This window comes from Cyanobacterium sp. IPPAS B-1200 (assembly GCF_001747005.2).
Lineage (GTDB): Bacteria > Cyanobacteriota > Cyanobacteriia > Cyanobacteriales > Cyanobacteriaceae > Cyanobacterium.
In genome coordinates this window covers 1-57,671 of record NZ_CP182907.1, presented here as the reverse complement: position 1 = coordinate 57,671, position 57,671 = coordinate 1, and the positions used below count along the sequence as shown (strand labels likewise).

42 protein-coding genes and 7 pseudogenes (1 of these 49 running past the window's edge) are annotated in these 57,671 nt (G+C 35.5%); 30 read left to right on the top strand and 19 right to left on the bottom strand.

Annotation, left to right across the window (positions count from 1 at the left end; translation table 11 throughout):
* Positions 1 to 680, bottom strand: partial view of a ParB/RepB/Spo0J family partition protein gene (locus A5482_RS15845; RefSeq protein ID WP_069790897.1) — the 5' portion only. Its footprint begins 229 nt before the window's first position; only the first 680 of its 909 coding nucleotides appear in the window; its start codon is at positions 678 to 680; the stop codon falls past the left edge of the window.
* Complete coding sequence (locus A5482_RS15840; protein ID WP_069790896.1) at positions 673 to 1,431, bottom strand: ParA family protein; 759 nt, start codon at positions 1,429 to 1,431, stop codon at positions 673 to 675. The genes A5482_RS15845 and A5482_RS15840 overlap by 8 nt, the downstream gene beginning before the upstream one ends.
* A 265-nt stretch (positions 1,432 to 1,696) precedes the next feature.
* Here A5482_RS15840 and A5482_RS15835 point away from each other — a divergent pair, with 265 nt between their 5' ends.
* From A5482_RS15835 to A5482_RS15730, 22 genes and pseudogenes are all read left to right on the top strand, one after another.
* The gene (locus A5482_RS15835; RefSeq protein WP_069790898.1) at positions 1,697 to 2,002 is read left to right on the top strand and encodes an HNH endonuclease; all 306 of its coding nucleotides are present in this window, start codon (positions 1,697 to 1,699) and stop codon (positions 2,000 to 2,002) included.
* A 922-nt stretch (positions 2,003 to 2,924) separates the two neighbouring features.
* Positions 2,925 to 3,623 carry a MerR family transcriptional regulator gene (locus tag A5482_RS15830; RefSeq protein WP_069790895.1) on the top strand — a complete coding sequence of 233 codons (699 nt, stop codon included), beginning with the start codon at positions 2,925 to 2,927 and terminating at the stop codon, positions 3,621 to 3,623.
* A 2-nt stretch (positions 3,624 to 3,625) separates the two neighbouring features.
* Entirely contained in the window at positions 3,626 to 4,864 is a 1,239-nt protein-coding gene (locus A5482_RS15825) for a vWA domain-containing protein (protein ID WP_069790894.1), read from the top strand.
* Between the two features lie 705 nt (positions 4,865 to 5,569).
* Positions 5,570 to 6,286: a TIM barrel protein gene (locus A5482_RS15820; protein ID WP_069790892.1), complete on the top strand. Its 717-nt coding sequence runs from the start codon at positions 5,570 to 5,572 to the stop codon at positions 6,284 to 6,286.
* Positions 6,287 to 6,318: 32 nt separating this feature from the next.
* Positions 6,319 to 7,155 (top strand): pentapeptide repeat-containing protein, encoded by an 837-nt coding sequence (locus tag A5482_RS15815; RefSeq protein WP_069790891.1) that lies wholly within the window; start codon positions 6,319 to 6,321, stop codon positions 7,153 to 7,155.
* A gap of 186 nt (positions 7,156 to 7,341) precedes the next feature.
* On the top strand, positions 7,342 to 7,602 hold the full coding sequence (locus A5482_RS15810; protein ID WP_069790890.1) for a DUF4160 domain-containing protein: 261 nt from the start codon (positions 7,342 to 7,344) through the stop codon (positions 7,600 to 7,602).
* A 2-nt stretch (positions 7,603 to 7,604) separates the two neighbouring features.
* Positions 7,605 to 7,882, top strand: a pseudogene (locus tag A5482_RS15805) (DUF2442 domain-containing protein).
* Between the two features lie 266 nt (positions 7,883 to 8,148).
* Positions 8,149 to 9,600, top strand: a complete 1,452-nt coding sequence (locus A5482_RS15800; protein ID WP_446684874.1) for a serine/threonine protein kinase — start codon at positions 8,149 to 8,151, stop codon at positions 9,598 to 9,600.
* A 91-nt stretch (positions 9,601 to 9,691) separates the two neighbouring features.
* Positions 9,692 to 10,693, top strand: a complete 1,002-nt coding sequence (locus A5482_RS15795; protein WP_069790886.1) for a hypothetical protein — start codon at positions 9,692 to 9,694, stop codon at positions 10,691 to 10,693.
* A gap of 45 nt (positions 10,694 to 10,738) precedes the next feature.
* Entirely contained in the window at positions 10,739 to 12,457 is a 1,719-nt protein-coding gene (locus tag A5482_RS15790) for a DUF262 domain-containing protein (protein WP_069790885.1), read from the top strand.
* A 101-nt stretch (positions 12,458 to 12,558) separates the two neighbouring features.
* The gene (locus A5482_RS15785) at positions 12,559 to 12,774 is read left to right on the top strand and encodes a ribbon-helix-helix protein, CopG family (protein WP_069790884.1); all 216 of its coding nucleotides are present in this window, start codon (positions 12,559 to 12,561) and stop codon (positions 12,772 to 12,774) included.
* A gap of 266 nt (positions 12,775 to 13,040) precedes the next feature.
* On the top strand, positions 13,041 to 13,283 hold the full coding sequence (locus A5482_RS15780; protein WP_069790883.1) for an AbrB/MazE/SpoVT family DNA-binding domain-containing protein: 243 nt from the start codon (positions 13,041 to 13,043) through the stop codon (positions 13,281 to 13,283).
* Positions 13,277 to 13,621 carry a type II toxin-antitoxin system PemK/MazF family toxin gene (locus A5482_RS15775; RefSeq protein ID WP_069790882.1) on the top strand — a complete coding sequence of 115 codons (345 nt, stop codon included), beginning with the start codon at positions 13,277 to 13,279 and terminating at the stop codon, positions 13,619 to 13,621. Before A5482_RS15780 ends, A5482_RS15775 begins: the two co-directional genes overlap by 7 nt.
* Positions 13,622 to 13,663: 42 nt before the next feature.
* A pseudogene (locus A5482_RS15770) lies at positions 13,664 to 13,765 on the top strand (IS1 family transposase); the annotation flags it as partial.
* A gap of 83 nt (positions 13,766 to 13,848) precedes the next feature.
* Positions 13,849 to 14,097, top strand: coding sequence for a type II toxin-antitoxin system Phd/YefM family antitoxin (locus A5482_RS15765; RefSeq protein ID WP_069790881.1), 249 nt, complete (start codon positions 13,849 to 13,851; stop codon positions 14,095 to 14,097).
* Complete coding sequence (locus tag A5482_RS15760; protein WP_069790880.1) at positions 14,090 to 14,518, top strand: putative toxin-antitoxin system toxin component, PIN family; 429 nt, start codon at positions 14,090 to 14,092, stop codon at positions 14,516 to 14,518. The genes A5482_RS15765 and A5482_RS15760 overlap by 8 nt, the downstream gene beginning before the upstream one ends.
* A 487-nt stretch (positions 14,519 to 15,005) precedes the next feature.
* Entirely contained in the window at positions 15,006 to 19,448 is a 4,443-nt protein-coding gene (locus A5482_RS15755) for a DUF3854 domain-containing protein (protein ID WP_069790879.1), read from the top strand.
* A 575-nt stretch (positions 19,449 to 20,023) separates the two neighbouring features.
* Positions 20,024 to 20,887 carry a tyrosine-type recombinase/integrase gene (locus tag A5482_RS15750; RefSeq protein WP_069790878.1) on the top strand — a complete coding sequence of 288 codons (864 nt, stop codon included), beginning with the start codon at positions 20,024 to 20,026 and terminating at the stop codon, positions 20,885 to 20,887.
* 413 nt (positions 20,888 to 21,300) lie between these two features.
* Entirely contained in the window at positions 21,301 to 22,950 is a 1,650-nt protein-coding gene (locus A5482_RS15745; protein ID WP_069790877.1) for a DnaJ-like cysteine-rich domain-containing protein, read from the top strand.
* 119 nt (positions 22,951 to 23,069) lie between these two features.
* Positions 23,070 to 24,011, top strand: coding sequence for a hypothetical protein (locus A5482_RS15740; protein ID WP_069790876.1), 942 nt, complete (start codon positions 23,070 to 23,072; stop codon positions 24,009 to 24,011).
* A gap of 69 nt (positions 24,012 to 24,080) precedes the next feature.
* A complete protein-coding gene (locus A5482_RS15735) occupies positions 24,081 to 25,052 on the top strand; it encodes a hypothetical protein (protein ID WP_069790875.1) in 972 nt (323 codons plus the stop codon).
* 178 nt (positions 25,053 to 25,230) lie between these two features.
* The gene (locus A5482_RS15730) at positions 25,231 to 28,020 is read left to right on the top strand and encodes a pentapeptide repeat-containing protein (protein WP_069790874.1); all 2,790 of its coding nucleotides are present in this window, start codon (positions 25,231 to 25,233) and stop codon (positions 28,018 to 28,020) included.
* Positions 28,021 to 28,084: 64 nt separating this feature from the next.
* Here the strand turns inward: A5482_RS15730 and A5482_RS15725 are convergent.
* A pseudogene (locus A5482_RS15725) lies at positions 28,085 to 28,501 on the bottom strand (transposase); the annotation flags it as partial.
* A gap of 238 nt (positions 28,502 to 28,739) precedes the next feature.
* On the opposite strand from A5482_RS15725, the pseudogene A5482_RS15720 reads away from it, so the two are divergent.
* Positions 28,740 to 28,868: pseudogene (locus tag A5482_RS15720) on the top strand (ISKra4 family transposase); the annotation flags it as partial.
* Positions 28,869 to 29,021: 153 nt separating this feature from the next.
* Positions 29,022 to 30,674 carry an IS1182 family transposase gene (locus tag A5482_RS15715; protein ID WP_069791842.1) on the top strand — a complete coding sequence of 551 codons (1,653 nt, stop codon included), beginning with the start codon at positions 29,022 to 29,024 and terminating at the stop codon, positions 30,672 to 30,674.
* A 144-nt stretch (positions 30,675 to 30,818) separates the two neighbouring features.
* Here the strand turns inward: A5482_RS15715 and A5482_RS15710 are convergent, their stop codons facing one another.
* Complete coding sequence (locus tag A5482_RS15710; RefSeq protein WP_069791022.1) at positions 30,819 to 33,845, bottom strand: Tn3 family transposase; 3,027 nt, start codon at positions 33,843 to 33,845, stop codon at positions 30,819 to 30,821.
* A 104-nt stretch (positions 33,846 to 33,949) separates the two neighbouring features.
* Between A5482_RS15710 and A5482_RS15705 the strand changes: the two genes are divergently transcribed.
* Positions 33,950 to 34,573 (top strand): recombinase family protein, encoded by a 624-nt coding sequence (locus A5482_RS15705; RefSeq protein ID WP_069791021.1) that lies wholly within the window; start codon positions 33,950 to 33,952, stop codon positions 34,571 to 34,573.
* 149 nt (positions 34,574 to 34,722) lie between these two features.
* A pseudogene (locus tag A5482_RS15700) lies at positions 34,723 to 35,027 on the top strand (ISKra4 family transposase); the annotation flags it as partial.
* Between the two features lie 445 nt (positions 35,028 to 35,472).
* Here A5482_RS15700 and A5482_RS15695 read toward each other — a convergent pair.
* The 14 genes and pseudogenes from A5482_RS15695 to A5482_RS15630 all read right to left on the bottom strand — a co-directional run bounded on the left by A5482_RS15695 (position 35,473) and on the right by A5482_RS15630 (position 51,039).
* Positions 35,473 to 38,508: an ATP-binding protein gene (locus A5482_RS15695; RefSeq protein WP_446684875.1), complete on the bottom strand. Its 3,036-nt coding sequence runs from the start codon at positions 38,506 to 38,508 to the stop codon at positions 35,473 to 35,475.
* 181 nt (positions 38,509 to 38,689) lie between these two features.
* The gene (locus tag A5482_RS15690) at positions 38,690 to 38,938 is read right to left on the bottom strand and encodes a hypothetical protein (RefSeq protein WP_069791017.1); all 249 of its coding nucleotides are present in this window, start codon (positions 38,936 to 38,938) and stop codon (positions 38,690 to 38,692) included.
* Between the two features lie 27 nt (positions 38,939 to 38,965).
* Positions 38,966 to 39,358 carry a type II toxin-antitoxin system VapC family toxin gene (locus tag A5482_RS15685; RefSeq protein ID WP_069791016.1) on the bottom strand — a complete coding sequence of 131 codons (393 nt, stop codon included), beginning with the start codon at positions 39,356 to 39,358 and terminating at the stop codon, positions 38,966 to 38,968.
* Positions 39,355 to 39,597: a DUF2281 domain-containing protein gene (locus A5482_RS15680; RefSeq protein ID WP_069791015.1), complete on the bottom strand. Its 243-nt coding sequence runs from the start codon at positions 39,595 to 39,597 to the stop codon at positions 39,355 to 39,357. The genes A5482_RS15685 and A5482_RS15680 overlap by 4 nt, the downstream gene beginning before the upstream one ends.
* Before the next feature lie 11 nt (positions 39,598 to 39,608).
* Entirely contained in the window at positions 39,609 to 39,866 is a 258-nt protein-coding gene (locus tag A5482_RS15675; RefSeq protein ID WP_069791014.1) for a DUF2442 domain-containing protein, read from the bottom strand.
* The gene (locus A5482_RS15670) at positions 39,866 to 40,117 is read right to left on the bottom strand and encodes a DUF4160 domain-containing protein (RefSeq protein WP_069791013.1); all 252 of its coding nucleotides are present in this window, start codon (positions 40,115 to 40,117) and stop codon (positions 39,866 to 39,868) included. The genes A5482_RS15675 and A5482_RS15670 overlap by 1 nt, the downstream gene beginning before the upstream one ends.
* 150 nt (positions 40,118 to 40,267) lie before the next feature.
* Positions 40,268 to 43,870: a DUF1156 domain-containing protein gene (locus A5482_RS15665; protein WP_069791012.1), complete on the bottom strand. Its 3,603-nt coding sequence runs from the start codon at positions 43,868 to 43,870 to the stop codon at positions 40,268 to 40,270.
* 169 nt (positions 43,871 to 44,039) lie between these two features.
* Positions 44,040 to 44,332 (bottom strand): annotated as a pseudogene (locus A5482_RS15660) (GIY-YIG nuclease family protein).
* Positions 44,333 to 44,335: 3 nt separating this feature from the next.
* On the bottom strand, positions 44,336 to 44,518 hold the full coding sequence (locus tag A5482_RS15655; protein WP_069791023.1) for a hypothetical protein: 183 nt from the start codon (positions 44,516 to 44,518) through the stop codon (positions 44,336 to 44,338).
* A gap of 53 nt (positions 44,519 to 44,571) precedes the next feature.
* Entirely contained in the window at positions 44,572 to 44,997 is a 426-nt protein-coding gene (locus A5482_RS15650) for a type II toxin-antitoxin system VapC family toxin (protein ID WP_069791011.1), read from the bottom strand.
* Positions 44,998 to 45,006: 9 nt separating this feature from the next.
* A complete protein-coding gene (locus A5482_RS15645) occupies positions 45,007 to 45,279 on the bottom strand; it encodes a hypothetical protein (protein WP_069791010.1) in 273 nt (90 codons plus the stop codon).
* Positions 45,280 to 45,354: 75 nt separating this feature from the next.
* Positions 45,355 to 49,392 carry a helicase-related protein gene (locus A5482_RS15640; RefSeq protein WP_069791009.1) on the bottom strand — a complete coding sequence of 1,346 codons (4,038 nt, stop codon included), beginning with the start codon at positions 49,390 to 49,392 and terminating at the stop codon, positions 45,355 to 45,357.
* Positions 49,393 to 49,555: 163 nt separating this feature from the next.
* Complete coding sequence (locus A5482_RS15635) at positions 49,556 to 50,740, bottom strand: relaxase/mobilization nuclease domain-containing protein (protein WP_069791008.1); 1,185 nt, start codon at positions 50,738 to 50,740, stop codon at positions 49,556 to 49,558.
* Positions 50,731 to 51,039 (bottom strand): hypothetical protein, encoded by a 309-nt coding sequence (locus A5482_RS15630; RefSeq protein ID WP_069791007.1) that lies wholly within the window; start codon positions 51,037 to 51,039, stop codon positions 50,731 to 50,733. Before A5482_RS15630 ends, A5482_RS15635 begins: the two co-directional genes overlap by 10 nt.
* Positions 51,040 to 51,403: 364 nt before the next feature.
* Here A5482_RS15630 and A5482_RS15625 point away from each other — a divergent pair, with 364 nt between their 5' ends.
* From A5482_RS15625 to A5482_RS15615, 3 genes are read left to right on the top strand one after another with little or no spacing between them, the layout of a single operon-like run.
* Entirely contained in the window at positions 51,404 to 52,510 is a 1,107-nt protein-coding gene (locus tag A5482_RS15625; protein WP_069791006.1) for a ParM/StbA family protein, read from the top strand.
* Between the two features lie 9 nt (positions 52,511 to 52,519).
* Positions 52,520 to 52,900: a hypothetical protein gene (locus A5482_RS15620; protein ID WP_069791005.1), complete on the top strand. Its 381-nt coding sequence runs from the start codon at positions 52,520 to 52,522 to the stop codon at positions 52,898 to 52,900.
* Positions 52,901 to 52,911: 11 nt separating this feature from the next.
* Positions 52,912 to 53,811 carry a hypothetical protein gene (locus A5482_RS15615; protein ID WP_069791004.1) on the top strand — a complete coding sequence of 300 codons (900 nt, stop codon included), beginning with the start codon at positions 52,912 to 52,914 and terminating at the stop codon, positions 53,809 to 53,811.
* 333 nt (positions 53,812 to 54,144) lie between these two features.
* Here A5482_RS15615 and A5482_RS15610 read toward each other — a convergent pair whose 3' ends face one another.
* Positions 54,145 to 54,723, bottom strand: a complete 579-nt coding sequence (locus tag A5482_RS15610; protein WP_069791003.1) for a tyrosine-type recombinase/integrase — start codon at positions 54,721 to 54,723, stop codon at positions 54,145 to 54,147.
* A 138-nt stretch (positions 54,724 to 54,861) separates the two neighbouring features.
* Between A5482_RS15610 and A5482_RS15605 the strand changes: the two are divergent.
* A pseudogene (locus A5482_RS15605) lies at positions 54,862 to 57,669 on the top strand (Tn3 family transposase); the annotation flags it as partial.
* Positions 57,670 to 57,671 lie beyond the last annotated feature (2 nt).

The window sequence follows — 57,671 nt, the reverse complement described above, 5'->3', positions numbered from 1 at the left end:
GCGGTATCGTCTTTTATTTTACTAAGGGCGATCGCCTTTGTATAAGCAATTTTTCCCTCTCTTAGTACCGTTAATATATCTTCTGGTAGCTTGAGTAAAGGAAGACGATTAACCACAAACGATTGCCAACGACCGCGCCCTAAGTCTTTAAAAACCGATTCAATCACCTCAATTTCTGAGTTAACCATAACGTTATGGTTAAATTCTTTTTTACTCTCATTATTTATCTTATAGAGCAGGTTAACCACTGATTCCACTGATATTGTAAGTTTCTGAGCAAGAAGAAATAACACCCCCTCAGTTTCTTCTACAGGATTTAAATCTTCTCTTTGCAAGTTTTCAACAAGGGCTAACTCAAAAGCAGATTCATCAGATAACTCTTTAATAGTGACAGGAATATCATTAATTTCTGCCATCTGACAAGCACGATACCGCCTCTCCCCCGCCACTAACTCATACTTGTTTCCCAATGGACGCACCAGCAGAGGTTCAATTACACCGTGCGCTTTTATAGAAGACGCTAATTGTTCCAACTTCTCAGGGTCGAAGTATTTTCTAGGCTGTGAAGAAGGTAAAACAATTTGACTAATGTTAATAGTCTCACCAGAAGACGATTCATCCCCGAATAAAACAGAGAGATTTGCTTGGGCACGATAAGGCTTATCTGATTTTCTAGGCATGAGTTAGTTTGGCAATACTAAGGGCAAGTTCATTATATATTTTTACCGCAGGAGACTTGGGGTCATAAAGCATAAGGGGAAGTCCATCTTCAGAAGCATCCGCAAAAGCAGTTAAACGAGGAATCGCTGGATAAACGGTCGACACCTTTCCAAACTCATCTGTGATTGCCTGAAGGGTTCTTTTATCTTGAGAATTAGCCTTACTATAACGGGAAGGGATAAATCCTCCTATCTGTAGTCCTCTGTTACCACGTTTTTTTACCTTCGCAATGGTTTCTAACAGTAAGTTAGTACCCTGAAATGCTTTGAAGTGAGTTTCAATGGGAATTAATACATGGGTTGATGCCACCAATGCACCATAGCTTAATAATCCTAAGCTAGGGGGACAATCAATCAAAATAAAATCATAGTCCGTGAGAGGGGCAATAGCTTCTTTTAATCTCACTTCTCTAAAATCTAGGTTGACTAGCTGTACCTCAGCAACTGAGAGAGTAATATTAGTTGGTGCTAAATCAAGTCCATGAATATCATGGAGGATAAATAATGGTTCTTCATTTATGAGTGCATCAAAGGGTGTTTTCTCGAGATTTTCGGGTTCAATACCCATGAAAGTCGTTAATGAGGATTGAGGATCTAAATCAATGAGTAAAACACGATGGTTTAAAAGAGAGAGGTGATAGCCAAGATTATAGGTAATAGTGGTCTTGCCCACCCCTCCCGCTTGGTTAAATAAGGCAATAATACTGGTCATTGCAGAGTGATTAATAACTATTCTATTTTACTATGAAATGGGCAGAAATTATCAGTATTTTTAAAGAAAAAATAGTAAACAAAAATCTCTAAAACATTGAAAAATCAAGATTGTAGGAACCAAACTCTCTGCTATAATCCTCACTTTAAATTTACGCAAAATTTACCAGAAACTAAGGTCATTTAATTCTATTTTAAGCTCCTTATCAGGTAATGTAGAAACAAACTGTTGACTTTAAAGGTTCACAAAATAATCAATGATCGCCATGAGCAAGAGTCGTTATCCCGATAACTGGAATGAGATTGCCTTCAAACAAAAGGAGAAAGTAAAGTGGCGGTGTCAAAAATGTGGTGTGCAGTGCATTAAGCCAGGGGATAAGACGACTCATCTCAGCAAATCGGATCGTGCCAAAATAACTATGGTGGTTCATCATTCTAATTATCAACCAGAGGATAACAGAGAAGAAAACTTGGTTTGCCTTTGCACCGCTTGTCATTTGAGTTACCATACCCGCAAACGTGGGAATATCAGCATCGGTCAGTTATCCCTTGATTTAAACCTTAGTAACTAACATCAAAAGTGTACTGCGTATTATCTAAAATTTATGTTAGAAATGGTATCTAAACTATATATATAAATAGTTTCAAGCGTTATTTATTATATGCGCTCGTGTAACCTCCCCCCTTCAAGTCGGAAAGTTAATAAATGATTTTTCAATCAACCCCCTAGATACCTTATAGCGTATGATTTTGAGGTGTCTTTTAACATGAAAACGCAGAAGGTGTAGTACAAATAAATATAGGGAGCGTGAAGGCGTGAAGTCTTTGAGCCATGCGGTTTTACTTCAAATAGATCGGTATCATGTTATATTCCTTCACTATTATGAATGGTGTTAAAAGACGGAGCGCTCGACTCGCTCCTCCCCACAAGGGCGTTGTGGCTACCCTTGCTTTCGTTTTAACGAGAAACTTATGGGTTGGGTGTTTGTTGTTTACTACGGGTTATAAAATTTTTATGTTAAAAATACGGTATAAGCTATATATAGCAACGAATAAGAGCATTCTTATTTTATTGATTTCAAGGGATTAACATTCTCCCAAACCTTTACAGGCTATGTTTTTGAAGTAGGTTTTAACATAAATTGTAGATAACCCGTAGTAAAAAAATTAATCAAGTCGTTTCAGGATAAGAGAGACAGGAAGTTTCCGAGCATTTAATTCAGTGATTGCATCGCCCATTGCTGATATAAACCCTATCTGTACCATTTATTCAACAGTTTCTTCATTTATATTCAGTCTCGTTGAGATTTCGTTAATATCCATAAAATAACCAATTACTAAGCCAAATATAGCCAATTCTATCTTGGTGAACTGTTGTAACGCTCAGGTTATAAAAGATTCAGATATTTCTCTTCCACTAGGGTATTAACCAGAGATTCAGTTACAATGTAAAATGGTATTGACATTTTAAGAATAAATAGATATATTAAGAATATGGATTTAAAAAGCCTAGAAAACAGCCATCAAGAATGGCTAATCGATGAATTTGTGGAGGTAGCAAATCAATTATTACCCGACTATTTCCCTGAGATAAAAGGTAATACCAAAGTAAAAGAAGAAATTAACACCCGTCTGGTGCGTAGCTATACCAGTCAAAAATTAATGGATGAACCCATGCGCCAAAGTCGTTATGCTTTTTATAACTATCGTCATCTATTACAGCTACTGTTAATTAAACGTTTATTGAGTGACGGTATCGGCACATCAGCCATTAACGATTTATTAACCTCGAAAACTAATGAGGAGTTAAAAAGTTTATTAGTTGGGGGTGTGCAAATCAATATTACTACAGCTCATCCCACCGTAAGTGATAATGCAAGTTCTCGCAACTCTGCATTGGATTTTCTAGCGGATTTAAAGAAAAACAAACCCTCCACTACCCTCCAATTTAGACCTTCTAGTCAGAACGAGCGTACTATGTCTGCATTGGATGATTCTACTTCCCATAACGCTCCTTTGATGGGAGAAGAGTCAGATATATCAGAAGGGGAAAATTGGACTCGTTTAAAGGTTGTGGATGGTTTAGAGTTACATATTCGTGATGATTTTCTTTATCCCAATAGTATCAAGGAAAAGGAATCCTTGATGGAACATTTAAGCAATATTTTAAGTAAATGGTTTAAAAAGAGGTAATTATGAGCAATGTTAAGCCCCAAGTGCAATTCATTTGTTTAAGGGATGCGATTTCTTCCGATAAGGTTACGAATCTTGATGTGGTTGTCAGGATAACAGTGCCTGAAATTAAAACGAATCAACAACGTCCTCCCCTTAATTTAGGATTGGTAATAGATCGCTCTGGGTCTATGCAGGGTGATAAGATGGAATATGCTCGTCAGGCTGCTATCTATGCGGTACAACAGTTATCAGAGCGAGATCGCCTCAGCGTTACCATTTATGATGATGAAGTAGAAGTAATTATCCCCTCCCAACTAGCGACGGATAAAGAAAATATCATCCAACACATTAAAAAGATTACCCCAGACGGCATGACAGCCCTCTATGATGGTTGGTTAGAAGGGGCAACCCAAGTTAGTAAACACCTACAACCCGAATCATTAAACCGAGTAATCCTCTTGTCTGATGGTTTAGCCAACGTGGGGGAAACGAACCCTGACATTATCGGCAATGGGATAAATGGCTTAAGCCAAAGGGGAGTTAGCACTACTACCATGGGTATCGGGGATGATTTTAACGAAGATTTGATGGAGGGAATCGCCCTTTGTGGGGATGGCAACTATTACTATATCCAAAACCCTGAACAGCTGCCGAATATTTTTACAGGGGAGTTACAGGGGATAATGGCAACCATTGGGCAAAAAGTGAGTTTAGGTATTAGAACTTTTGCAGGGGTAAAGGTAGTGGATGTTTTTAATGATTTAGAAAAAACTGAATTTGGCAATTATAAATTACCTAACTTGGTGGCAGGAAATGATATTGATGTGGTGTTACGGTTAAAAATCCCTGCCATGGCAAAATCGGAGTGTTTAGTAAATTTTCGCTTGGCTTATGATGACGGTGAAACTCAATCAAGAAAGGTATCCCACCACAAGTTACAGTTACCCGTGGTTACATCAAGCCAGTTGAATGAGTATCCTTTTAATGAGGAGGTTAAGGCAAAAGTAGCGAAGTTAATGGCTTCTCGGGCAAAGGAGGAGGCTATTAAAAACCTTGATAGGGGTGATATTGCTGGAACGAAGGAGCGTTTACAGATGGCAAAACAAGAGATGATGACTTCTGGTATATCCCTTGAGATGATGGCACCTGAAATGGCTGAAATGAATGATTTGCTTGATGATTTGGAAAGGGGTAAAACTAAATCTATGCGCAAAAATGCCCAATATCAAAATTATCAAAAACGCCGTAATCGTCCCTAGAGAAAAAGGTTATGAAATATCACAAATGTCCTCAATGTAATGGTCGATTATACAATTTTAAAGATTATCAATCTTGCCTTTCATGTCAATGAAATAGTCAATCATATTTACTTAAAGAAAATAATAACTCATGTAATCCTATGAATAATAACACCATAAAGACACAAGATGACTTTTTATATCGACGATTTTTAGTTTTTCTAAAATGTTTCAAATGGCTATATTACTTTGGGTGTGGTGTCACCTCCGTAATAGCATACAAAATTTTTTATGATGTACTCTATTATGAAGAAGCTCTCCTTTTTGCAATAACTTTTTTTATTGCATCATTATTATTAGCAGAATTTGTGATACAAACCGTTATTACAGTGGTTGATTTATTGATAAGAATCGAAAAAAATACTCGCTAAAAATAATTGACTTTTACATTTAAAGAAAAATATCAATAAAGTCTTTAAGTAAGTTGGCGTTATTAATAATGGGTTTAGTATTACCAAAACCTTTATTAATAAAAGGCTTAAACCTTTTGGCTAGATCGATTTAATTACACCTACCTACTTAATATTTATTAGAAAACAAAATTAGGCAAACATAGCCTAAAAGTATTATTTATTATTTCAATTCATCAACAAATGTAAAACACATGATTAATTAATCATGAAAATGAATAAAATTAATTAATAGTATTACACTAGAGGAAAAAATGTGCTGGGGCTCAGTATAACCGCTATTGGACAAAGAGATTTTGCTGAATGTTTAAGTATTTATGAGACTTTAAAACCACAGTTAAACCTTGATTTTTTAGAATTGGCTGTGGGTTCTCGATGTGATACTCGATATATTCCCGATGATATGCCCTTAATTATCCACCATAACTGTCTTTATGATAACGCCTTAAAAATTATGTTCAAACTGATGGACAAAAATACATGGGTTGATTATTACCAAAGAATTAAGGGCAAAAATATTCAGTTATTTTCTATTCATCCTCCAAAAAAAAAGGATGCTACTTTAGAACAAGTATTGGATTATCGACAAGAATTAGAAAATTATCTTGATATACCTGTTTGTTTAGAAGTGATGCCTTATAAAGATGATTGGTTATTTGCTGATGATTTTGAGGATTATTCCTTGTCTAAAATTCCTTTATTATTAGACATTTCTCATATTAATATATGGGCAAAATCTCAAGAAGATATAGTGAAGCAATGGGTAGAGAAATTATTACCTCAAAGTGTTGCTATTCATATATCTCATAATAATGGTTTCAAAGATAGCCATAATATTATTCCTTCTGGTATTTGGTTTGAAAATTACATAGAAATGTGGAGTAATAAAGGATTATTTGTTACCTATGAATCTGTTCCAGAACAGTTTAAACAATGGGACCGTGCAAAAAGAAATATATCTTTATTTCAATAAAAAATATTTACTATCATAATAGGAGAAAAACAATGATTGATTTTAATTTAAGTCATTTAAAAAAGTCAGGTTTAACTGGTTCGATTAGTTATTATTTTTCAGGTCAAGGAGATGAGGGCGACTGGGATATTCAGGAAAATAATCTCTCTTTTCCAGATAACTTTAAAGAGCAAGATCAATGTTATCAATATTTTAGTGAAATTTTGATGGATAAATTACCTTCAGGGTGGGAGATTAATTATGGTTCTTATGGTGATATGACAATTAATTTTGAAGAAGAAAAAGTCTATTTTTCAGTTAATGAACGTAGTAATGTTAGCGAAATATATGGTTTTTTAGAAGAGATAAGTGATATATGGAATGAAGAATTTGAATATGTTGAATGTGAAATAGAAACAATATGGGACTTTTTTTTGAATCAGATAGAAAAGAAATTAATAGAACACGAATATCCTAGCTTATCAGAGATCTTACCGTATCTTGACAATCTTAATTTATGTGGTGCTGATTTATGGGGTGTTGTTTTATATAATGCTGATTTAGAAGGTGCTAATTTAGAAGGTGCTAATTTAGGCGGTGCTAATTTAAGAAGTGCTAACTTAAGAAGTGCTAATTTAAAGGGTGCTGATTTAGACTATACAATTTGTGAAGAGGTTAATTTAGAAGGTGCTAATTTAGAGGGTGCTAGTTTACAAAATGCTAATTTAAAAGGTGCTAATCTAAAAAATGCTAATTTAAAGGGTGCTGATTTAGATTTTGCAATTTTTGAGGAAGCTAATTTAGAAGGTGCTAATTTAGAAGGCACTAGCTTGGACGATGTTAATTTAAAAAGTGCTAACTTAAAAAATGCTAATTTACCAAAATTTTGACCAGAGGAGATTTAAGTAATGCAAATTAGGAAGATATTACTCTTAAGAAAGACACAAAAATAGAAATTCCTGAGAAATAATATTTTGCGAGGAGAGGTTTGATCTACTCTTGTAGGAAGAGTTCCATCTCTTTTCAAGAATAAATTACGAAAAGTTAAATAATATCAAAATATCAAGAAGAAAAATATGCCAGAAATCAGTAGATTTTTAGGAATAATTATAACGATGTATTACAACGATCATTCACCTCCTCATTTTCATGTGAGATATAATCAACAAAAAGCAATTATAGATATTGAAACATTATCTATTTTACAAGGAAAATTAAGCCCCCGAATTTTAGGAATAGTAATTGAATGGGCTTTATCCCATCAATCAGAATTAAGAAAAAATTGGCAATTAGCTAGACAAAATCAACCATTACAAAATATCGAACCTTTGGAGTAAAAATGTTACAAGACATTATTCAAGTTAAAGCATTAGAAAATTTCAACTTTATATAAAATTTGAAGATAATATAGATGGGGTAATTGATATTAGTAAAATTATCAAATTTACTGGTATTTTTACACCTTTAAAAGAATTAGATTATTTTCAAACAGTCAAATTGAATCCCGAATGGGGAACAGTTTATTGGGAGAATGGGGCTGATTTAGATCCAGATGTACTTTATTCTATTCTCACAAAACAAGATTTACCCCAATTTTCTAATTACGTTTATCAATAATTATTTTGATTAAAATTGTAAGGATGATTCCGAGGCGATATTCTTTGTTCATGAATCTTATGGATTAATTCAGTGGAGGATGTATTTCTTTAAAGAATCTTCAAAAAATATACACAAAAAGTATAACCTCACTATTGCTGTATAGATTTAATTTTTTGCATCCCTAATAACTAACTTTTTATGAAAAATTATTGAGATTTTTTGAGATCATTTTGGGTATAAAATTATAATAATGTGAATCAAGGAATTAGTGTAAGGGGAAAACCATGTTTGAGAGGATATTTCGTGGTGGTAATCGCAATCAACAAAATCAAAAGTGTGAAACTAAAGATTTAGGAACCATAGAGAAAGGTTATTGTTTAGCAAATAAATATGAAGTAGTCAAAAAAATAGGAGAAGGAGGTTTTGGTGCAGCATTTTTAGTCAAAAGCCTAACGGCGAATGTCACTGTGTATTATGTAGCTAAAGCTCAAAAATTAACAAACAATCCAGCTCAAAATGAAGAATTAATTACTCGATTTAAAAGAGAATCTAACACTTTACAAAAGTTAGGTAATGCCCATGGGCAAATCCCATCTTTATTTGACTTTTTTGAATTTGAAGGTAATTTTTATTTAATTCAAGAATATATTAAAGGTGAAACTTTGAGTGATGTTTTAATTGCTAGAATGCAGAATAAAACAGTGTTTTCATCTCAAGAAATTATAGACATTATTTTATCCTTACTGGAAGTATTAATTAAAGTTCATGAGCAAAATGTAATTCATCGAGACATCAAACCTCAAAATATTATTCTCAGAGAAGGGGATAATAAGCCCGTTCTAATTGATTTTGGTTTAATTAAGGAAATATCTTACTCTACCTTAGATCAAACAGGTACACAGGCAGGAACTATGGGATATTGTCCGCTAGAACAAATGTGTGGTAAAGCCACATATAGAAGTGATTTATTTGCCGTAGGAATGAGTATGTTAGTTTGTTTAACAGGTATTGGAGCTCAGGCTTTCAAAATCGAACCTAATCCTATTGTGGATCCACAAAATGCAAAGGTTATATTAAACGGTTTGGAAAATATTATAGAGGATGATTTAATTGATTTTATTCAACAATCCCTAGCTGTTTTACCTCAAAATCGCTTTACTTCAGCTCAGGAAATGTACAATGTTTTGTTACAAATAAAAAATCACTCTGAAAGCATAAACGAAATAGAAAGATTACGAGAAAAAATTGATAAGTTACAAGAAAAATTAGATGAAAGAAGTAACAGCGTAAACTCTGATAAAACTTCAGGAGTACCAACGGTTACTCTAGACCCAAAAACATTTACTTCTCCATCTTCTAATAAAGAATCTTTAACAAAACAAGGAAAAAAAGATTTTACAAAATATACGATCGATAATGGTGTGAAAAAATATCCTAAAAATCGTTTAGTTTTGGCAGTAGTAACAGAATATATGAAAAGAAATCCTCGAACTACGTTTACAGAATTAAAGACAATTTTTCCTGACAACATACAAGGAAGTTGGGGAGTTGTAAAACAACTTTCAGCGATTGCTGACAAGGATAAGCCCAGATATTTTACAAAAGAAGAAGAAATTATCTTAGATGGAAATCAAGAAAAAATAGTAGTGTGTACTCAATGGACTCTTTATAATGTAAGTATTTTTATAGATAAAGCCAGAAAATTAAAATTTATAATTAATGCAGTGAGCAAATAAAAATATTTTCATATTAAGTAATAAATTAGAGTGGCAGAATCAATTATCAATATAAAATGCCACCACTTTATCAAATTTAAACTATGTTAAAATGAATGAATTAACAGTTAGAGTCAGAACAAAAGATGACTTAATTCAACTATTAAAAGAAGGAGGTAGTTGTTGCTGGAAAATTGCCAAACTAAGAGAGCCAAAATTAAAGAAAATCGAAGTTTATAACTGGGATGGAAGTCTGGTCATTAAAGCTGAATATAATTCACATACTAGCAGAAGGACTGATAATAATAGATTATACTTAGGTTTTAGTAATGCCAAAATTGAAGCTGTTAATCCACCGTTAAAATGGCATGGTCAAAATCCAGTTAATTATGTAGAAGAAAATCCCAATGATAGTAAAAACCTGACTATCAAAGTAGATCATCGTTTAATAGATCAAAATTTAGAGGAATTAATTGAGCAAGTAGTAAAGAAAAAAACCCAAGAAACGATAGTCAACTATCCTCCCCAGAGAAAGCAAGAAAATAAAAAAGAACCTACTCGCAGAGAATTATTAGAAGAGTTATTACAGAGTAATTATGGGGAAGAGGTAAAACTTTTAGACTATGAGATAAACAAAGATATTGTCAAAGGTTTTTTTCTGGAAAAGCGTCGAGAATGGTATTTTAATTTTGAATTAAATTTGAAGAAACAAAGTTTAGGTTATCAACCCCATAATTTTATTAGTAATATGTCTGATGAGGCATTATATGAAATTTATCCTCGCCTAAATGAGAAAGAAAAGACATTAATTTTAAATCTTATTAGGTTAAGTAACCGCTATAGTGGGGATGTTTTGTTACTATCTGAAGATGAATTTCCTGAGGACATAAATCAATATGGTTTTATTCCTGATTCTAATTGCTTTCCTGTAATTATTTATGATAATTATCAAACCAAAATTTTAGGGGGATTTTATTTATTCAATAATTCTAACAAATCTTTATCTGAGCAAATTATTTCTAATGAAAATGACAACTCTGTTAAAGTTTTTGATGACCTAGAAAAAGCCTTTTATTCTCTAGTTCAAAATATTAAATGTCATTATCAAGGTTGATAGCAATAAATTAACATAATATTCTAATTATTAATACATAAAAGTATGACTATAAAAGCAACAGAAGAACAACTTAATAAAATTTTTAATTTAACTAATTATCAGTTTACCATTCCATCTTACCAGCGCCCTTATGCGTGGACAAAAGATCAAGTTTTAGAGTTAATTGATGATTTAATTGATGCTTTCCCTTACCCACTAGATGAAGATCATCCTGATTATTTTTTCGGTAGTATTATCTTAATTAAAGAAGATGGTAAACCCAATGCAGAAGTAATTGATGGTCAACAACGTTTAACCACTTTAACTCTTTTATTGTCGGTTTTTCGTCATTTACTGCCTGAAAATCATAAAACTCGCTCTAAAATTAGTCAGTTATTGGAAGGAGAAGATATTACTGGAGCAATAATAGAATATGGTTTACAGTTGAGATCTCAGGATAATGATTTTTTTGCAAAGTATATTCGTGATGATAAAAAGTTAGAAGAATTATTAACAAAAGATGCTGGTTTACGTACGGATAGCCAGAGACTCTTAAGAGATAATGCCATTATTTTAATAAGCGAATTAAAAGAAAGATGTCCTGATAATTTAGAACAATGGATATTACATTTATATAAAAATCTTTTAAATAAGTGTTATTTAGTGGTTGTTTCTACTGATTCTTTTGAAACAGCATATCGTATTTTTTCTACTATTAATAGCCGTGGTTTAGATTTACAATTAAATGATATTTTAAAATCAGAAATTATTGGAAATATCACAGAAGATATAGAAAGAAATAAATATACGCATATTTGGGAACGAGAGGAAAAAGATTTAGGTAGAAAAGATTTTGAAGCCTTATTTTCTCATATTCACCGTATTAAACTCAGAGAAAAACAAAAGCTAGGTTTACTAACTGAATACCGTAAAAAAATTAAACCCCAAGAAAATTCTACTGAGTTTATTGATAAAGTTTTAAAACCTTGTTCTGATAAATTTGAAGTTATTAGAGATCAAAGGTTTAATTGTGATAATGAAGAAGAAGAAAAACAAGTTAACCGTCTTTTTGGCTGGTTAAATTTGATAGATAATTCTGATTGGTTACCCCCTGCAATTTATTTTTTAGTTAAACATCATAACAACACATTTGAGATCAAAAATTTCTTTGTTAATTTAGAAAGATTGGCGGCAGGTTTAATGATTCTTCGGGCAGACATTAATGAGAGAGGTAGAAGATATGCAAAGGTTTTAGATGCCATTGATGAAGGGGCAGAAAAGGCGATTTCAGTCACCGAAGAGTTATTATCTGCCCAAGAACAAAATCAAATTATTGAAATTCTGGACGGTAATTTATATCTACAAACTCGCAGCCGTTTATATGTCTTAAAAAGATTAGATTCTGCTCTTGCTGAAGGTGGTTTAAGTCCTAGTTTTGATGAAAAAATAGTTACTATTGAACACGTTTTACCACAAAATCCTAAAAATGATAGTGACTGGTGTCAAATTTGGGACGATGAGGCGAGAGAAAAATGGGTACATCGTTTGGGTAATTTGGTTTTACTTTCTCGTAGGAAAAATTCTCAGGCTCAAAATTATGATTTTGAGGCGAAAAAAGACAAGTATTTTGAAAAGGGTAATCCAACTATTTTTCCTCTCACTCTTAATGTAATTAGAGTCAAGAAAGATCATAAAAAAAGAATGAGGTGGGATAAGCAAATAGTTCAAGCTAATCAACAAGAATATTTGCAAATTTTAATCAATATCTGGAGTTTAAAATAATTAATTGTTACTATAAATATTTATTCATAATCCAAAAATTTATATTAATTTTTGTCAGTTACAAATTATTCAACCAGACTATTTTTTAGAGGTATAATTTTATGGCAACTTTAACGATTCGACTTCCTGATGATAAACATGAAAGATTGACACAGTTGGCACAAACTAGGGGGATTAGTGTTAATAAATTAATGGAGGAATTTTCTACTAAAGCTATTGCTGAATTTGATACTTTTAATCGTTTTCAAGTTATGACAAGTAAAGGTGATATTCAACAAGGGTTAGCTTTATTAGACAAGTTAGACGCTAGTTTTTAATTGGAGATTAGAAGTTTAAGAAAAGCATAATTGCTTAGAGGATATTTGCGTTTGATTTTATCGTTATATCAGGAGCGTGGCGGAAGCGCAGTTTTTGCACCACCATAGGCTTCTTTCCGAGGTTGGCATCAAAGGGCGCTCGTGCCTATCATGGGGAGAAAACAGGATACGCGCGGTTTATCAGTGAAGAAACAAAAAGTTACTCTCAAACCTTATCATCTTTACGGTATATTTAATGTATAAACATTTTATCTGGAGCAAAAAATATGATTACCCAGAAGATAAGTATGTGGGGGAATTCATTGGGTATTAGACTTCCTCAAGCCATCACTCAACAGGTTAAGTTACAAGAGGGAGAATTATTAAATATTTCCATTGAAGACAATAAGATTATTCTTACTCCCGCCAAACCAAAATATACCCTAGAAGAATTATTAAAAAATGTTACTCCTGAAATGCAACATGATGAATTAGATTGGGGTGACACCATAGGAGAAGAAGTTTGGTAAAAATCGATAATCGCATTCCCCAACGTGGTGATATTGTTAAACTCGAATTGAACCCTCGCACTGGTAGCGAACAATCAGGTTATCGTCCTGCTCTTGTTATATCACCTATTGCTTATAATCAAATTTCCAAAATTATTTTAATTTGCCCTATTACCAGTCGTAAAAAAGGATGGGTTTTTGAAGTGAAATTACCTTCAGAAATGCAAACCCATGGAGTTGTTTTAGTTGATCAAATTAGAGCAGTTGATTGTGTTGCTAGACAAACTACTTTTGTCGAAGAATCCCCGCCCTCACTCATTGATGAAGTTTTGGCAAAATTAGAAACTCTGATAGGTTAGTTCTCACTGCCCCTTATGACACGAACCCTATTATGTTTCCCCCGTCTGGTCAGAAGAACTTTGTCTTTTTCTAAGAAGATAGAGAATCACGTTGGCGCTATCTGGCTTTTTGTCCATCACTACAATTCATCCTTATCCCTTTAGGACTACCTAATTAATTTCGTCTATTTTGTCTATTTCGTTTACAATAAAACAATAATCAATATTACCAACACTTAAATTAAGTTATGCGATTTATTTCTGCCACCGAAGCGAAACAAACTTTCGGCAATGTCATTAATCAAGCACAGCGTGAACCTATCACCATACAGAAAAAAAATCGTGATGTTGCTGTTATTATGTCCATAGAAGATTATCAAAGAATTACAAGAATTAATCTTCAAGAATTTCAACAATTTAGGACAAATATTGGAAATAGAGCTTTAAAAAAAGGTTTAACGGAGGATAAACTACAAGAGTTATTAGCAGATGATTAATTCCTCCATTCGCCTAGTTTTAGATACCAATATTCTCATTAGTTCTATCCTTTCCCCTAATTCTATTCCTGCTCAGGTTTTAAATTGGGGAGAAAATACAGGAATTATCTTATATTCTACTGATACTTTAATGGAATTATTGTCGGTTTTAAGTAGAAAGAAGTTTGCTAAATATATCGAACCAAAAGAGATTAATGAATTATCGGAACGAATTAAAATAAATTGGCATTGTGTTCCCATTATTCAAAGGGTTAATTTATGTCGAGATGAGAAAGATAATAAGTTTATTGATTTGGCTTTAAATGGTAGGGCTTCTCATCTTATTACTGGGGACAATGATTTATTGGTTTTAAACCCTATTCAAGATATTTCCATTCTTAAACCTCGTAACTTTTGGGATTTAGTTAATGATAGCCACTAACAAACCTAGGATTTTAATTTTAAGAAATGCAACAGTTAAAGTTTATATATCTCTTTTTAGCACTATAATAGTAGTCGTGGTTATGCTTTTTAAATGTTAGTGCATCAAAAGAAAAGCGAAAAAAACCCAGTAGCTCGAACTACCAGGAATTTTTCTACATCTAAGGATGTCAATTACATTTTTTTTCTTAGCATCTCATGGCTTAGCTGAACCAGGCAAAGTTTTAGCTTACATATTGTGCCAACGAGATAAAAACAACTAAAGACTAAGTGATCGAATTAATAGACCAACTTAAGTTCAAGTTGTTACGAATTAACCGACTGATTATTATCAGACTGATTAGCCGAGTACCGAGTACTTAGCGATTACTAGGACTAATAACAAAACAACATTAATTAATCCACTGAGTAACTGATTATTATTATATCATTTTTTGGAAATGGTGCAGTAATCTTCAGTGGCAAATAAAAAAAACTTGAAGATTACAATGAAAAACAAAAAAACAACATTAACCAAAGCATCGAGAAAAGAGAACATCCTTAGCGCTGAATTTGACGCCGAAAGAGATTTTGGGCAAAACCCAGAACTAAAAGAACGATTTTACTCTTTGCCAGACTGGGTAAAAGAAGAAATGGCAAAAAGTAAAATCACCCCTGACGTGGTCGCCATGAATATTAAATACTCAGAAGGTCATGATGGTTTTGGTAAATTTATAGAACGATGTGAAATAAAAGCAAGTGAAGCAACTACTCAGGGGGGTGGGGTTAGAACTGCCCTTGCCAAACAATATAATCATTTATACGATGGCTATTGGTGGTCGCCCTATTCAACTCAGATTAAGCCATTAATTCCTCGGGTAATTTTGAAGTTAGAAGATAAACCCCATGGGTTAGGCTTCAAAGATAATTCTAATTATGCCTACCCCACATTAGAAGAAATTAAGAGCAAGGGTAAAGTATTTTACCACTACAGAACCATAGAAAAGATTGCCCAAAAAGCAAGAATCACCCTGCCCAAAAATACCCTTGAAGACTGTTATATCTGGATAAGAAAACATAGAATAAAACTCAAAGTCGAAATCATTAAATATGAGAATCTTCAAGGGCAAGGAACACCCCCCATGTTTCCTAATATCCCTTTTCGGATTATCGAAAAAGTAGCCCAACAGTATGATATTAAAGAGTTACCAGAAGATAACTATGAAGCGAAATGGCAATGGATAGAAAATAACTCCATTCCCATTACCATCACCGAAGGTTTAAAAAAAGCCTTATCCTTAATCTCTCAAGGGATAATTAGCATCGCCTCAGTATCTATTACCACCCACTCAGAAAAGAAAACCGAACATCTCAACTCTTATCAAACCCCCCTAAAACAGGAATTATTACCCTTCTTAATTCCGGGGCGAGAAGTTTATTTAGCCTTTGATTGTGGGGACAAAAAAGAAAGCTCAAGAAAAGCGGTGGCAAGGGAATCATGGAAAGTCTTGGGAAAACTGAATGACCTAAAATGTATTCCCTATCAGCTAAAATGGCTGGACGAAGATTGTAAGGGAATCGATGATTATATTTATAAATATGGAAAAGAAAGCCTAAATAATCTTTACCAAGAAGCCAAAAATTATCATGAAATAAAAACAAGCCGTGAAGTTCAAACCATTTTAAGTAAAAGGGTTTTAGAGAATGCCACTAAAATTAATACTAGAAGGTTGGTTAATAAAAAAGGAGTCATTACGCTACCCATTAAACAAGCCTTTGACAATGATGATATTAAGCTAGTAGGTATTAAATCCCAACAATCCACTGGTAAAACCCAAATCATGGAGGAAGTGGCAAGAAAACTACAGCTTCGGGGGGACAAGGTGTTAACCGTTACCCATCGGCAATCACTAGAAGAAAACTTAAATCAACGCCTTAACCTAGCTAGTTATAGGGGTGATGACACTATTATTACAAAGGCTTTAACCGCTGTAATCAAGGCGCAGGAGAGCTTAAAATCACTCAACAAAGCCGTCATATCCTGTCAAAGTCCCCAAGGAAATACTACTACAGTTATTCAAATTTCCCTCGGAATTGATAATATTCCTGAAGCCATTGAATCCCCCCTAAATCATACTCAGAAAGCCGTTGAAATCTCCAAAGATAATAATATTCCTAAAGCTATTGAACCCCAACCAAATCATACTCAGGAAGCCGTTGAAATTTCACAAAATAATACTCAAAAAGCTCTTAAAACTACTCAAAATACTCTGAAAGTTATTGAAGCTCCTGAAACGCTCGAAATTTCACAAAATAATACTCAAAAAGCTCTTAAAACTACTCAAAATATTCTGAAAGTTATTGAAGCTCCTAAAATGCTCGAAATTTCACAAAATAATACTCAAAAAGCTATTGAATTTCCCCCAGATCACAATACTAACAAAAACATTAAACCTTCCAAAAATAATCAAGAAACTATTAAATATCCTTCAGATCATAATACTCTGAGAATTATTGAAACTCCTGCAGAAAATAACAGTCAAGAAACTGTCGAACTTCTCCCAGATAATAATAGTCTAACAATTACTGAAAATAGCCTAACTAATAATCAAAAAACTGTCGAAATTAGCCCAAATAATACTAATAAAAACATTAAATATTCTCATAATAAGAGTCAAGAAAGTATCGACAATAATGTTCAAAAAACCATAAAAACTTTGGTAGGGAATAAGAATATTAAGATCGCCATTGAGAATCTTACCCTTTTACTTGATGAAGTTAGGGAAGGGAATGAGACTATCAAAAAAGCTCTTGAAACCCTTACCCTTATATGCCGTCATACCTCCGGGGAGGTTGAGGATATTAACCAAGCCATTGAAGCCCTTGCTCCTTGTATTACCTTATTAGAAAAACTGAAACACCATGAGGAAATCAATATTAAATTAAAGGCTTTAAATGGTAATTCAACCTGCATCGATTCAATCCTAAAGCTCAAAAAAAGTGATGATGAAAATGATGAGGAGTTAGATGACCATTATGATGTGGTGTTTTTAGACGAAGTAGAGCAGCTAATTATTCATATGCTCAACTCGACAACTCATATGAAAAATCATAGGGTCGAAAAAATACAATATCTCATCGAGATAGTTAAAAAGGCTAAAAAAATTGTCATTGTCGATGCCGATTTATCAAATTATGGGGTACTTGCTTTTAAAGAACTTCTCAACCTTGATAAAAATGAAATCTCCCTTTTTGAGAATATCAATAAACCCTTTAAAGGGCGTGAAATGGTTATTTATGAAAATAAAAATGCTTTATTGCTTGAAGTTCGGCAGATAATAGCCCATAATGCAAAACTATCAAAGGAAGGAAAAGAGCAAAAAAGACTTTACCTCACTACCAGCGCCCAAAAAGTCAAGTCAACCTATAGCGCCGTAACCCTTCAAGGGTTTCTCGTTAGTCTTGGGGTTGAGGAGAAAGATATTTTATTAATTGATAGTGAAACAACAAAAGATCCTAACCATAAAGCCTTTAAGATAACTAAAGACCTTTCAAGACTAAGGGATTATTTATATGTCATCGCCTCTCCCTCCATTACTACAGGGGTATCTTTAGAACCTTATGACGTGGGCGAGTTTGATTATGTCGTCGGCTTTTTTGGGGGGAATTATTCTTTAGATACCTTCTCGCAACAACTCGAACGCTATAGGGGTAATTGCCCCAGATTTGTATGGCTACCTGAAATAGGGCGCTATGACAAACAATATTTAAAGTCTCCTAGAGAAATAGAAAGGATATTCAAATTAAAAGACAACATAGCTCTTGATAGCTTAGGGCTTGATGTTAATTATGATATTTTTACCGCAAAATTAATTTCTTATTGTCGGATTTTTAATGAGCGAAGTAATAAAGAAGCACTCCATTTAAAAACTCTTTTTACCATTCTTTCAGAATTTAAAGGCTACCATATAACTTATCGGTTTATGGATAAAGATGAAGCTAAAACCATAGGAGTAAAGGCTAAAAATATCATGGCACATAATAAAGAACAAAGGGCGATCGCAGTTCATGACTCCATGGAACTAGATGACTCAACCGCCTTCAAACTCAAAGATAAAGAATATAAAACCATGGCAGAAGTCCATGCCCTCGAAAAGCATGAGCTAAAAAATAAATATGGGAAGCATAATGTAGAACCATTACTAAATAATCCTAATCTAACGGGCTTTATTAATCTTTATACCCTTGACCTTATGGGTAAAATATTCGCTCAATTAAATAATAGGTTTTATGCAACTTTACCCTTTGAAGATGTCAGAAAAATAGAAAAAAGCAAAGCCTTAAAAGCCCAAGAAAAAAGAAAAGAAGATAATGAAAAGTTATTCTTTTGGCACTATGAAAATTCCACCAAAAGATTAGCCATCAGAGCAATTATAGAACAATTAGGAATCTGTATCCATCAAATAGAAGCCCTCAAAATAGAAGGTAATAATTTAATTGAAAATAACCCAGATATTGAAAAATTACTAGGTCAGAAAGGACGGCGGAAAAAAGAAGACCAAGCAGCGGTTTCAACATTCCTTGAAACATATCATCAAAAAGTACAATTTGAAATTGAGGAATTAGCAGAAAACATTGATCAAATCCTAGCTCTTTTCCCCTCCTATCAACTGACACTATGTGGTATCAGTTGCAATCAAAATGCTGACCACTCCAACAGAAAAATGCAAAGACTTAAATCAATCCTCAGATTGTTAGGTTATGACTTATCCTGTATAGCTCGAAGTAAAGTTGATGGTAACCAAATTCGATATTACAAAATTATTGACGTGGGAGATCAGGTTGAAAATGGCTTTAGCAATTTAATTATGGATTATTTTTCATCCTTGATTAACCATGAAGATATTGCTTTCTATTGCGATGAGAGATTTCCAGAACAAATCCAATATTAATTGCCACGGTTATATATATACTTATATTTTTAATATTGCTTTCTTTTAATAATCATTGTGAAAATATTATTTATAGGGAAATAGTGCAATAAAGTAGTGTTTTTATGCCAAAATTATGGAATCACATAAAATCCCATTAAGTAGGTAAGTGTAATTAAATCGATCTAGCCAAAAGGTTTAAGCCTTTTATTAATCAAAGTTTTGGTAATACTAAACCCATCATTAATAACGCCAACTTACTTAACAGGATATAGTTACTAATAAAATCAAAATTCAGTTAATAAGAATTTCAAATAAGCAGATATTTAATTACCAACAAATCTAATGAGTTTGATAGTTCCTAGGTTGTACTCAGGGGCTTGATTCCGAATTCGTGGGGAGTGTCAATTCCGTACGATGGGGAGCCAGTCTCTCGCCAAAACAATTAAGTTTTTGACTTTATGGGGAGGGTTTTCTTTGCACATTTAGATAAAATTAAGAGTATTCTTCAGGGAGAGAGAGATTCTTAAGAATTTTTTTACATTTGATTAAAACAGTTAGTTCTACTCATTTTCTACTAAACAGGAGTCACGATTATGGATCATGAACCCATATCAATCACAAGAGCCAATACGGATAAGGACTTGGTTTTGAGTTGGCTTTATTCTAAGCCCTCTACTTTAACTCGACAGCGTTATTTTAAAAATTATGAGCAGTGGTTATCTTTTTCTAATTTGACTCTTAAAGAAACTAGGGTGGAGGATATACAGGATTATCGTACGATGTTGGAGATGAAGGGTTATAAACCTGCTACTATCTCCCAAAAACTCAATAGTATTAAGTCTTTATTTACCTATGCTGTAAAGGTGGGATATATTGCCATGAGTCCTTGTGTGGTGGTCAAAGCCCCTGTGGTGCATGAACAAATTAGCACTAAGTTAATAACTGTGGAGGATGTTAAAAAGCTGGTGGAGGGGGCAAGGTGTGAGAGAGATGGATTGATAATTAAGTTTTTATTTGCTTTGGGTTTAAGGGTGTCGGAGTTACTGAAGATGCGGTGGGATGATTTTTACTTTCTCCCGGGGGGTGAGGTGAAGATAAAAATTATTGGTAAGGGTAATAAGAAACGAGAGTTATTAGTTCCTAATTATATGTATCAAGAGTTATTAAAGATAAGGGAGGTTGATAATCCCTGGGTATTTCACGTTCCTTTCCACCATACTCCCTTGAAGAGTAATACGGTGTTTTATATGATGAAAAAAATAGCGAAAAAGGTGGGGGTAAGTGAGGATGTTTCTGCCCATTGGTTAAGACATTCCCATGCTACGGAGAGTTTAAGAAAGGGCTGTGATTTATCTTTGTTAATGCAGTCGTTGGGTCATTCTTCCATTACTACTACCCAGAAGTATTTATGTTTGAGAGAGACTGAAGGGAGTAGTAGTTATATTGATATGGGATAGGTATTGGATAAGATAGCAGATATGCTGGTTAATGCTCTTCTATGCTATGTTTTCGCCAGATAGGTGAGGAATATCAACCTGCTCTAGCTCTATCCAAATCACACTTTTGTTCTCCAGTGAGAAAAACACCTGCAGGATTACCCAATGCATCAACAGTGGCATGAATTTTTTTTACTTAAACTTCCTTGATGCTTATTCTATCTATTTTCCTGTTATATTTGATGACACGCCCCAGCCGTGACACTTTCCAATTACTCGGAACGTATCTTGGGCAATAACGTAGGGGATGACTTCCTAGCTTGATTGCTCAAGACTCTTAGATGCAACTTTTTAGGTCGCACCCTGCACTCACCTACCGTAACCCCTCTCTTTATTTTTTTGTCCTGATACTGAAAAATATCACGTAAAAATCAATGACCACTCCCGATATAGGATTATCTTTTATAAAATGGCTCGATAAATCACGAAAAGATCTATTAGGGCGGTTATTTTTTTGTCAAAAAAGCCTGAATAAAATTGCAATATGGGATACAGGTGAAAATGGTGGTTTTTACCACCTTTATGAAAATCAACATGAAAAATATAGTTATGATACTAATCATGAATATCCAGCTTCCCATAATAATTATCTCCAATACTTTTGCGAAGATAATTTACCTCTAGATCGACCAACTCAGTATAACTTTACCAATGCTCGAAAAGAATATCCTTTAAAAGGAACTTCTAAGATTTTCAAATGTCCTACATGTAGAGGTTCAGGGAAAGTTAAGTGTAGCAGTTGTAGGGGTACAGGCAAAATTTCACAAACTCACTCTAAAGGTCAATCACAAAAGGTTACTTGTTTTAACTGTTGGGGTACGGGCAAACAAACTTGTGGACGTTGTAGTGGAGAAGGTAAATTATTAAGTTATAACTCTAAAGATTATATATGGAAACATACTAAAGATAAAGAACCCATTGTTTTACCAACAATCAACCGTTTAAAAGTTCGAGCACTGATTACCAAAACTTATAATCAAGGCGGTTCTTATCCCATCGAAGAATTTAGTAAATCAGAAGTTCTTCAAGCAACCAATGTTTATAATGAGAGCTTAGAATCGCTCATTCAGTATAGTTGTAATTATGCTCAAACAAAAGAAAAAGAAATTAAAGAACGTTTTGGAACGCTACTATTTCAAAAACGCCAAAGATTTTATATTCCATTAGGATTTATTAACGTACTAGTTAATCGCAAATTTGGTCAATTTTTTGTAGCAGGAAATCTAACATACAGAAAATCAAATAGTCCTCCAAGGCATTGGAGTGTATTTAAATTTTTGGGGTGGTCTGCTTTAGGTATTGGAATTAGTTTAGGGATTAGTCTTGCTCAAGGATATATTTTCTTAAAAGTAGATACTCTAATCATCGTTATGGTTGTATTAGGAATTTTAATGACATTAGGGGTCATAAGGTTTATTCTTGATGGGCAGTTAAAATGGCCTCATAGATGGTTCATTGCTGATGATGATGGCTTAGGAAGTTGGTTATTAGCTCATCTTTTAGTGCAAACCTTGAGTCATAATCGTCATGGAAAAATGCGAGACTTATGTTACACAGAATTGTTTCATCCTCCTCAACCCAATACTGATAAATCTCGACATTCTTTTTTTTGTACCATCGAAATGGGGAAAGACAATAACAAAAAAATAACAGAACTTTTTTTAGCTAGTCAACGAGCAATCACTTTATTTCAGGATGACCTTAAAGCTATTTTGAAATCAAGTGATATTTTAGTGTGGATTATTAAAGACTCAAACCCAAAAAAAATAGATAGTCAAATCACAAATCTTCTTCAAGGTATGATTCCCAAAACTTTAGAAAAAAAATCCTTGATTCTTATTGCTAATTCAGAAATATTAGAGTTATCGATTAATCAATTTCCTGAAACACAAAAATATCTCCATTCTTCTCAAATTTATTGCTATTGTTGCCCTCTTTCAAAGGGTTTTGATAAATTACAAGAAGGGAAATTACCATTAGAGATAGAGTCAACTCTTAATGAAATAATAAAAAAACTCAAATAATCTAATAATTTGGTGGAATATTAAAGGTAAACAAAAGAGTTTCACAAAAAAGAGATATATAACTGTAGATAAAAATTACAAAAGAATAGGTAACCTAGGAAAAATCAGCTTAAAAAGACATGAAACAGAATTCTGAATTTAAACGTTACAATACCATTTGGGCAAAAATTTTTTATCGTTTTGGATTAATAGAAAAAAGTATTAATGTTCCTCTATTTGGTGTTAAAGGTGCAGGTAAAAGTTATTTTCTTCTTTCTTTAGGAATGTTCCTTTCTACCCGTAAATTGGGAAAACCAGAGGCTATTACCGAAGATCTGCTTAATCAATACTGGGCAGAAATTCTCAAAGGAAATCTGATCTCGATTACCCAAGGAAAATGGGATGTAGATTTGTTGGTTAAACAAATTTATTCTAAAGACCATAAAATTAGTATTGAAAGACAAACAATTTTTCAAGCAGGAGGAGTTGGTTCAGATTTGTTTTTAGATGATGAGGAACAATTTTCTTCAGATTCAGATAAATTATCAACTCGAATTTTCTTACGCACTAATGATATTTCCGGTCAAGAATTTACTTTAGCGATGAATCAATTAAGTGAACCAACTATAGAATTAGGGGGAGATCCTATTACTAAAAAATTTATTCAAGTAGTGCGGGATGGTAATGGCGCAGTGATGGTTATTGATTTAGTACGAAAAAACTGCACTGCGGAGCAATACCGGCAGAATAGAGATAAATATGTGCGAGAAGCCTTTGGAGAACAATTAGTTCCCCTTGCCAGAGGATTAGAACTAGCTCTTAGAAATCAAAGAGATCCAGATAGTCGTTATCCTTTGTTTTTAGTTTTTCCCAAGCGAGATATTCATCGTTTGAATAGTCAAGAGCTAAACGACTTAGCACAGAGAATGTTTGCTATGACTTTTGCCCGTCTGGAGGAAAAAGTCTCTATTCACATTCACTCAATTCAAAATATGGGATTTGAAAAGGATGAGAAGGGAGATCTTACATTTTCTAAAGGTTTAGGACTGTTTTTAGCGGATATTTACTCCGCTTTTCGCTAGAATTATGCTCAGTCAAAGCAATTAAATGTAAAGCCGTTACTCAGACGGGATTTCTACCCAATAATTTTGATGATTAACAACTCATTTCAGCCCGAACTTCTAGCTGCTGCTCAGGTTGATTATCAAGTCAAAGTACAGTCAGTGGGAAATTTTCCTTCAGAATTATTATCTGTGTTAATGACAGAAGCATTTCCTCTAAGTCCATCTCCAACCCCTTCATCAGTAGAAGGAATTAAAGTTTTTACCTATCACCAACGATACCTTTGTTTTTGTTGGTTTTTCTTTACCGGGCGCACAGATGAACTAGGTAGAGAAACTAACTCATCACGAGTTTTAATTTTTCCTTTAGAAGTTTGGCAAGGGGTTATTCCCACTCTTGCAGATGTTAAAGAATGGTTGAAACATCATGATATAGAAAATATGTCATCTAGTCAGTTTTTTGAGAAAGTTAAATCTTTAGAAAATTCGACTTTATCCCCCGAAAAGTTAAAAAAAGCGGAAACAACGATATGGTTTCCTCATTTGTTAGCCCAGTTTTTGCAACAAAGACAAGTTATTCTTCTTGGCTCTACACCAGCAGAAGTCTTACCTTGGCTAGAAATTTTATGGTTTTATACTCCTAGTTTTTTGCGTTTACAAATTGATTGGTGTTCTTATACTTGGTCTTTACGCTGTCCTCATGAGCAGGTGATAATAACAACAGGACAAGTTGAACAACCTAAATCACCTTCTTTCTGGGAAAGTTTATTTAAATTGGCTAAATCTAGTTCTGAAGATACACCATTACGCTTTGATACAGTACAAGGAATCTCAAATTACTCAGTACGAGATTTGAAGTTTAAATCTCTGGAATGGCTTTGTTGGGAGTGGATTAATCCCCAGCCATGGGCTAATTGGCAAAACAAACAAAAACGTCAATTTCTTTTAGAAGCCTTCAAAGATTTGAGCCAAAACCCACGCCCTAAACTGACAAAAATAATTTCTCGATACCCTCAAAGTTCTAAACTTGAAGAGTTGACTAATTTAATTAGGGGGAGCTAAAGAAATCCCAAAAACGCTATGGAGACGACAAAAAACAGGAAAGATAGAGAGATTAGATTGATAATTTGGAGCAAAATGAATAATATATAAGTAAATAATTTAAAAATCCCGCTCAGATTGGTTTATAGGTGTTTATTCCGTCTGAAATTCTAATAGGTTAGGAGAAGTAACTAAAGCGATGGACAATTTAGACAAACTCGATTTGCTTCAGCAATATGAAGCGGGAGAACGTAATTTTCGTGGAAAAGACTTAAGTAATGCGGACTTATCTGGGGTAGATTTACAGGGTATTAATTTAAACCGAGCTTATTTAGTTAATGCTGACTTGAGAGAAGCAAATTTAGAAGGTGCTAATTTATATCAAGCTAAATTACAAGGAGCTAAATTAAAGGGAAGTAATTTAAAAGGAACTAATTTATATCAGGCTAGATTGGAAGGAGCCGATTTAACAGATGCTGATTTAGCTGATGCTAAACTAGAAAGAGCTAAATTAAGAGGGGCTGATTTAACTGGTGCTAATTTAACTGGTGCTAATTTAGATCATGCTAATTTAACTGATGCTAATTTAACTAGTGCTAATTTAGATCATGCTAATTTAAGTGGTGCTAATTTAAGTGGTGCTGATTTAAGTGGTGCTGATTTAAGTGGTGCTTATTTAAGTGGTGCTTATTTAAGTGGTGTTCAGCTCGACGCTTACACTAAAATAGATAAAAAGTGGCGATTAGTTTGGGATATTCTCAATAATCCAGAAAACAACAAGGACTTAACCAATGCTAATTTAAGTGGTGCTAATTTAAGTAATGCTTATTTAACAGGTATTGATTTATCTGGAGCTAATTTAATTAACGCTAATTTAAGAGGTGCTGATTTAGAAAACGCTAATTTAATTAACGCTAATTTAAGAGATGCTGATTTAGTTGATCGTGTCAATTTAATAGGTGCTAACTTAGAAAACGCTAATTTAATTAACGCTAATTTAAGAGGTGCTGATTTAGAAAACGCTAATTTAAGAGGTGCTGATTTATTTTATGCTAATTTAAGTGGTGCTAACTTAGAAAACGCTAATTTAGCAGGTGCTTCTTTATATGGAGCTCTTGTAAGAGATGCTAATTTAAGAGGTGCCGATTTAACTGGTGCTAATTTAGCAGGTGCTTCTTTGTATCAAGCTAATTTAGCAGGTGCTAATTTAACAGATGCTGATTTAGTTGACCGTGTCAATTTAATAGGTGCTAACTTAGAAAACGCTAATTTAAGTAAAGCTAATTTAAGAGGTGCTAATTTAACAGATGCTGATTTAACTAGTGCTAATTTAAGTAAAGCTAATTTAAGAGGTGCTAATTTAACAGATGCTGATTTAGCTGATGCTAATTTAGCTGATGCTGATTTAGGATGGGCTAATTTAACTAGTGCTAATTTAACAGGTGCTAACTTAGAAAACGCTAATTTAAGTGAAGCTAATTTGACCTATGTATATTTAGGTGGTGTTCAGCTCGAGGCTAACAATAAAATAGATAAAAAATGGCGATTAGTTTGGGATATTCTCAATAATCCAAAAAAAAATAAGGACTTAACTAGTGCTGATTTAGAAGGGGCTAATTTAACAGGAGCTGATTTAAGTGGTGCTGATTTAAGTGGTGCTGATTTAAGTGGTGCTGATTTAAGTCGTGTTCAGCTCGACGCTAACACTAAAATAGATAAAAAATGGCGATTAGTTTGGGATATTCTCAATAATCCAGAAAACAACAAGGACTTAACTAATGCTGATTTAATTAAGGCTAATTTAACAGGTGCTGATTTAACACGTGCTGATTTAACACGTGCTGATTTAAGACATGCTAATTTAATTGAGGCTAATTTAGTTGATGCGAATCTATATCATGCTCGTCTATTTCTTGCTAATTTAAGTGGTGCTAATTTAAGTGGTGCTGATTTAAGTGGTGCTGATTTAAGTGGTGCTGATTTAAGTCGTGTTCAGCTCGACGCTAACACTAAAATAGATAAAAAATGGCGATTAGTTTGGGATATTCTCAATAATCCAGAAAACAACAAGGACTTAACTAATGCTGATTTAATTGATGCTAATTTAACAGGTGCTGATTTAACACGTGCTGATTTAACACGTGCTGATTTAAGACATGCTAATTTAACACGTGCTGATTTAACACGTGCTGATTTAAGACATGCTAATTTAAGTTTTGTTAAGCTCGACGCTTACACTAAAATAGATAAAAAATGGCAATTAGTTCGGGATATTTTCAGTCCTCTAGAAGACACTAAGTATTTGTATTTAATAGGTGCTGATTTAAGAGATGCTAATTTAAGTCGTGCTAATTTAAGTGGTGTTGATTTAACAGGTGCTGATTTAAGAGATGCTGATTTAACTAGTGCTAATTTAAGTGGTGTTGATTTAAGAGGTGCTGATTTAAGAGGTGCTAATTTAAGTCGTGCTAATTTAAGAGGTGCTGATTTAACAGGTGCTGATTTAAGAGATGCTGATTTAACTAGTGCTAATTTAAGAGATGCTGATTTAACACGTGCTGATTTAACACGTGCTGATTTGACCTATGTATATTTAGGTGGTGTTCAGCTCGAGGCTAACAATAAAATAGATAAAAAATGGCGATTAGTTTGGGATATTCTCAATAATCTAGAAAACAACAAGGACTTAACTAATGCTGATTTAAGACATGCTAATTTAATTGATGCTAATTTAATTGATGCTGATTTAAGACATGCTAATTTAACAGATGCTAATTTAAGTCGTGCTGATTTAACAGGTGCTGATTTAAGACATGCTAATTTAAGAGGTGCTAATTTAACAGATGCTGATTTAACTAACGCTGATTTAACAGGTGCTGATTTAGAAGGAGTTACTTACGACCTAGAAGATGACTACGATGAAGATGAATATGATGAAGATGAATATGATGAATATGAATATGATGAATATGAATTGGACTTGCACTAATTAGGGTCTGCTGAAAAAGTCTTAAACTCAACATTTCATTACAAGTGTCAATATCCCATGGGTTTTATAGATAAGCAAATCTAAGACTTATACTATGGAAGCAAAAGTAAAGATTATCATACAATGGCGATTTTAATTGTTTTTGCAAAAATAGATAAAAAATCTCCTTTAATATTTTTCTTATTAGACTCATTAAGTTCATTGCCAAAATAGCTATTGCCACTTTGGTTTCTGATGTTTCCTTTAATTTTGTTTTAATTAAATTTAACCCATATCTTCTTTTTCCTTCTCCAAATTTTCCTTCTATTCTACTTCTAATTTTTTCGTCTTCTCTTGCTTGTTTTTTCTCTTCTTTTGTGACATTCTTTTTTGGTCTTCCCAAAGCTGGACCACTCATTCTTATTCCTTTTTCTTTACAGTATTTTCGATTATTTTTAGTTCTATAAATGCCATCTACATGAATTGATTCTGGATAATACCCTGTAGGGGTTGAGCCGAGATACGTGTAATACTAAATCCGAGAAATAGAATATACTATTAATAATAAAAATAATGTTAGATAGAATCAATGGCAAGAAAAGTATATTTAGCAGATTATTTGACTAGAGAAGAATTAAAAGAAAAATATTTTTCCAATAAAGATAATGTGGGAGCATCCCAATTTTGCAAATAAAGGAAAAATCAGGATAATGGAGAGGTAAATATTGAGGGTAAGAGCAATGACACCATCAGAAAAGCTAGAATTGGAATCATGCCTAAAACGAGTGAGTGAAATCCTATACAAAAACAGTGAGAGTGAAAAATTAGAGACTCTTGAACAGATAGAAAAAACAGTAAGAGAAGGGGTTTGAGTAGCAACTGATACTGCTGATAAACTTAACAAAAGGCAGATATTTTTTAGACGTAGAGATCTAGAGAAAGCGAGATAACGATCTGCCTTTATTAGATCTAGATTTATGATATTAAGATAACAAAATTAATTCTGGGAGTAGTGAATCATTATGAGTCTGCATCCTCAGTCCATCCAACCCATACCACCTCTGACCCGAGAAGTTGCTCACCAAGCCTTTCCCCAAGGTAATCCCTACATGACCTTGAGAGATGAACTCGGAATATTTTACAATGACTTGGATTTTGCTGAACTCTATGCCACAGAAGGTCAACCTGCTCTGCGTCCTTGGCGGTTAGTTCTTGTCTGTGTCATGCAGTACATGTCTGACTTATCCGACCGAGGAGCCGTAGCGGCTGTGGCTGCTCGCATCGACTGGAAATACGCTCTAGGATTAGAATTGAGCGATTCAGGTTTTGATGCTTCAGTTTTGAGCTTATTTCGTTCTCGACTCCTGAAGGGAGGAAAAGAAAAACTGGTTTTAGATAAGCTTTTAGAACGTTGTCAACAGCTCAATCTGATCAAAGCCCGAGGTCAAGCTCGAACTGATTCGACCCATATATTAGCGTCAATTCGGAATCTGAATCGACTTGAATGCGTAGGAGAAACCCTCAGAGCTGCCTTAAACGCTTTAGCTGTTGTGGCTCCAGATTGGTTATCTTCAGTCATTGAAGACGATTGGTTTGAGCGCTACAGTAAACCCGTCGAAGATTCTCGACTGCCAAAAGGGACAGAAGCTCGTAATCTTATGGCTGAAACCATTGGACGTGATGGCCTGAAAATTCTCGAAGAGCTCTATGACCATCCAGATTCACCCCGATGGTTGCGGGAGGTTCCCGCTGTCGAAACTTTGCGAATGACTTGGGTTCATCAATATTGGGTCAATAATGGTCAACTTCATTGGCGTTCTCACCAAGATCTACCTCCCGCTGGGATGCGCTCAAATTCTCCCTACGACCCAGAGGCTCGTTATAGCAAAAAGCGTCATACAACTTGGCTCGGTTACAAAGTTCATCTGAGCGAAACCTGTGAAAAGAATCAAGTGCATCTGATTACCAACGTAAAAACCACGGAGGCACATTTGGCTGATGTCGACCAAATTGAATCAATTCATCAATCCTTAGCGCAAAAGGAATTATTACCCAAAGAACATTTGGTAGATACGGGTTATGTGGATGGAACTCTGTTGGTTGAGAGCAAACAACAATATGGGCTTGACCTAGTGGGTCCAGTCCGAGAAAACGTAAGTTGGCAGTCAAAAGAGCCTGATGCCTATGATCTGAGTCGATTTAAAATCAACTGGAAAACTCAACAAGCCACGTGTCCTCAGGGGGTTAAAAGTACCAAGAAATGGACGGTTCATCAAGACCAATGGGATAATACGGTCATCGGGATTAAATTTCCTCGCCAAGCTTGTCGAGAGTGTCAGTTCCGTCACTTATGTACCCGTTCTCGGACTGAACCCAGAGAGCTAACTATCCGTCCGCAGCAAGAGTATTTAGCAATTCTCAAAAGACGCCAACAGCAACAGACTAAAAAATGGTCGAAGCAGTATAACCGCCGTGCGGGAGTAGAGGGGACAATTTCTCAGGGCGTACGTGCCTTAGGGTTACGGAACTGTCGTTATGTTGGTTTGGAGAAAGTGCATTTACAACACATCTTTACAGCAACGGCAATGAACGTGTTTCGTCTGTTCGCGTGGTTTGAGGGAGTGCCTTTATCTCAAACTCGTGTTTCTTCCTTTGCTAAGTTAGCTCCAGGTTAGCTAGACTAGTGATTTTTTTTCTTCAACCTGCTTTTTGTTAAGTTCATCAGCAGTATCAGCAACTGTACAGAAAACCACGCTAAGGCTGTATTGCTTACTGGATATACTTTCTAGCTCTTTGAAATCTATTCAGCCCAAAAAAACTTACCAGAAATCCAAATCTGCTAGTTCATCAATAGTTTCAATATCCCGCAGTGGTCGTAATGTCCCATCTTTTAAATCTTCAGGCAAATTAAACTGATAGCGTCCCAACATATTGATATGAGAATGAGATAGAGGAGACAAACGAGCCTTATCTTCTTCTTTAATCTCCCACCCACCTTCCTCTAACTGATTGATAGCTGCATTCATGTAATAGGTATTCCATAGCACCAGCACGTTTGTTACCAAGCCCAAAGTTCCCAACTGTTCCTCTTGACCTTCACGGTAACGCTCCCGTATTTCACCTCGACGACCGTAGAATATCGCTCTAGCTAAACTATGACGGCTTTCTCCACGATTTAGTTGAGTCAGAATGCGACGGCGGTAAGCTTCGTCATCAACATAATTGAGTAAATACAAGGTTTTGGTGATTTTTCCCAACTCGCCAATGGCTTTAGCAATAGTACTCGGTTTTTTACCTCGCTGTAATGCCCTCATGATTTCTGTCGCACTCACTGTACCTAGCTTTAACGAACCTGCTACCCTCAACATATCATCCCAATTTTGCTCGATTAATTCAGTTTTCACGGTTTGTCGTGCCAAGTTATCTAACAGTCCATAATCAGCTTGAGAATCTAGCCTCCAGAAACGAGCCGAACCTGCATCTGCCAATCGGGGTGAAAATTGATAACCCAAGAGCCAGAACAAACCAAATATCACATCGCTATAGCCAGAAGTATCGGTCATTAATTCCTTGGGACGTAGACTGGTTTGCTGTTCCAATAAACCTACCAATACAACCAATGAATCTCTCAAAGTACCAGGAACAACCAAGCCATGAAAGCCAGTAAATTGGTTGGAGGTGTAATTATAGTAAGTGACTCCCCGACCACGATTGAAGTATTTGCTGTTTGCCCCAGCATTGAGAGTTTGCACGGGAACAACAAAGCGCATTCCATCAGCCGAGGCTACTTCACCACCACCCCAGCTTTTAACAATAGGAATTTTTGTTTGAGCATCAACTAAACGTGCATTAGCTTTGGTGACAGTATCAGGACGGAAATAATTCTGTTCAACCCAGGATAAGCGACCTCTAGTAAGTGCAGGGATTCTCTTTCTTACCAGAGGCGACAATCCAATATTACAACCTTGAGCGATAAGTACCGCACAGATACTAGTTGAGAGGTCTTTAACTTTGGCAAAAGTTTCATTAAGATGGGTAAATTCATTCATAAAACCCGTTTTGGCATTGATTTCCAATAAAACTTCGGGGAGATCTACCTGGGGCAATAATGACTCTACTTTATCTCTGAGTTTTAGATAACTTTCTGGAGCATCTAATTTATCCAGATTGCTGATAGTAAGGCTTTCCTTACCTTTCTTATCTACCTCAATTCTGACCTCTGAGTTTTGAGGTAAGTTCTTAGCAGTTTTAGTATAGGCTTGGTTCAACTGCTCATGTAATACCTTCAGTTCTGGTTCTGGTTTGGAGTTGAGTTCTAAAGTTCGACAGACAGATGTTCGTGCCGATTCCCATGCGTCTCCCTTGAGTAGCTTGGCACGGGGATTACTCCATCTTTCTCCTTTGGAAACAAATAGATCCCGACGGCGTAACGCTTCTAGTAGTTGCCCCAAAACGCAGAAAGTGTAAGCACGACGATCAATATTGCCATTTGTATCCACTACCCAAACAGCCCATTTTTTATCGACTATATTTAGCGGTGCAGTATCCATTAGGGGGTTTCTTTTACCTTCAATGGATTGGAGAAATTGCCACGCTTTGAGAACTTTTTGACCAGCTTGATTGCCTTCAAAATCGATAATTGAAAGCAATTTGGGAAGAAACCGACGAACCGAACGCCATTGCTTGAGTAACTCATCATAGTAATTATCTTCTGGGGGACGAGCTATATCTTCTACATCATCAATAGCTGAACTCAATTCTTCTGGAGTTAATTGACGCCAAACCTCTTCTCTGACCTGAATATCCTCGGTAGCAGGATTAAGGAGAATCCTACAGGCAATAGCTAGTTGTAATGCAGCAGCATCTAAATCTTTGAGAGTTCGTAGACGATTCTTCTTCCCATCTATTTGAGACTTAGCCAAAATATCTTTGACCAATAAATTCAAAACATCGAGAGCATCGTCAATGGCGGTCGCTTCCATGACATACACCCATGCTACCAAAGTAGCAATTCTTCTTTCGGTGGACATTCTGGCAATTGCTTGCGCTCTGAGGGTAAAAGCAGCTTTTGAGAGAGCCTTGAAACGAATTGGCGGTATTTTGCCTACATCCAGTTGATTAATACCTAAAGCGCGAATTATCATTAAGCGATTTAAGGCATTAACTAAACTAGGCCCACTTTTTCGGGTGGGTGATTTTCTGAGCTGTTCCAAGGGAGTAAATCTGACTTTCTCTTCTACAATAATTAAGGCTTCTAGATTCTCTATCTGCTTTTTATTGGGTAACTTAGAGAGGATTTTCCAAGTACGATTAGCTACTCTTTCTCTGACTGCGGATATCAAACGAGATAATACTGTAACCCCTGGTAGTAAGATTTTCTGCTCAACTAATCTAGCTGTGATTAAATCAAACATCATCGAAGGACTTTCCCCACCTATCCAAGTCCTCTGATATAACCAACGAACTAAACGCCAGTGTCCTGGCTGCTCACTGAAATCACGATAACCATAATATTTTTTTATTACTAAGGTATGCTCCCAGTGGGTGTTAGAGCGAAGTAAATATTGTGGCAGACAACTTACGTCTTTGATTTCTAGCTGAGATGCCAAATAATCAACTACTCCTTGAGGGACATTAATGGGATTGATTAGAAATGTTCCCAGGAAGCGAGCCGTACATAGCTGGATGGCAAAACCGAGCCGATTATAGTCACCACGACATTTTTGGACTAATTGTTTGGCTGCATCATCAAGATAAAAATAATGAGCCAGTTGTATTGAAGTTGGTTCACCAACATAATGTCCGTAACTATGTTGCTGTTCTGATGTGAGAAATCTAGATGACAAAGCTTAAAATTGGGTAATGTATCAATAAAACTGTAGTCTATTTGGTACACTTAAAAGTAACGAAGCTATTAGGGCTTGAGCTACCCAAAAACGGGAGGGTTTAAATGGTACAGAAGGTAGCTATTTACTGTCGGGTTTCGACTGCTGACCAATCTTGTTCCCGTCAAGAACAAGACTTATTAAGGTACGCCAAAAAAGCAGACTATGAAGTCGTTGGTGTTTGGAAAGAGACAGCTAGTGGCAGTAAAAATAATCGCCTCCAAAGAAAGCAAGTGATGAATTTGGCTCAAGGGCGAGAAATTGATGGTGTACTGGTTACAGAATTAACTCGTTGGGGTCGCTCGACTATTGACCTAATAACTACTCTACAAGAGTTAGCTCACTGGGGAGTGTCTATAATAGCTACCACTGGGCTTCATTTTGATCTAAATACACCTCATGGAAAATTGATTGCTTCGGTGATGGCTTCTCTGGCTGAATTTGAAAGAGATTTGGTTAGAGAACGAGTTTGTTCTGGTTTAGCTGCTGCTAAGGCTAAGGGTAAAAAATTAGGTCGAAAACCAGGACAAAGAGTCAAAGCAGATAAATATGCCCCCAAGGTTTTGCAGATGGTAGCAGAGGGTCATTCGTATCGGCAGATTGCTCGTGAACTTCATCTGAGTAAGACTACAGTTAATGAGATTGTCAAACGTCATCGAGGGACAAATGTAAATTCATCCCGAACATGAAAGTTTTTTTTGGAGTGGGTAGAAGAACGTTTTGATTCTGAGTTTTGTGACCTTCTTGAAGTTAATAAACGTTGAGCAGAGCCTGAAACTCTCGCACAGCATTAGCTATAGCCTTAGCGTGGTTTTCTGTACAGTTGCTACTCAAACCCCGAGAACAAGTATTAGAATACGTGAGTCCAGAAATCGCCCTTTTTTTATCGAAAAGAAAACAGGAACAAAACAAGGGAAAAAGCGAACTCTAAAAAGTTGTGTAGGAAAATTAAAAATAAGCAAAAAACAAGGAGACAAATTAGGCATAGAGGCTTATAAACGCCATAGTCCCTTGTTAGAAAAGTGTTGTCTGGTGTTGAGTGCCAACGAATCTTATCAAAGGGCCGAAAATGACATTTTACTGTTAACAGGATTAAAAGTAGGACATTCAACTCATCAACGCAAAGTACAACAAATAGAGGTAAACATAGGGTTCGCGCAACGAAGTGCAACTTACAAAACAACCATTGCTATATGACTCTTTCAACGTTTTAGTTAAAAAATATTACTACATATAGTATTATCTTTATTCATAAGTTTTACAAATATAGCTTTAACAGTTAATTTGACAAACATTCAATAACATGAGGTCAAGTATTGCGAAGTTAAATGATAAGGATGACGTAATCTAAACTTGCCCATAAATGATGTTTTGTAAGGCTATGCTTAGGAACAGAAAATAAACTCTTGGCAATATATATTTAAAATAACTTCCCCATAAATGACTTTTCTTGGACAAGTTTGATTTAAATAACTTATTAATCGAGGCTAAAAAGTGACTAACTTTAACTAAATTTTATCAAGTTGCACGCTTGTTGCACCAACCCTATGTTTCCGCCTAGTGACAGCTTCCCTAGCTTTACGCTAGTTTAGTTAATTTTGATGAAAGTTTTGACATCCATTTCATCTAAAGGTTCTTCTACGGCATTTCTTAATTTATTAAGGTCAAATTCTGTGTCTGTCGTAGCAGTAACTTTGATATTAACAATCATGTCTTTAGATTCATCAGATAGGTTTTGCAGAACATCTATAATTTCAAATAGCTGTCCTTTATCGGCGGATATATCCATGGAATAAATTTTGGCAGGTTGTTTTCCTTGTTTAATATCCGTGACGATTGTCTTCTCGATACTACTATTAGTTGGTTTTTCCACGATCACCTTATCTGTTGATGTGGTTTCTGGATATGGTTCGATAGTTGGTTCTTTTACACTAGGATTAAGAGTAACCAAAGGCTTATAAGATTGTTCATCAGGAGTTTGTGTTTTTATTTTTTGGTTAATTTCTTCCCGTAGTTGTTCAATTAATTCTGATGTCAGTAGGTAGCCGTTTAAGTCTAATTCATCTAGGGGAATTGAGGTTTGATAGCTAATTAAGCTAATATCTTCTACCACAGGTAGTTGAATGGGAGTCGGGAGTTGGGCGTTACGATTTTGGGAGTTAGCAGTTTGGGACTCGTTCACAGTTTGCCAACCATTAATATTTATACTGGGAATGTAGCCAAATTTTCCTTGTTGGATAGCAGAGGCGATCGCCCTTACTATAGGTTCACTACTTATCAATTTAGGATAACTGGGAAAACGGAAAAAGTAACTGACTAAATCACTAATTTTCAGATAAGGTTTTTCTGGGGTTAAATTAGCTAATCGGAACATTTTATTAACTGTCAAACTCTCAAAAACATGATTTTTTAATGCTTCTAAAACTTTCTCTTGCAGTTTATCCGAGACATTTATTTGTGATTGTAAATCGATGTTTTCTAACCTAATAGGATTTTGAAACTCCCCAGAAGTAGATTGTGTCATTGCATTGGGTACACCAATAAATACCTCCTGATATAGTTTTCTTAAAGAAGCATTTAAATCTGCAAGACAGGTTTTTTCTTTGCCTTTCAATTCTTCAATATCTTCGGCACTAAATTTATATTTCTGTTTTTGTTCAAGGAGAGAGGCGATCGCCAACTTAGTTCGAGAGGCAGTTCGGGCTTTATCCATTTGCACCGAAGAAGGTACAACAAAAGCAAGAGCGTTTTTATATTCCCGTTTATCATTACCTCTATACTCTAACCAGTGCATAATGTCAGAGGCGATCGCTTCGGGGCTTTTTTCTGCCCATGATGGTTCTAAATAGACAACTTGAAATTGAGGTAAACGATCTTGAATGCGACTAGAATCCGTTGCCCAAACTACTACTTTACCCTTACCAGACTGAAGATTTTTTTCCAATTGAGAACGAATTTGGTTATTAACTTCCTCACTGGTTTGTTTATTAACTTCATCCGCCACTAGCTTATTAAGATTAGCTTTGGTTTCAAAACGATAACGCTTACCCACATAATGCAAGTACAAAAGTTCTTCTTTTAAATCAGAAAGGGCGGCAGTGATAATATTGCGATCAATCTCAGGAGTTAAACAACTTTGAGCGATTTCTTGCTCCATTACTCCCCTTTCTTCCCCCTCTTTAGCACCAAAAGAATAAAGCATAATTGCCGTAGCCATACGAGTACCGATATTGAAATTAGCAAGAGCAGGAGAATCACTAGCAAACCGTTTATTAACAATATTAACTTTGGCTTTCCTGCTAATTAAATCTGCCGAGAAAACCGCATCATAAGCGTTTCTTTCCCCAATTTGGCTAAAAAAGGACTGTCTTACCGCGCTGTCTTCCAAAGGCACATTACAGGGGCTTAGTAGCAACGATGTGTCATTATTTTTCCAGAGATAGTAGATAACCGTAGCCAGAAATTGCAATGCTCCTCTGGTACGTTGATAACTAGGCAAACTTCCCCAACGGTTATACATTAAATCCAGTAAGTCAGGGTGAAACGGGTAGCTATATTCAATTCTTTCTACCAATAAATTAACATCTTGGTCAACTTGTTGCTTTTCTCGGCTAGTTTCGGCGAAGGTTTCCCTATATTTGCGGTAAAGTTCCCCTTGTTGTCTAGCTATTTCTCTAATAATGTTAATATCACCAATGTCTGCAAAAAGACGTTTCTGCACTACTCGCATCACTTCATCCCCAGAAACGGGTTCTTTCTTTGCATCCATGCGCGAAACTAATTTATCGAGAATCCCCAAAACTCCTTCACTGCCCACAGCTTCTTGCACACTGGCTTGAAGGGAGTAAACCATCACCGCATTAGGTAATTCTGTAACTACTTCCGTTAGTCTTTGGATGAAGGTTAAGACTTGTTTGCCAAAGGTGGAGTCTCCCACTACTAATGCCATGGCGGTTTCTACATATACTAATACTTCATCCATGAGAATTAGTAGGGGTTGATTGCCAAATAGCTTTCTTAAGACATCATTACCAGGGGCAATCCTTTTTTGATCTTGTTCGGCTACAAGGGCATAACTTTTTTCTCCTCCTATCTGCCATGCTAAATATCCCCAAGGGGTTAAGATTTTTTTGCCCTCACTTTCTAACTTATTTTGACTTATTAAAGGGGGCAAATTACTCGGAATATCATTAAAGTTCGTTCCTGTGCTAGCATCCACATCTAAGCCTATGAAGGATAATACTTTTATCTTGTCGGGCTTGGGTAGTTGTTGAATTTCTGGGATGTGTTCTAATTCTTGTCTGTGTTGGGTGACGTGGTAAAGGCTAATTAGGGTATGGGTTTTACCACCACCAAAGGGAGTGCGTAGTTGGAGAATGCGATCTCCCCCCTGTCCATTTAAGCCTTTTAAGACATCGTTGAGTAATTGTTTTAATTCTTTGGTGAGGTAGGTAGCCTCGAAAAAACCACGGGCATCTCGATAAACATAAGGGCAACTAACATCATTTCTGATAACAGCACCTAATTGAGCGGCGTAGGTAGCGTTATCTAGTTTTCCCTCTCTAATGTCAGGGTGAGGGGTAACTACTTGTGTCCATGATTTTAGTTGATATGCTTTACTCATAATCGATGTCCCTTTTCTTTCTATTCATCATTGTATTGTATGAAGGGCATCTTATTTAGTTTCTCTTGTAATTGTTTCAAGTTAACTAAAAATATAACGGTGTTTAATTACAAACAGGTTTTATAAAAAGTTTAATCAGTGATTTTTATTTATCATAATTAGTTAATTAATTTTCCTGATATTATCCTTGTCTAATTCTTCTCTCTATTTCCACTTGTTTAGCAGTTAATAAAAGTTCTTCTTGGGCGATAATTTCGGCTCTAATAGCCCTCAATTTTTTCCCTAATTCTGATGGTTGTTTTCTTGATTTATGTTCAGATTTTTCGGTTTGATATATTCTCTCAATATAACTCGCTATTTCCTCTAATTTAGAAGTAGGTAATTTATCTAAATAGTTATTAATTTTCTCTTTTATTTGTAAATTTGTCATCGCTTTTTTCTCCTAAATTTTAGTGATCTAATCCGAAAGTATTTTTACACTGGGATATTTTAGTATTTTACTATCTTGAGTTATAAGAGGGCAGTCGTAAACCATAGCGGTAGCCACAATAATTTGATCTGCTGGATCTTGATGAAATCCATCTAATTTGGTAGATTGTAAAATTATAGGTAAAGTTAAATCCAATATTTTAATATCGGGATATTTCATCGCAGAATTTAGCCATTCTTCTACACTGCATTGAAATTGAAGACGATTTTTTTCAACTAATTTTGCTATTTCCCAACAAGAAATCATACTTATTCCTAATCCTTGATAGCGATACTTTTCAATTAAATTGAGATTTTTATTTGTTAGTTTTTCATGTTTAGTAATCCACCAAATCCAAATATGAGTATCAAGAATAATCACATCATTGCCTCCCAATCTTCAACGGCTACAGGTTCATAAGGATCTTCATAATAAATTAATGTTCCTTCTAAAGATGGTGAATTTAATTTACTATTTTCTAGCTCTAAGTTTCTTGTTTTTTCAGATGATTTGTTATGGATGTAATTTTGTTCTAAGAATGAAACAAAATCGATAACTTCTTCTTGTTTTTCTGGTGGTAATAATCGCCATTTGTTAATTAAAATTTGTTCGGTATTCATGGTTATTTTTATTAGTTACTATTGTTGGGAATGGATAAGTTTTCTGCTAATTTTATTAATCCATCAATGGATAAATCTTCATCTATCATTACCCAATGAATGCCATAACCAGAGGGAGAAATTTTATATACTTTTCTTTCCATTTCACTGGCTTGATCTAATTTTTTTGATACCTCTGATAAGGGCAAATGGTAAGTTTTTTGATCAACTGTTAAAATGATTTCTCTTTCTGTAAAATTGATGGATTGAATATCATGTATTTTGTTCATTAGTTACCTCCAAAAAATTGATTCCATGCTTCGGCTATTTCATCTAAGTTTTGTAATAAAATTTTTCTAACTTCTCTCATCTCTTTTTTATTCATGTTATAGGTATGGGCTTCTTCGATGGAATATTTCTCAATATCTAACCAAAATTTACATTCTTTTTCTCCTTTTTGAATATGAATATGTATGGGTTCATTCCCTTCATTAGCATAAAAGAAAAATCGCCATCCTTTTATGTATAAAACTGTGGGCATAATTAGTGATTTATGATTCTGATATAAATTGATACTATCATTGCGAATAATAACCAATCCTCTACTTTGATAATTTGAGATTATTTCGGCATTTTTTGATTATAGTAATTAAATTGTCATAAATTTATTTCCTTCGCAATGAATCATGATTTAACCACCTCCTCTCGTGAATAAGTTATCTTCAATGGTGCGCTTCCATGATGCTAATAAAGTATCGATCGCCCTTTGTTCGGTACTTCGGGTAACATTACTATTAATAGTTTCAAGGGACTCGGTATTTGCTCCCTTTTCCCCTCCTCCTGTGGGAGAGGAGTGAGAGCTACCCGTTAAAGCTCTTCCTGCTAAGGATTGGGCTACTAATTTAAGTTTATTGCCGTCTGGTTGAGCTAAGGTTAGATAATTATTGATTTCTGAGGGCTTATGCTCCGCTAACCATAATAAACGGTGCAAAATATCGATTAAGGTGGGGTCAATGTCACCTCTTACTGCTTTTCCAGAAGAAGATTTAACCTTACTACTAGCGCCCTTGCCCGAAGACAAATTAACCTCATCTCCAGCCTCTCTCCGAGAAGACGAGGATTTGTTAAATTCCTGTTTACCTAAAGTATCGGCTCGAATGCCTAGGGTTTCATTTTTTCCCCTGTCTAGGTAGTTACGCAGTTGTACTTTATTCTTATCCTTCTTCACAAGGGCGGTTTTACTATCGGTTAAGCCACCAATGCCGTCTAATTCCACACCGACACCCCTAGCTAAGGTGTTGGCTTCGTCAAATTCCACCACTGCTTCCCCGTATTCATAACGAGCCAAGATATAGTATTGAGTGGGTTTATCCACCGCAGAAACGCCTTTTTGGTCACATCCTAACACTTCTTTGAGGATGGTTTCCGCTACTTCTTTCTGCACTTCGTCTAAGAAGGTACTAGCCTCTAATTCTTCCCCGTTGGGCAATTCTACGGTGTCATATTGGGTATAAGCTCTTAATCCTGCACCAACACAAGCAATAACGAGATCTGCACCGCTAACTCCCTCATTCATCAAGGTTTTAACTCTTTCTTGGACAATTTCCCTTAATTCGGGTTTCACATCCATTGCATAATCGCCCACTATGGCATTAATCCGTTTACGCGCCACTAAGAAGATACTCGAAGCAAGGGCTGCAGAATTTTGTGCAATTAGTCTTCCTTCTCTTTCAGTATTTAGAGGAAAAGCCTCAACAATAACAAATTTTGCCTGTCTGAGAGATTCTATTAAGGTTGTCCAGCCTGATGTAGTTTTATGGGCATAGACAATGGCAATAATTCCATTATCTTTCAAAACTCGGTTAGCTTCACAGAAGGCTTCGTGCATCATGTCTTCATAAGCCCAAGATGCCTTTTTTTTATCCCCGTCATGGCGATGAGAAGACATAATGGCTTCTTTTTTCTTGGGTGTCAGTTGACTTGAGAAGTGTTCTGAGTATAAATGTCCAAGACTACGTTTTAACCATACATAGAAGTAATCAGACAAGTCAGCATAAGATACACTATCAAAATAGGGGGGGTCTGTTATGATTGCATCTAATGATTTATTTTCTAAGGGTAAAGCCATTGATGAACCACGATAAACCTTACCATAATTTATTAAGTCGTTATTGGGAGCAAGGTTTAAAAAGCGTGACTCCTTATTGTTGGTTTTAATTCTTTCCGACCCAATCTCCTGATTATTTGATGGTTGTGGGGATTGCCTCACTCTCGTTTGTGATGACTGACTCAGATTATCTAATATTCCTTGATTGGTGCTTTCTCTTTCAATAAATAATGTTATCCATTGTAAAGCACGAAATACATTACCAGAAGCATTACCTAAAGGATTGATTTCAGGAAAATCCCATACCATCGGTAAGGCTTGGCGACTAAAAGTGTTGCCTATTTTTTCGCCTGTATTTGTCCATTTTGTTAATGAGCTATTGTAATCAGAGAGACGATCGCAAAGAATCCCTAAATAAGTAGAAACAGCCTTAGCAAACTCTTGTTTTTCTTCTTCAGATTGCCAACTACCAGTTTTTAAAATGGAATCCTTAACGATATTATCAGCATTATTATTACTGCTTATCCCCTTAACAGTTTTCGAGACTGCCGCATTATCATTAGGATTGTTAGAAGTGCTATTTTCCTGATCAATTCCGAATCCTGAAGCCCGATCTTGTTTTGCCGTTTCATCCTCATGAAGTGACGCAGTGCGATCTCCCAAAGTCGTTTCACAATTGCCTTTTTCCCCGTCAGTATTATAAGAAGTGAGATCGCCCAGTGCTGTTTTAAGGTTCTCCTTGTCATTAGCAGAGGTATTTCCTGTTAAATCTTTATCGGTGTAGCTTTTCTCCCCCAAAGCAATTCCTTCATTGCTTAAACAACTTTGAGATTGCTTCATTTTGTTTGCAATAACAGAAGGCGAATCATTCCCGATGACACTATCACCATCCGCCATGACAGAATCTCCCATCATTTCGTCATGAGCTAACCGCACCCATTTAACAAACGTCATCAAAGACAGTAGCTGACGAGATGTAAATAGCTGATGAAACTGTGACATTCCATAGAGAGGAACTTTAAAATTCAAAGTATCTTGATTCTGTATGGGTTCATCGGGTATAGTTAAACCAGTATCTTGACAAAGTTTTTCTAACCGTTGCTTAATGGCTTCCTCATCGGGGATATATTGCTGAAAATCATTAGCAGAGAGATAGGTTTTACCCCTAGCGTCAGGAGTTGTACAGACGATCGCTATTAACTGGTGTCCAATTCTTCCAGCTTTACCTTCTGCTTTGACTTGCTTAACATTAATAGTAGTACCGCAGTGATGACAAGTAGAATTACCCCGTGAACTACCGAGAGAGGGATCAAAGCCCAAATCCTTTGCGGTTGTCGCTTCCACTACCTTGAACTCTACCTTCTTCGTCTGATAATTAGGACTGATTTTCAAAGCTACATACTTTTTCGACTTCTTACAAAGCCAAGTTTGACGCACCAAAGGCACATCCGCCCCACATTCAGGGTTAGGACATTTAACCGTGCGAGTCCATAAATAAGCTACAGGTACAAGCCTTGGGGATAAACTTAAATTTAACTGTTTTGCCTTAGTTTTAACTATATTCCCTAAATCTAACTCTCCTTGCTCATGGGATGGCTCTACATCTTCCCCTATCTTAATCTCTGGGTATAAATCGCCAATTTCAGCCCTTACCTTTTCAATTACCCAGTTACCCCACTTTTCCACTTCCGTAGCCAACGGCTTACCGTATTTTTGAGGATAAACTAGGGTACAAAGTTCGATGATATGGGCAACAGGATTTAAATCAACTGCGTAGGTTTCACAGCCTAAGCGCAACGATTCCAAAGGGATAGCACCTCCTCCTGCAAACATATCCAACACTTTGGGTGGTGGTACTTCTTTTAAGGGGGTATTAGCAGGTAAACCTAATCTGTCTCGTTGTGCCTCTAAAATACTTTTTTTGGCTTTGTTTATGGTATTCTCATCCGCTTCCCACTTACACAAGTCAATCATCGTCTTACTCAATGCCGTGCGTTTTTGGGGGGTTGAGGGCGCCTGAATAAGGGAAGCATAAATCGCCGCCCGTGCCGCTACTAATGGTCGTCTTGCCCACCATAAATGTAGAGTAGAAATATGTCCTTTACGAATCGATTTTTCTCTAGCAGATTCTTTGGATATTTCAGCAATGGGGATGTAGTCTTCTATCAGGCGGCGATCTTCGGTCATAAACTTTAGCACTTGTAATTATTTCAAGTGTAAAGCAAAATCGGGCTGTTATGGCAACTCTTCTTCTTTCGTCATGGCGAACGATAGTGAAGCCATCTCGGAGTCTCTAAATAAAGGAGATTGCTTCAGATTGCTTCGTTGTCTCGCAATGACTATTCTGACTGATTATTTATTGACAAATATCATCGTACAAATCGTCCCAATCTTTATTTATTTTATTAATTAAATCTATTTTTTCTGTCGAGAACCTGCTTTTATTTGTTTTTCTCTAGCTATTGCTGTAGAAGAATTATCAAACATTTCATAATAGACTCATTTAACAATATTATATTTTTTAGTAAAACCATCAATCAATTTATTTTTATGTTCATAAACTCTTCTAATTAAATCATTTGTTACTCCTACATAAAGCACTTTATTATATTTATTTGTCATTATATAAATATAGTAATTTCTATCCATGATTTAATGATTGATTTTAACGTTATCTGTCTTGGATTTGCGAGGATGTTCGATTCTTTTTGCTGTCTTGAAAAAATCTTCATTAACTTCAGGTATATCGCTAAAATCAATATCCTCGTCAGACATTTCCCAGACGATTTTTTGTCTTTCTTCCTTTGACATATCAGAAAAGTTTTTCTTACTCATACCGTTTTCTTTGCCGTTTAGAGGCTTTTCTCGCTGAAATAAATAGCATAATTTTAGATTAATTTTACCCATGATAAAGAAGTAGAAACAGAATTATATAATCGAGAATCTGCTGTCCATAATTCCACACTGAAACGATTAGCTAAAGCTAAATAATGAGCATCATAAGTAGCAGGAAGACGAAATAAATTTGCTAGTTTCATTGCATCTCTGTGCAAGTTTTTATCTCCATAAAAGCTAATATTTAAACTCATAGCTTCTTCTAGGAAATCTTGTGCTTCAGATTCAGTTATTTGCCCTGCAATAACAGCACGGTGAAAAGCATTGGTAACTTCATACATTATCAAGGTGGGTGCTATCAAAGTATAATTTTTTTCCTGCCATTCTCGTAACTTTTGAACATAAATAGAATCAGAATTATTTTGACTCAAATAACGAATCACAAAACTAGCATCAAGACAAATTCTATTAATATTCATTACTCTTTATTACTTGTTATTTTTACTACCAAAACAACTATTTATCAGTTCATCCTGTTGGGCAATACGCTCATCTCTAGTAATTTTTATATATTCATCTAAAGGTGGTTCAAATGCTTTTCTTTCTCTTTTTGTCAAACTGTTATCTTGAACTTTATCAATTGTTGTTTGATTATTTTTATTTTGTATATTAGGTTGTATTCTTGACTCTAATAATTCTCTTTCTTCTGGAGTTAAAGAATCAATAATTGTTAAAATAGAATCCACTAATTTTATATTCATAGGTTTGATTTATACTCCTGTCAAGATTTTTGCAACTAACATCTTTTAATTCTATCGCAACGCCCTAAATGGAATTTAATTATGATGATACTTTGCTAAAGTTGAACCACCAATAATATAACGAGTTACTTGTTTTACCTCCTTCACATTTCCAGCTAAAGCTACCGCAGGATTTTGAATAGTAATTAGTTGTGGTGCATTAGTTTTACAACCCCATACCACATATAACCAGTAACTATCTCCTAATTGTTGCGCCCTTCGCCATTCATTGTTAGTTAGGCAAATATCTTGATTAAAATCCGCTCTGCCCTTTACCTCAATCCTTCTTACTAGAACATTGTTACTATCATCTTCGACATTTTTAACGCTACGAATATCAAAACCGCAACCATCCCGAAGTTGACTAACATCAGTAGGTATCCAACCCCTTTCCCTTTCATAGTTCATCACATACTCCATGGCGATCGCCTCTACCTCTTCATCACTACGCATATTGCCACTGATAGTATTGGGAGTAGGAATTACTAGAGCAGTACCCTGATAAATAATTTTCCCAGGACGCACTAATTGAAGATAACTTAATTGATTTTTTTTGTTATTGTAACGTTCTTGTAGTGAATCAATTTTATTCTTTGCATTATCCCTAGCTATGCGGAAAGTATCATCCCCTTTTGCTACTTTACTAGCCAATTTAAGGTGCGCACTACGAGCCTCTTTTATGGCAGAATTCATGGCTTGTTCAAGATAATCTTGACGAATTTTTAATTCTCGTTGTCGTTTCTGGGATTCCTCTTGTTTGAGGGGAAATTGTACTTTTACTTTTAACCATTTCTCGATGATATTTTGTTGTTCACTGGTGGGAGGGGATAAGAGAGAATGAGTAGGAGTAACGAATGGGGAGTTAGGAGATTCGGAGTTGGAATTTATTAATGAGGAGTCAAAAGTTTGAGATTGAGAGTTAGCAGGAGTATTCATTCCTAAATTTGCTCTGTCTTTTTGCTGATTCCCAATTGCTGTATTATCTCCAATTCCTAAATCTGAATTCCCAATTGCTGTGTTATGTTCAATTCCTAAATCTGAATTCCCAATTGCTGTATTATCTTCAATTTCTAAATCCAAATTCTCAGTCTCTACATTTTCATCTAACCAAAAATCATTAATTTGTGGGTTGCCATTATGACTAAATCCAAAAGACTGATTGCCTCTGTTTTTCTCACCATTTTCATTACAATCCAAATTACCAACTTGCTGACTATTTTTACCTTTATCCCGATTTCCTATATTGTTCCCAAATCCTAAATCTGAATTCTTAATCCTCAAATTGTTGCCAATTTCTGATTCCCCATTCCTGATTCCTATATTATCCCCACCCCCAAAATTAGCGCTAATTGCCGATTCATCAAGGGGAGTTAAATCATGAAGACAATCGGTAGAAATAAGCTGATATTCCCCCTCAACTTCCTCCAACACAGCTTTCATTACCGCCCTAATAATCGTTGGTTTACCCTTTATATCTTCCCCAGTAATTTCGACTTGATAGAAATGAATTCGATAAGGTTTAACCGCATCAGCATCACTAAATAACGCCGACTGGAAGCCCACCGTTTGAGCTAATTTATAGTCTAACCGTTCTGAGATTGCCCCAAATAAAGGATGTCCTGGGGAAACAAATTCCGCATCAGCATAGGAGACTTCTTCTAGCTTCTCCTTATAAAAAGTAAACTTCTTATATTCCTTTTCGGCGATACCTAATCTCCTGGTTGCATCCAGAAGAGGAGATCTAAATTCTTCCTTTAAATAGGGGATACGCCATAAACCATCGGCTCTAACTTCTAATTTTATTACTAAATATTCACAGGCACGGGCAAAAAATTCCTCCACATAACGAGGCATTAATCGTCTTTCTTCTGACACAAAATCTTGCTCTTTGGTTTTGCGCACCTGAGACAAATCAACATGGGAAGTAGCCAAGGCGATTCCTGTTGCTTCTTCTAACTCTTTGAGTTTGTTTGGGTCTAATTTTTCTACTGTTTCATAGGCTTTTTCTTCATAAGGCTTACCGTAGGTTGCATCTTTGATTAAGTCTTCAAAATTAATGTTGTTAACCTGTAGAAGTTGACCAATGACATCAAATACTTTGTCACCCATAACTGCTTTAATTTCTTCTAATTTTCGCAGTAATTTATTTAAAACGTTCCCCTCAACGGTATTGATTGCCACGAAGTTAAATACATATACATCTTTGGTTTGTCCAATACGATGTATTCTCCCCATACGTTGCTCTAATCGATGGGGCGACCATGGTATATCATAGTTAATCATCAGGTGACAAAACTGTAAATTTATCCCCTCTCCCGCCGCTTCTGTTGCTAGACAAATTTGTTTATTGAACTGAAAATCTTTTTGAGCTACTTTACGGGCGATCGCATTCATTCCCCCATGAATTTCACACACGGAGTAACCCCATTTAGTCAAATTTTCTTTGAGATAACTAAGGGTATCACGATGCTCTGTAAAAATTAATAACTTACCGTCACCACTACTCAATTCATTAAATTCAGCCTCATTTAAACATTGTTTGAGGGCATTTAACTTGGTTTCTTGCCCTTTTTGAATAGTTTGTTCAGCCAATCTAACTAATTGCTTTAAATCCTTTAATTCGGCTTCTAACTCATCTAATTGTTCTGCTACCGTCGCATTTACAGAAAAATCTTCCAATTCATCTTCGGTAAAATCATCATCTTCTAATACATCTTCGACAACATAATTATTCTTGGTTTTATTTTTTGCCGAGTTATTGGTATATGAATTACGACTACTTGAAAAGCCATTGTTAGCATCATCATTAGGCATCGAACCATAATTAATCCGTCCTAACTCTAATAATCGTTTATGTTGCTCATAGGTAGAGAGATTTTGTAATTCTTCTAATAAGTCTGTGAAACGTTTTTCCCGTTTTTTGAGAGAACTATAAATAGCATTTAAACTACTAGCCAAACGCCTTTGTAATACTGTTCTGGCTAAAGCCACCGCTCCTTGTTTTTTACCTTTCGTACGTCCTAAATAACAGTTGATATACTCCGTTACCTGGTCATATAAATACTTTTCTGTTGGGGATAGTTCAAAGGGTACTGTTTTGGCGTTTCTTTGTTTAAATAGCTTTTTACCTTCAAAATCTCTTAATTCTTCTTTAATCCTTCTTAAAAACCACGGAGAATCATCTAATTGAAGAATACTTGGATTTACTTGATTAGAGATAAATTGATCTCCATCTAGTAACCTTAAAAAGTTATGAAACTGATCTGGGTCTCCCTGATGAGGAGTTGCCGTTAATAATAAAATCCTTTCTGTTATTTTTGACAATTCTTCTGCTAGTCGATACCTTCCTGTGCGTCTTAATTCATCTCCTTGACTACGGGCAGAACATTTATGGGCTTCATCGATAATTACTAAATCCCAGTCCACTTGCAAAATAGAGGGTAGTACATCATCTCGTTTGGCAAAATCTATGGAGGCAATGCACTGACGGAATCTTTCCCAAGGATTACCCCCTAGTTGATTTTTAACTAGAAATGAGGTGATAATTTCAAACGTCTCGGAAAATTTTGACTTCAGTTCATCTTGCCATTGTATGGTTAAGGGGGCTGGAGTTAAGATTAAGATGCGCTCTACTGCATGGCGTAGTTTTAATTCTTTGAGTAGTAATCCTCCCATAATAGTTTTACCAGCACCAGGGTCATCTGCTAATAAAAATCTCAGTCTCGTTTGGGGTAATATGCGCTGGTAAACTGCTTCTAATTGATGGGGTAAAGGTCTTACACCGCTTAAACTAACGGCAAAGTGAGGGTCAAAGTCGTAAGCTGTTTTTATCCTTGCTGATTCTATGAACAGGAAAAAACGTTTGGCATCTACTAAGGGTTGGTTATGGGCTTCTTCTTGGGCTTCTAATTCTAATGCCCTTTTTAACTCTAACATTGCTTCTGTGCGATCGCCATCTTCCTTTTTTACTTGGAGTAAGACAGTATCATCTACCACGTCCACTTGTTCTACCAACACCGTACCAGTAAACTGATCTGGAATGGAAATTCTTTTGCCAATGAGATTTTTGACCATGACTCACTTTGTGCTTAATATCACTACTATAACTTTTATTGGTATTACTGAGATTACACCTTAACTAAAGTACGATATTAAAAATTATGATCTTTTTCTAATAGTAATTAACACAAGTTAATTTTTCTTTCCCACTATCCTTTTTCCATCCCCGATAAATTTTTTATCTTCTCCTCCCTCGGGAGATAGTTGGTTTTTGCTGTTCGGGGGATTGTACTTGATGCTCCACCTTTTTTTGCACCATTCGTTTTTGTTCTTGTACGGCGAGTAACTCTTTTTCCGTCTCCTCCATAACTTGTTTTGATTGCCTTACTCTTTTCTCAAAATCATCATAGGTATCTTTGTTAAACCTAAAGTTATTGAGTATCCAAGGTTTATTGGGAGCAGGTTTAATCCACTTGATCATCTCGTCTGGATTATCAATCCTACTAATAACCAAATTTTTCTTACTTCTCTCAATGCGATAGTAATTACCATCATGACTATCACTATTAGCATATTTGAGTACCTGTTCCATGGTATCTCGATGTTGTTCTAAGGTTTTAATAAAGTCATGGTTAAAATCAAACTCATCGGTGGTGGTTTCATACTCATCCAATCCTTTCTTATCCAATACCTTGCTTAATCCTTGCATGGTATATTTTGCTCCTAGAGTACCTCCCTTATAATGCTTTCCGTCGTACCCATAAATAACTCCTGTTTTTTTCCTATAAATGTTTACTCCTTCTTCTTGAAGTAACTTTTCTAGTTCGGCAAAATCTTTACATTCATCTCTGCCCTTATCAATCTTGTTCCTCAACTCTCGTAATGTTTCTGTGCTTTTTGGACTAGATAACCCATGGTAATCTTCTAATATCCTCAACAGCTTCTCTGATTTCCGATAATCCCAATAGATATATACACAACTACTATCGTTCCTTACCCGTCCTGCTACGATATGGATATGTTTATGGTCGGTATCATCGTGTCTCACCACTAGATAGGGTACTGCTAAGGATTGATCTTCAAAGAGTTTTTTATCCCCTGTTTTTTGTGGTTTATGTTCTTCTAATGCGTCTAAGTCTGGTTGTTTTTCTCCAAAACCCATTCCATATAAATAGTCATGGGAGATGGCTTTTAGCATCTCGTCGTCTATAGATTGTTCTTCTTCTGGAAATGATAGGGTAACGTGATAAACGGGTTTACGGACGTGTCTATTCAACTGACAGCAATATTCAAACTTCTTACTAAGGGAGAGCGCACTTTCTCCATACAAGTTACTTTCAAGGATTTCTTTTTCTTCCCTATCGAGGATATATCCTATGCACTGTCTAAAGTTGCTCCCGTTTATTTGTCTGGCTAGGGGCATAGTTCAATCTCATCTCCTAGTTCTGCTAATAATTCCTTTAATTCTTTAAATTTTTTCTGCTTCTCTACTGGTATATCTACCATCAACTTATCTATTTCATTTCCTACCTCCCCCAACTTTAATAATGTTTTTACCTTCACTTCGCTTGGTGTCTTGGGTATTTTTCTGTACAACACAGATCTAAATAATTCCGATAATGAAATCTCTCTCTCCTCACTAAGGGCGATCGCTTTTCCTCTTTCATCGTCGGTTAAACGAAATGTAAAATTATTATTACGAGAATCTTTATCTTCTACCACTATACACAAAATTTGTTTTATATTGGTAATATTATACTAATAAAATAAAAAACAAACTCTATAAGTTTCTTCATTAATGGTCTTAACGAAATTACTGCCTGATTAAACGGGTGTTTTCGCGTGGGGCAAAGGAACAATAAAAGAGTGAAATCCTCTCCTGAAAACTGTTTCAGAACTGGTAATTTGACTCACTTGAGTCTCGAATTGAGCCAATTAGAGAGAAATCAGCAGGAAAATATGGAGGTATTAAAAGATAGGAAACAGCTAAAAAATAGAAAAAACTCTAGTTTTTGTCTCAATATATCACTAAAACAGTCATAATTTGAGTCAATCTAAAATGTAGAACAAAATTACTAAAAAAAAGATGCAGCAAAAAAATAGACCCTTAATATTAGGATTGGACTTCGGAGGGAGTGGCACAAAAATAGTAGGGGGAGTATTGGGAAAAAGAAAGAAGGTGGCACTCATGATGAACTCCGAGGTGATAGAAGTACCAAAGGTATCATTAGAGTCAAGGGATATTGCCGATATAAAGGGTGCGTTTCATAATAGGACGTGGGTAGGATCAAATGATAAATATTATGCGGTGGGCTATCTTGCTAAGAGTTATTTAGCGACTCCCCAATTAAGACCATTAAAGTCTAATCTGGCAATTTATAAGGCATTATCGGCTTGTTGGGTAATGAGTAAAGAGTTTAAGTTAGGCAATGAGTTTGAGGTGGGGATTGGTTGTTTTCTACCCCCTGGAGAATATAAAGAGAAAATACTCTTTGAGCAAAATTTGGAGGAAGCATTATCAGAGTTTGAAACTCCTGATGGTACTTTCAAAGTGTCTTTAATTCATTTTGAGTGTAAGCCTGAAGGTTTAGGGATTTTCTTAAACCATTGGACTGATAACTATGATGAAGCATCCAATTCTCTTTGTGCTAACTTAATGTTCGGCTATCGCAATGCCAGTGTTGTGTTAGTAGAAAAAGGAAATTTTGGTGATTGGCAAACTAGCGATTTAGGCTTTATCAAGATGGTGAAGTCCGTACAAAGAAAAACTGCTGGTTATAGCATTGAAGCTCTTACCGAGGCGATCGCCCAGTGGGATGGTACAGAAGATCGATGTCTAAAATTGATACTAAGAAAACAAGGTCAACAAGAAAGAGAGAGAGAGTTAGAAACTCTCAAGGCTGAAATAGCCATTGCCAAAATGGAATATGTATTGAGTTTAAGCAATTGGCTTGGTGAAGTAGTTCCCAAGAATGTTTCACAAATAGTAATCTCTGGGGGGACGGCGGATTATCTCAGAAACGATTTACAGGAATGGGCAAAAAATGTTAGTCCTGTGACCTTATTCTGGCATGGTGGTGTTGAGTTACCAGAAGATATAGAGCTTGGTATGGGTCATCGCATGGCTGATATTTGGATACTCTGGCAGGATTTTTATTCAAAAGTTAAAGAGAAAGTAAAAGCAGTTGCTTAGGAGGTATAAATGGAGAGAAAAGCTATTCGAGTTTACTATCAATCAGATTCTTATGATGAAGTGGTAATGGAGTTTTTACATGAACAAGCTAGAAAAAGAGGGCAAGCCCGTAAGGATTTAATTTTAGAAATTTTACGAATTTATTGTTTACCAGTGGCATTAAAACAATCTGGTTTGGGAGATAGTTTCGAGTTGGATTCTCTGGGGAGAACGTCTGTTGGTGCTTTAAATAGTCAGCTAGGTTTAATAATTAACCAATTAGATTTGAAAAACATCCCAAATATTCAATTTAGTGATTCAAAACCTCAAGTAGAAGCTCAATTACAAGAAAAAAATGGAGATGAAGATCCCATTGATATGTCGAAACGTTTTAGATCTTTAAGTATTTAAAAGGAGGAGTAATGAAGGATTTAAAAGGACTACATTTTGTGACTGGAGAAAAGGGCGGTGTTGGTAAATCATTATTCGCCATGGTGTTATTAGAGTATCTCAATAATTTGGGCATTGAGCATAAATTTTATGATGCTGATAGAAGTAGCCCTGATGTGGGTTTAGCTTATGGTGAGTTTTACCATGAATTTGTTAGTTCACTGAACAAAGATACAACGTCTGAGCTGGATAAATTGAATGATTTAGTAAATAATCATGATGATGTATTAGCCTCGAATAAAAAGGACATTACGAATATAGATTTAGAAGAAGAAGAGGAAAAAGAAGAAGAAGAGTTATCGACGAAGGAATCAAAAACCCAAATATATTTCAGTGAGGATCGGCGTGAGTCATTCAGAGCGGATAAATTATATAATGACGTGTCTGATGGTAATTTGGTAGTAGTCAATTTACCTGCTCAGGTGGAATTGCTTGTTAATAAGTGGTTAACTAACCGTAGTATTCTTGATGATAGTGATTTTCCCATCTACTACTGGTTTGTAACTGATGGATCGCCTGAGTCTCTGACATTAATGGAACGTTCTTTGCGTCAATATGGGGATAGAATTGAGCATATTATCGTGCGTAATAGCGGTTTAAATAAGTCGGTAGATGATGCAATTATTAGACATTCTGTGTTGGAATCCATGCGCTCATTAAAGACAAAAATGGTTGAGATGCCCCAGTTAATTCTCTCTAATCCTCAGATGCAAGTTGTGAAAATCAATAGACTCAAGTTATCTGATGTAACCAGATCGGGTGCTGAAATTAAAGGTCTTGGTTCTCTTCCGCAAATACGAACTAAATCATTCCTCCAAAAGTGCCATATACAAATTGATAAAATAGCAGTTTTTGGTGAGGAGAGAACCTAATCAACAACATCCCCTGGCACTTAAAGTCCATTCGGGTTAAGGTCATTTTATTGTTATTTCTACGAACCCCTACGAAGCTATTGGGGTTTTTTAGGAAAAAATAAAACTTTGAGCTTATCCCGAACTCAGGTGAAGAAATAGTTTTGGGAGAGTTAATTTTTGGTCGCTTTTTTCGTTTTCCTACAAGAACCTTATTTTTAATGTGTATTTTTTTTTCTTCTTTTTCTTCCTTTGCGTTGGTGTTAATTGGGGAAAAACTAGCGAAGCTGTCATCAGGGGCAATCTAGGCTAAAATCCTTGTGAGACAACAATTTCAGAATTGGTTTTAAATGATTAATCCCATAATGCTTCAAATCTAGCTGCACAAAGCTGTGTATATCTGACAGTATTCTGAATATTAGTGTGACCTAAATAATCCTGAATGATTCTCGTATCGACTCCTTTATTTGCTAGATAATAACCACAAGCATGACGAAGTAGGTGAGAATGAACCACAAAATCAAATCCAGCTAATAATCCAGCTTGATGAACAATATGACTGATAGTTCTCTCACTCAGAGGACTGTGCCGATTACTAATGAAAACAAAAGGAGAAGGTGCATAATCTCGTTTCAATCTCTTTAAAGCTCTCATCTCATCTCCTTGAAGTGGATGACGACCAGAACGAGAGCCTTTAACACGTCTAATGTATATTGTGCCTTCGGATAAGTCTATATCAGACCATCTCAAATGAGCAGCTTCTATTCGTCTGAGTCCGTGTCGATAAAGCATTAAAATCAGGATAGAGTTTCTAACGGAATACCAACCACCTTTTTTCTTGACTGCTTCAATCAGTCGTTTGACTTCTTGAGGGGTAAGATGATCTCGAGAAATATTGCAGGTTTTGGTGGTTGGAGCAGTCAAAGTAGCCATAATACTGCGCTCCTTCAATTACTTGTCCTATTTCAATTATAGAAAAATAACCATCAAATAGAATTAGCTATTTTTGCCGTGTATGATTAAATCCTGCAAAAAAGAGGATAATATCTTCACTTATAACAAGCAATCTACATGAAACGAAACTGGCAGGCCGAAGAATTAATTGAACATTGGACACTTATTTCCACTGAATTAGACCTCTTAACCAAAAAAACAGCTACTAATCGCCTAGCAATAGCTTTATTACTGAAATATTTTCAGCATGAAGGTCATTTTCCCACATCAAAAGCTGAAATTCCCCGTCAAGTCATTCATTATGTTGCTCAACTATTAAAGGTTTCTCCTGAAAGATTTGATAACTATGATTGGCAAGGGCGAACTATCAAAGCCCATCGTGCTATTATCCGAGACTTTTTAGGTATCACTGAAGTAACAGTTAAAGATGCTCAAAAGCTTACTGCATGGTTAGAAACTCAGATTTTAGCTTACGAGCTTAAACCAGAATCTCTGGAAATAGCTGCTAGGGAGCGTTTGCACCATCTGAAGATAGAACCTCCTACCAAAGAGCGACTTCAACGTATTGTGCGTTCTGCTATTCGACGTTTTGAAGAGAATTTTTGTGAAAAGACTGCTGAACAGCTATCATCATCAGTCCGCAACAATTTAGATGAGCTACTTACAACCATTTTAGATACTGATGATTTGAAAGAACAAGAACAAACAAAAAATACTACTCCCCATAATACTCCTTCCCCTCTAGCGATTCTCAAAAGTGACCCGGGACGTTTGGGATTAGATAGCTTAATCTCCGAAGCAGCTAAATTAGAACAACTACGCCAACTAGAATTACCCGCAGATCTATTTCAGGGAATCTCCAACAAAGTTCTCCAAATCTACAAACAGCGAGTTGCCGTTGAACCACCCAGAGAACTACGTCGTCACCCAGATAATCAACGCTATACTCTAATGTCTGCTTTTTGTTGGTTGAGGACTCAAGAAATTACGGATAAATTAGTGGAGCTACTAATCCAAATTATCCACCGCATTAATTCTAGAGCCGAAAAGCGAGTAAGCAAAGAACTGTTAGATGACTTTAAGAAAGTCAGTGGCAAAACAGGTATCTTATTTCAATTAGCAGAAGCCGCTATGAATAAACCAGATGGGTTAGTTAAAGATGTTATCTATCCTGTGGTGGGGGAAAATACCTTAAAAAATTTGCTTCGAGAATTCAAATCAACGGGAACTGCATACAAGGAAAAGGTTTATACGGTGATGCGTTCTTCCTATGGCAATCACTATCGGCGAATGCTACCCTTTTTGCTCAACCTCTTAGAATTTCGTTCCAATAATGAAATACATAAACCTATTATTGAAGGCATTTATCTTCTCAAAAAGTACATCGGCAGTAGGGAAAAATATTATGATTCTTCCGAAATAGTTCCAATAGACGGTATTATCGGAGTTAGTTTATCGGAACTAATTCTAGAAAGCAAAGATGATGGAACGGTCAAAATCAACCGTATTAACTACGAATTAGCAGTTCTTCAAGCTCTACGAGATGGACTCAGATGTAAAGAAATCTGGGTAGTGGGAGCAAACCGCTATCGTAATCCAGAAGAAGACTTACCCACTGACTTTGAACAACAAAGAGAAATTTATTATCAGGCTCTCCAACAACCAGAAGATGTCGAAGCATTTATTAACAATCTTCAAAAAGAAATGATAGACGGCTTAACTCAACTTGATCAAGGAATGCCCCACAACGATCCAGTTAAAATTCTTACCAAGAATAACGGCTGGATTAAATTATCTCCCTTTACTGCGCTAGTAGAACCTCTGAATTTAAAACGTCTCAAGAAAGAAATCGAGCAACGTTGGTCAATGACTAGCTTAATGGATATGCTCAAGGAAACCGATCTCAGAATTAACTTTACCCAGCATTTCAAAAGCGTATCCAGCAGAGAAAACCTCAATCCCAAAGTATTACAGAAACGCTTATTGATTGACCTTTATGCCCTAGGAACGAATACAGGAATCAAAAGATTGAGCTTGGGAGAGTTGGGAGAAAAATATTCAGATTTACTCTACGTTAGACGTAAATTTATTCATCAATCACAGTTGAGAAATGCCATTGCCGAGATTGTTAATGCTACTTTTGCTGCCAAACTTCCACAAATCTGGGGTGAAGGTACAACTACTTGTGCCAGTGATTCAAAAAAGTTCGGTGCATGGGATCAGAATCTAATGACTGAATGGCATATCCGCTATGGTGGCAGGGGTGTAATGATTTACTGGCACGTCGATAAAAATTCAGCTTGCATTTATTCCCAATTGAAAACCTGTTCTTCATCAGAAGTCGCCGCCATGATAGAGGGATTATTGCGTCACTGTACTAATATGAGAGTTGAGAAAAATTATGTAGATAGTCATGGACAGTCTGAAGTGGCTTTTGCCTTTTGTCATCTGTTAGGTTTTAACCTAATGCCTCGTTTAAAAGCTATCCATAAACAAAAATTATATCTTCCTTCAACTGGTCAAAATAATGTTTATTCTAATCTAAAACCAATCTTAACTCGTTCAATCAACTGGGATCTAATTCGCCAACAATACGACCAAATGATTAAATATGCAACAGCTTTGAGGTTGGGAACAGCAGAAACTGAAGCCATACTTAAACGATTCACACGTTCAAATTTAACTCATCCAACTTATCGTGCTTTGGCTGAACTAGGAAAAGTAATCAAAACTATTTTTTTATGTAAATATCTGCATTCAGAGTCACTACGTCGGGAAGTTCATGAATCATTGAATGTTGTAGAAAGTTGGAATAATGCCAATGGATTTATCTTCTTTGGTAAAGGAAAGGAGATAGCGACCAATCGTTTGGAAGACCAAGAAATTGCTGTTTTATCTTTACATCTATTACAGTCTTGTTTGGTCTA

Bases quoted from the DNA above. Each gene is read 5' to 3' on its own strand.
- A5482_RS15840 (WP_069790896.1), bottom strand. From the start codon at position 1,431: ATGACCAGTATTATTGCCTTATTTAACCAAGCGGGAGGGGTGGGCAAG.
- A5482_RS15835 (WP_069790898.1), top strand. From the start codon at position 1,697: ATGAGCAAGAGTCGTTATCCCGATAACTGGAATGAGATTGCCTTCAAA.
- A5482_RS15830 (WP_069790895.1), top strand. From the start codon at position 2,925: ATGGATTTAAAAAGCCTAGAAAACAGCCATCAAGAATGGCTAATCGAT.
- A5482_RS15825 (WP_069790894.1), top strand. From the start codon at position 3,626: ATGAGCAATGTTAAGCCCCAAGTGCAATTCATTTGTTTAAGGGATGCG.
- A5482_RS15815 (WP_069790891.1), top strand. From the start codon at position 6,319: ATGATTGATTTTAATTTAAGTCATTTAAAAAAGTCAGGTTTAACTGGT.
- A5482_RS15810 (WP_069790890.1), top strand. From the start codon at position 7,342: ATGCCAGAAATCAGTAGATTTTTAGGAATAATTATAACGATGTATTAC.
- A5482_RS15800 (WP_446684874.1), top strand. From the start codon at position 8,149: ATGTTTGAGAGGATATTTCGTGGTGGTAATCGCAATCAACAAAATCAA.
- A5482_RS15795 (WP_069790886.1), top strand. From the start codon at position 9,692: ATGAATGAATTAACAGTTAGAGTCAGAACAAAAGATGACTTAATTCAA.
- A5482_RS15790 (WP_069790885.1), top strand. From the start codon at position 10,739: ATGACTATAAAAGCAACAGAAGAACAACTTAATAAAATTTTTAATTTA.
- A5482_RS15785 (WP_069790884.1), top strand. From the start codon at position 12,559: ATGGCAACTTTAACGATTCGACTTCCTGATGATAAACATGAAAGATTG.
- A5482_RS15780 (WP_069790883.1), top strand. From the start codon at position 13,041: ATGATTACCCAGAAGATAAGTATGTGGGGGAATTCATTGGGTATTAGA.
- A5482_RS15765 (WP_069790881.1), top strand. From the start codon at position 13,849: ATGCGATTTATTTCTGCCACCGAAGCGAAACAAACTTTCGGCAATGTC.
- A5482_RS15760 (WP_069790880.1), top strand. From the start codon at position 14,090: ATGATTAATTCCTCCATTCGCCTAGTTTTAGATACCAATATTCTCATT.
- A5482_RS15755 (WP_069790879.1), top strand. From the start codon at position 15,006: ATGAAAAACAAAAAAACAACATTAACCAAAGCATCGAGAAAAGAGAAC.
- A5482_RS15750 (WP_069790878.1), top strand. From the start codon at position 20,024: ATGGATCATGAACCCATATCAATCACAAGAGCCAATACGGATAAGGAC.
- A5482_RS15745 (WP_069790877.1), top strand. From the start codon at position 21,301: ATGACCACTCCCGATATAGGATTATCTTTTATAAAATGGCTCGATAAA.
- A5482_RS15740 (WP_069790876.1), top strand. From the start codon at position 23,070: ATGAAACAGAATTCTGAATTTAAACGTTACAATACCATTTGGGCAAAA.
- A5482_RS15735 (WP_069790875.1), top strand. From the start codon at position 24,081: ATGATTAACAACTCATTTCAGCCCGAACTTCTAGCTGCTGCTCAGGTT.
- A5482_RS15730 (WP_069790874.1), top strand. From the start codon at position 25,231: ATGGACAATTTAGACAAACTCGATTTGCTTCAGCAATATGAAGCGGGA.
- A5482_RS15715 (WP_069791842.1), top strand. From the start codon at position 29,022: ATGAGTCTGCATCCTCAGTCCATCCAACCCATACCACCTCTGACCCGA.
- A5482_RS15705 (WP_069791021.1), top strand. From the start codon at position 33,950: ATGGTACAGAAGGTAGCTATTTACTGTCGGGTTTCGACTGCTGACCAA.
- A5482_RS15695 (WP_446684875.1), bottom strand. From the start codon at position 38,508: ATGAGTAAAGCATATCAACTAAAATCATGGACACAAGTAGTTACCCCT.
- A5482_RS15690 (WP_069791017.1), bottom strand. From the start codon at position 38,938: ATGACAAATTTACAAATAAAAGAGAAAATTAATAACTATTTAGATAAA.
- A5482_RS15680 (WP_069791015.1), bottom strand. From the start codon at position 39,597: ATGAATACCGAACAAATTTTAATTAACAAATGGCGATTATTACCACCA.
- A5482_RS15675 (WP_069791014.1), bottom strand. From the start codon at position 39,866: ATGAACAAAATACATGATATTCAATCCATCAATTTTACAGAAAGAGAA.
- A5482_RS15670 (WP_069791013.1), bottom strand. From the start codon at position 40,117: ATGCCCACAGTTTTATACATAAAAGGATGGCGATTTTTCTTTTATGCT.
- A5482_RS15665 (WP_069791012.1), bottom strand. From the start codon at position 43,870: ATGACCGAAGATCGCCGCCTGATAGAAGACTACATCCCCATTGCTGAA.
- A5482_RS15655 (WP_069791023.1), bottom strand. From the start codon at position 44,518: ATGAGTAAGAAAAACTTTTCTGATATGTCAAAGGAAGAAAGACAAAAA.
- A5482_RS15650 (WP_069791011.1), bottom strand. From the start codon at position 44,997: ATGAATATTAATAGAATTTGTCTTGATGCTAGTTTTGTGATTCGTTAT.
- A5482_RS15645 (WP_069791010.1), bottom strand. From the start codon at position 45,279: ATGAATATAAAATTAGTGGATTCTATTTTAACAATTATTGATTCTTTA.
- A5482_RS15640 (WP_069791009.1), bottom strand. From the start codon at position 49,392: ATGGTCAAAAATCTCATTGGCAAAAGAATTTCCATTCCAGATCAGTTT.
- A5482_RS15635 (WP_069791008.1), bottom strand. From the start codon at position 50,740: ATGCCCCTAGCCAGACAAATAAACGGGAGCAACTTTAGACAGTGCATA.
- A5482_RS15625 (WP_069791006.1), top strand. From the start codon at position 51,404: ATGCAGCAAAAAAATAGACCCTTAATATTAGGATTGGACTTCGGAGGG.
- A5482_RS15620 (WP_069791005.1), top strand. From the start codon at position 52,520: ATGGAGAGAAAAGCTATTCGAGTTTACTATCAATCAGATTCTTATGAT.
- A5482_RS15615 (WP_069791004.1), top strand. From the start codon at position 52,912: ATGAAGGATTTAAAAGGACTACATTTTGTGACTGGAGAAAAGGGCGGT.
- A5482_RS15610 (WP_069791003.1), bottom strand. From the start codon at position 54,723: ATGGCTACTTTGACTGCTCCAACCACCAAAACCTGCAATATTTCTCGA.